The 57,671-nt window shown below is 43.0% G+C and carries 47 protein-coding genes (2 of these 47 cut by a window edge); 35 read left to right on the top strand and 12 right to left on the bottom strand.

Annotated elements, in window-relative coordinates; genetic code table 11:
• Both rfbB and FQ608_RS04820 read left to right on the top strand, forming a co-directional pair.
• On the top strand, positions 1-267 hold the end of the coding sequence (gene rfbB, locus FQ608_RS04825; protein WP_158856654.1) for a dTDP-glucose 4,6-dehydratase. It extends 780 nt beyond the left edge of the window; the window shows 267 of its 1,047 coding nt (coding positions 781-1,047); its start codon lies beyond the left edge, outside the window; the stop codon is at positions 265-267.
• A gap of 12 nt (positions 268-279) precedes the next feature.
• Entirely contained in the window at positions 280-1,074 is a 795-nt protein-coding gene (locus tag FQ608_RS04820; RefSeq protein ID WP_158856653.1) for a thymidylate synthase, read from the top strand.
• A gap of 2 nt (positions 1,075-1,076) precedes the next feature.
• Here the strand turns inward: FQ608_RS04820 and FQ608_RS04815 are convergent, their stop codons facing one another.
• Positions 1,077-1,889: an aminotransferase class IV gene (locus FQ608_RS04815; protein ID WP_158856652.1), complete on the bottom strand. Its 813-nt coding sequence runs from the start codon at positions 1,887-1,889 to the stop codon at positions 1,077-1,079.
• A gap of 205 nt (positions 1,890-2,094) precedes the next feature.
• On the opposite strand from FQ608_RS04815, the gene FQ608_RS04810 reads away from it, so the two are divergent.
• Complete coding sequence (locus tag FQ608_RS04810; RefSeq protein WP_199856306.1) at positions 2,095-3,438, top strand: TolC family protein; 1,344 nt, start codon at positions 2,095-2,097, stop codon at positions 3,436-3,438.
• Positions 3,439-3,454: 16 nt separating this feature from the next.
• The gene (locus FQ608_RS04805; protein ID WP_158856651.1) at positions 3,455-4,756 is read left to right on the top strand and encodes an efflux RND transporter periplasmic adaptor subunit; all 1,302 of its coding nucleotides are present in this window, start codon (positions 3,455-3,457) and stop codon (positions 4,754-4,756) included.
• 256 nt (positions 4,757-5,012) lie between these two features.
• Here FQ608_RS04805 and FQ608_RS04800 read toward each other — a convergent pair whose 3' ends face one another.
• Positions 5,013-5,426 (bottom strand): hypothetical protein, encoded by a 414-nt coding sequence (locus FQ608_RS04800; RefSeq protein WP_158856650.1) that lies wholly within the window; start codon positions 5,424-5,426, stop codon positions 5,013-5,015.
• 79 nt (positions 5,427-5,505) lie between these two features.
• On the opposite strand from FQ608_RS04800, the gene FQ608_RS04795 reads away from it, so the two are divergent.
• The 26 genes from FQ608_RS04795 to FQ608_RS04675 all read left to right on the top strand — a co-directional run bounded on the left by FQ608_RS04795 (position 5,506) and on the right by FQ608_RS04675 (position 37,989).
• Positions 5,506-6,339 carry a ZIP family metal transporter gene (locus FQ608_RS04795; protein WP_158856649.1) on the top strand — a complete coding sequence of 278 codons (834 nt, stop codon included), beginning with the start codon at positions 5,506-5,508 and terminating at the stop codon, positions 6,337-6,339.
• A gap of 412 nt (positions 6,340-6,751) precedes the next feature.
• Positions 6,752-6,904 carry a DUF2256 domain-containing protein gene (locus tag FQ608_RS04790; RefSeq protein ID WP_158856648.1) on the top strand — a complete coding sequence of 51 codons (153 nt, stop codon included), beginning with the start codon at positions 6,752-6,754 and terminating at the stop codon, positions 6,902-6,904.
• A gap of 191 nt (positions 6,905-7,095) precedes the next feature.
• Entirely contained in the window at positions 7,096-7,899 is an 804-nt protein-coding gene (locus FQ608_RS04785; RefSeq protein WP_158856647.1) for a hypothetical protein, read from the top strand.
• Complete coding sequence (locus FQ608_RS04780; RefSeq protein ID WP_158856646.1) at positions 7,896-8,918, top strand: S41 family peptidase; 1,023 nt, start codon at positions 7,896-7,898, stop codon at positions 8,916-8,918. Before FQ608_RS04785 ends, FQ608_RS04780 begins: the two co-directional genes overlap by 4 nt.
• Positions 8,919-9,342: 424 nt before the next feature.
• Positions 9,343-9,495, top strand: a complete 153-nt coding sequence (locus FQ608_RS04775; RefSeq protein ID WP_158856645.1) for a hypothetical protein — start codon at positions 9,343-9,345, stop codon at positions 9,493-9,495.
• Between the two features lie 254 nt (positions 9,496-9,749).
• A complete protein-coding gene (locus FQ608_RS27725) occupies positions 9,750-9,884 on the top strand; it encodes a hypothetical protein (RefSeq protein ID WP_262885469.1) in 135 nt (44 codons plus the stop codon).
• Positions 9,885-10,069: 185 nt separating this feature from the next.
• Positions 10,070-11,632: a ThuA domain-containing protein gene (locus FQ608_RS04770; RefSeq protein WP_158856644.1), complete on the top strand. Its 1,563-nt coding sequence runs from the start codon at positions 10,070-10,072 to the stop codon at positions 11,630-11,632.
• A gap of 343 nt (positions 11,633-11,975) precedes the next feature.
• On the top strand, positions 11,976-13,841 hold the full coding sequence (locus tag FQ608_RS04765; RefSeq protein ID WP_158856643.1) for a sodium:solute symporter family protein: 1,866 nt from the start codon (positions 11,976-11,978) through the stop codon (positions 13,839-13,841).
• 343 nt (positions 13,842-14,184) lie between these two features.
• A complete protein-coding gene (locus FQ608_RS04760) occupies positions 14,185-14,952 on the top strand; it encodes a glucose 1-dehydrogenase (RefSeq protein ID WP_158856642.1) in 768 nt (255 codons plus the stop codon).
• An 18-nt stretch (positions 14,953-14,970) separates the two neighbouring features.
• Positions 14,971-16,161 (top strand): acyl-CoA dehydrogenase family protein, encoded by a 1,191-nt coding sequence (locus FQ608_RS04755; RefSeq protein ID WP_158856641.1) that lies wholly within the window; start codon positions 14,971-14,973, stop codon positions 16,159-16,161.
• A complete protein-coding gene (locus FQ608_RS04750; protein WP_158856640.1) occupies positions 16,151-17,173 on the top strand; it encodes a phosphotransferase family protein in 1,023 nt (340 codons plus the stop codon). The genes FQ608_RS04755 and FQ608_RS04750 overlap by 11 nt, the downstream gene beginning before the upstream one ends.
• A 2-nt stretch (positions 17,174-17,175) precedes the next feature.
• Positions 17,176-18,054 (top strand): 3-hydroxyacyl-CoA dehydrogenase, encoded by an 879-nt coding sequence (locus tag FQ608_RS04745; RefSeq protein WP_158856639.1) that lies wholly within the window; start codon positions 17,176-17,178, stop codon positions 18,052-18,054.
• A gap of 134 nt (positions 18,055-18,188) precedes the next feature.
• Complete coding sequence (locus tag FQ608_RS04740) at positions 18,189-18,803, top strand: DUF2911 domain-containing protein (RefSeq protein ID WP_234364071.1); 615 nt, start codon at positions 18,189-18,191, stop codon at positions 18,801-18,803.
• A gap of 762 nt (positions 18,804-19,565) precedes the next feature.
• The gene (locus FQ608_RS04735; protein ID WP_158856637.1) at positions 19,566-20,990 is read left to right on the top strand and encodes a phytoene desaturase family protein; all 1,425 of its coding nucleotides are present in this window, start codon (positions 19,566-19,568) and stop codon (positions 20,988-20,990) included.
• Between the two features lie 149 nt (positions 20,991-21,139).
• Complete coding sequence (locus FQ608_RS04730; protein WP_234364070.1) at positions 21,140-21,961, top strand: glycerophosphodiester phosphodiesterase; 822 nt, start codon at positions 21,140-21,142, stop codon at positions 21,959-21,961.
• 61 nt (positions 21,962-22,022) lie between these two features.
• On the top strand, positions 22,023-22,586 hold the full coding sequence (locus FQ608_RS04725; protein WP_158856635.1) for an RNA polymerase sigma factor: 564 nt from the start codon (positions 22,023-22,025) through the stop codon (positions 22,584-22,586).
• A 161-nt stretch (positions 22,587-22,747) separates the two neighbouring features.
• Positions 22,748-23,716, top strand: coding sequence for a FecR family protein (locus tag FQ608_RS04720; protein ID WP_158856634.1), 969 nt, complete (start codon positions 22,748-22,750; stop codon positions 23,714-23,716).
• A gap of 173 nt (positions 23,717-23,889) precedes the next feature.
• Positions 23,890-27,342 carry a SusC/RagA family TonB-linked outer membrane protein gene (locus FQ608_RS04715; protein WP_158856633.1) on the top strand — a complete coding sequence of 1,151 codons (3,453 nt, stop codon included), beginning with the start codon at positions 23,890-23,892 and terminating at the stop codon, positions 27,340-27,342.
• A gap of 33 nt (positions 27,343-27,375) precedes the next feature.
• Positions 27,376-28,854: a RagB/SusD family nutrient uptake outer membrane protein gene (locus FQ608_RS04710; protein ID WP_158856632.1), complete on the top strand. Its 1,479-nt coding sequence runs from the start codon at positions 27,376-27,378 to the stop codon at positions 28,852-28,854.
• A gap of 26 nt (positions 28,855-28,880) precedes the next feature.
• Positions 28,881-30,209, top strand: coding sequence for a sulfatase family protein (locus FQ608_RS04705; protein ID WP_158856631.1), 1,329 nt, complete (start codon positions 28,881-28,883; stop codon positions 30,207-30,209).
• A 290-nt stretch (positions 30,210-30,499) separates the two neighbouring features.
• Positions 30,500-31,990 (top strand): sulfatase, encoded by a 1,491-nt coding sequence (locus FQ608_RS04700; RefSeq protein ID WP_158856630.1) that lies wholly within the window; start codon positions 30,500-30,502, stop codon positions 31,988-31,990.
• A 65-nt stretch (positions 31,991-32,055) separates the two neighbouring features.
• Positions 32,056-33,516, top strand: coding sequence for an alkaline phosphatase D family protein (locus FQ608_RS04695; protein WP_158856629.1), 1,461 nt, complete (start codon positions 32,056-32,058; stop codon positions 33,514-33,516).
• 85 nt (positions 33,517-33,601) lie between these two features.
• Positions 33,602-35,122, top strand: a complete 1,521-nt coding sequence (locus FQ608_RS04690; RefSeq protein ID WP_199856305.1) for a sulfatase family protein — start codon at positions 33,602-33,604, stop codon at positions 35,120-35,122.
• 500 nt (positions 35,123-35,622) lie between these two features.
• Positions 35,623-36,825, top strand: coding sequence for a DUF4221 family protein (locus FQ608_RS04685; RefSeq protein ID WP_158856628.1), 1,203 nt, complete (start codon positions 35,623-35,625; stop codon positions 36,823-36,825).
• Positions 36,826-36,896: 71 nt separating this feature from the next.
• Positions 36,897-37,712 carry a mechanosensitive ion channel family protein gene (locus FQ608_RS04680; protein ID WP_234364069.1) on the top strand — a complete coding sequence of 272 codons (816 nt, stop codon included), beginning with the start codon at positions 36,897-36,899 and terminating at the stop codon, positions 37,710-37,712.
• Between the two features lie 4 nt (positions 37,713-37,716).
• Positions 37,717-37,989, top strand: a complete 273-nt coding sequence (locus FQ608_RS04675; protein ID WP_158856627.1) for a hypothetical protein — start codon at positions 37,717-37,719, stop codon at positions 37,987-37,989.
• 261 nt (positions 37,990-38,250) lie between these two features.
• On the opposite strand, the gene FQ608_RS04670 is transcribed toward FQ608_RS04675, so the two are convergent.
• Positions 38,251-38,838 (bottom strand): hypothetical protein, encoded by a 588-nt coding sequence (locus FQ608_RS04670; RefSeq protein ID WP_158856626.1) that lies wholly within the window; start codon positions 38,836-38,838, stop codon positions 38,251-38,253.
• A 342-nt stretch (positions 38,839-39,180) separates the two neighbouring features.
• Positions 39,181-39,936: an SDR family oxidoreductase gene (locus FQ608_RS04665; RefSeq protein ID WP_158856625.1), complete on the bottom strand. Its 756-nt coding sequence runs from the start codon at positions 39,934-39,936 to the stop codon at positions 39,181-39,183.
• A gap of 962 nt (positions 39,937-40,898) precedes the next feature.
• Here FQ608_RS04665 and FQ608_RS04660 point away from each other — a divergent pair.
• Positions 40,899-41,837 carry a DUF2279 domain-containing protein gene (locus tag FQ608_RS04660; RefSeq protein WP_158856624.1) on the top strand — a complete coding sequence of 313 codons (939 nt, stop codon included), beginning with the start codon at positions 40,899-40,901 and terminating at the stop codon, positions 41,835-41,837.
• 532 nt (positions 41,838-42,369) lie between these two features.
• Here the strand turns inward: FQ608_RS04660 and FQ608_RS04655 are convergent.
• The 6 genes from FQ608_RS04655 to FQ608_RS04630 all read right to left on the bottom strand — a co-directional run bounded on the left by FQ608_RS04655 (position 42,370) and on the right by FQ608_RS04630 (position 49,690).
• Positions 42,370-43,851 carry a M28 family peptidase gene (locus tag FQ608_RS04655; protein ID WP_158856623.1) on the bottom strand — a complete coding sequence of 494 codons (1,482 nt, stop codon included), beginning with the start codon at positions 43,849-43,851 and terminating at the stop codon, positions 42,370-42,372.
• A gap of 67 nt (positions 43,852-43,918) precedes the next feature.
• A complete protein-coding gene (locus FQ608_RS04650; protein ID WP_158856622.1) occupies positions 43,919-44,641 on the bottom strand; it encodes a pseudouridine synthase in 723 nt (240 codons plus the stop codon).
• 3 nt (positions 44,642-44,644) lie between these two features.
• Positions 44,645-45,853, bottom strand: a complete 1,209-nt coding sequence (gene mnmA / locus FQ608_RS04645; protein ID WP_158856621.1) for a tRNA 2-thiouridine(34) synthase MnmA — start codon at positions 45,851-45,853, stop codon at positions 44,645-44,647.
• 122 nt (positions 45,854-45,975) lie between these two features.
• A complete protein-coding gene (locus tag FQ608_RS04640) occupies positions 45,976-47,121 on the bottom strand; it encodes a lactonase family protein (protein WP_158856620.1) in 1,146 nt (381 codons plus the stop codon).
• Between the two features lie 112 nt (positions 47,122-47,233).
• Entirely contained in the window at positions 47,234-48,094 is an 861-nt protein-coding gene (locus FQ608_RS04635; protein WP_158856619.1) for a bile acid:sodium symporter family protein, read from the bottom strand.
• A 42-nt stretch (positions 48,095-48,136) separates the two neighbouring features.
• The gene (locus FQ608_RS04630; protein WP_158856618.1) at positions 48,137-49,690 is read right to left on the bottom strand and encodes a hypothetical protein; all 1,554 of its coding nucleotides are present in this window, start codon (positions 49,688-49,690) and stop codon (positions 48,137-48,139) included.
• 304 nt (positions 49,691-49,994) lie between these two features.
• Between FQ608_RS04630 and FQ608_RS04625 the strand changes: the two genes are divergently transcribed.
• A complete protein-coding gene (locus FQ608_RS04625; protein WP_158856617.1) occupies positions 49,995-51,257 on the top strand; it encodes a hypothetical protein in 1,263 nt (420 codons plus the stop codon).
• On the opposite strand, the gene FQ608_RS04620 is transcribed toward FQ608_RS04625, so the two are convergent.
• Together FQ608_RS04620 and zupT are read right to left on the bottom strand one after the other, a co-directional pair.
• Positions 51,241-52,527, bottom strand: a complete 1,287-nt coding sequence (locus tag FQ608_RS04620) for an acetylxylan esterase (protein WP_158856616.1) — start codon at positions 52,525-52,527, stop codon at positions 51,241-51,243. The two genes, FQ608_RS04625 and FQ608_RS04620, sit on opposite strands and share 17 nt — an antisense overlap.
• 96 nt (positions 52,528-52,623) lie before the next feature.
• On the bottom strand, positions 52,624-53,448 hold the full coding sequence (gene zupT, locus FQ608_RS04615) for a zinc transporter ZupT (RefSeq protein ID WP_158856615.1): 825 nt from the start codon (positions 53,446-53,448) through the stop codon (positions 52,624-52,626).
• 380 nt (positions 53,449-53,828) lie between these two features.
• Here zupT and FQ608_RS04610 point away from each other — a divergent pair, with 380 nt between their 5' ends.
• The 3 genes from FQ608_RS04610 to FQ608_RS04600 form a co-directional block, all read left to right on the top strand.
• Positions 53,829-55,292 carry a mandelate racemase/muconate lactonizing enzyme family protein gene (locus tag FQ608_RS04610; RefSeq protein WP_158856614.1) on the top strand — a complete coding sequence of 488 codons (1,464 nt, stop codon included), beginning with the start codon at positions 53,829-53,831 and terminating at the stop codon, positions 55,290-55,292.
• A gap of 389 nt (positions 55,293-55,681) precedes the next feature.
• Positions 55,682-55,975: an RNA polymerase sigma factor gene (locus FQ608_RS04605; protein WP_158856613.1), complete on the top strand. Its 294-nt coding sequence runs from the start codon at positions 55,682-55,684 to the stop codon at positions 55,973-55,975.
• Between the two features lie 117 nt (positions 55,976-56,092).
• Positions 56,093-57,671: the beginning of a SusC/RagA family TonB-linked outer membrane protein gene (locus tag FQ608_RS04600; RefSeq protein WP_234364068.1), read on the top strand. 1,871 nt of this gene lie beyond the right edge of the window; the window shows 1,579 of its 3,450 coding nt (coding positions 1-1,579); it begins with the start codon at positions 56,093-56,095; its stop codon lies off the right edge, out of view.

Raw genomic sequence — 57,671 nt, 5'->3', positions numbered from 1 at the left:
TTGCTTTGTGAAATTATGGACAAGAAACTTGGTAGGTCTCCAGGAACTTCTGCCGAGTTGATTACCTTTGTCAAGGATCGGGCAGGCCATGACTTGCGTTATGCCATCGATGCCTCCAAAATCAAGACCGAGCTTGGATGGGAGCCAAGTTTGACCTTTGAGATCGGTATTGAGAAGACTGTGGATTGGTACCTGGAGAATGAAGCTTGGTTGACCGGAGTGACATCGGGTGACTACCAAAAATATTACGACAAACATTACGGATAATTATTTTAATTCATGAGACAATACCATCAGCTATTACAACATATACTGGATAATGGGGTCCATAAGGGCGACCGTACAGGTACCGGAACCATCAGTGTTTTTGGATATCAGATGCGTTTCGACCTACAGGAAGGTTTTCCGTTGGTCACCACCAAAAAATGCCACATCCGCTCCATACTTCATGAGTTACTTTGGTTTCTGAAGGGGGAATCCAATACTGCCTACCTAAAGGACAACAAGGTCTCCATCTGGGATGAATGGGCGGATGAAGCAGGTGACTTGGGGCCGGTGTACGGTTATCAATGGCGACACTGGCCCGATGGTAGGGGAGGAGAAATAGATCAGATCAAAAACCTTATCCATCAGATAAAGACAAACCCCAATTCAAGACGCCTCATTGTCAGTGCCTGGAATGTGGCTGATGTAGACCAAATGGCACTTCCCCCTTGCCATTTGCTATTCCAATTTTATGTAGCTGACGGAAAGCTTTCCTGTCAGTTGTATCAGCGGAGTGCGGATGTTTTTCTGGGAGTACCTTTTAATATTGCTTCTTATGCCCTTTTCTTACATATGGTGGCACAGGTGTGTGGGTTGCAGGTAGGTGAATTCATACATACGTTTGGCGACGCCCATCTTTACAGCAACCACCTGGATCAAGCCCGATTACAACTGAGCCGAACTTGTAGGCCTTTGCCGCAGTTAAAGTTGAATCCGGAAATAACGGATATTTTCGAATTTAAATTTGAGGATTTTGAAATCCTCAACTATGATCCGCATCCGCATATTAAGGCGGCGGTGTCGGTGTAGGATTACTGGAAGATTTTTTCCAGTAATGGAATGGGATCTATCCCAAAGCTTCGATGCTCAATCTCCCGTATATACGAAATACCAGTCACATTGCTTGTGAATACCTGATCCGCTTCCAATAAGTGCTCCTTGGTGAAGGAACCTTCTAGGAAGGGGATCTTTTTATGGGTGAGCAATTCAATGATTTGGGCCCTTCCTACGCCACTGATAGCATGATGACGAAGTGAGGGGGTGAAAAATGTGCCAGACGATATCCAAAACAAATTCGACGCACCAGCCTCACTCAAGTACCCATTCTCATCCGTTAAAATAACTTCATCCATATTTTTCTCCTTTCTTTCCAGATTGGCCATTACATACGGTAGGCAGTTGAGCGTTTTGCAATGACTCCAAGGAGAGGGGTGCAGTTGGATCGTATTGCTGAGATAGGCGTTATTTTTGATTTTTGGAGGGATGGTAAAGGGCTGTATCATCAGCTGTTCTGAACAGTGGTTTTCTTCCGGTGTATATTTCCCCTGTCCGGATCGGAAAATATTCCAACGTATTCTCCAGCGCTGACTTTCATCAACTTTCTCTTCGATCAGCTTTTCAATTTCAGGGACATCAGCCATTCCAGACGCATCCAATTTGAGTGCCTTCACCCCTTCGTTTACCCGGTTTTGGTGAGCGGGTGCAAATCGGATTTTCCCATTGATATATATCATGGTTTCAAAGATCCCGTCTCCAAACAACGACGCACGCGAGGGCAGTCCATGGGTATGCCAGTTGGAGTCGACTGAGGTTCGGAGTAAATTTAATGTATCATTTTCGTTCATGTACCTGTTCATATTCGAACAAAAAGAAAACCTGTTCTGTTAATGTGAATTAAAATTAGTTAAAAATATGTGGAATCACTCGCTCAAATCGTGTCTTATTGTTTATTTTGTACTTCTTAAAAAGAAATGGTCTTTCTAGCATAAATGTTGTCAACATTTGGGAAAATTCCTTCATCCTACACATTTTAAATCCCAACCGTTATATATGATGAAATACTTTTTACTCTTTTTCATAGTCATGTTGATCCGTCAATATGACTGCATTGCACAAGGATATGACGTCGGGAAACTTTCATTGGAGGAAAGTGTAGCCATTGGACTGGAAAATAATCTTACCCTGAGGCGCAGTCAATTGGAGTTTGCTAATTTGGAAACCGGATTGATGGAGGCCTATGGACAACGAATCCCTACATTTTCTACCGGCATCTCTTCGGGGTTTAGGTGGGGTAGATCTATAAACCCCGTCACCAATTTATTTGAAACGAGGCGTATTGGGAACGTAAATGTGAGTGCAAGTGCGAACCTTCCTATATATGCTGGAGGTCAGGTCCGGAATCAGATTCAACAGACTAAAGTGAATGTTGAAATTGGCCGGTTAACTGTTGAAGAAACGGAAAATAACATTTCACTAAATATTATTAATCTATTTGTGAATATAGCCTTTGCCAAGGAACAGCTCAATATTGCGGAAAATCAATTATCCACAGTAAGGGAACAGTTAAATAGGACACAGCGCTTGGTCACCGCCGGTTCCCTGCCACGGGCGGAATTGTTGGACTTGGAGGCACAGCTTGCGACTACAGAACTGGAAGTTATCAATGCTTCGAACAGTCACCGAATTGCGCGGTTGAATTTGTCCCAACAGTTGCTTTTGCCGTTTACGGATGAATTTGATATTCTCGTACCCGAAGTGTCAGTAGAGGGAGTGGAATTGGACGGCTCGGGTGTGGAGACCATTTATAGTACAGCGGCTTCTTATTTGCCACAAATAAAAGCGGCTGAATTGGGAATAGTCAGTGCGGAATACGGGATCAGAGTAGCAAAGGGGGCCTTTCTACCAAGCTTAGGGGTAAATGCGAATGTGTTCTCCAATTACGTCGATCAGTCTGCGTTTGGTACCGCGGACCCATTGCTCAGGCAGTTTGAAAACAATTTGTCCCAAGCAGTGAACATGTCCCTGAACATTCCCATATTTTCCCAGTTTCGAAATCGTGCCAACCTTCAGCGGGCCCGGGTTCAGATGCGGCTAAGCGAAATACAGGAGGTAGAAGTGAAAAACCAATTAAGGCAGGATATTGAAACTGCTTATACGACAGCCTTTGCTGCCAAACAATCCTATGAAAGCAACATCAGAAGGGTAGCTTCATTGGAAGAAGCTTTTCGAATGGCAACGCAGCGATTTGAGGTAGGTGCTATCAATGCAGTGGATTTTCAAGTGGCTCAGAACAATTTGTTCAATGGACAGGCTGACTTAATTACATCGAAATATGAGTATGTTTTCCGAGTGAAAGTCCTCGATTTTTACATGGGCAATCCCCTTACCTTATAATATCAATTCAATAAAAATGGCTAAGAAGAAATCAAATAAACTGCTTTTTATTCTGTTAGGCGTGATCGCCGTTTTAATCGTCGGAATCCTAGTGGGAAAATCCCAAGGATGGATCGGTGGACCCAAGGAAACAGAAGTAGAGACCGCTAAAGTCGGATACCGGAATATTGTAGAAAAAGTAAGCGCTTCCGGAGTGGTCCAGCCTGAAACTGAAGTGAAGATGAGTCCGGATGTTGCGGGGGAAATCATTGAGCTCAACGTGGCTGAGGGGGATTCGGTTAAAATCAACGACTTGTTGGTGAAAATCCGTCCTGATAATTTTATTTCCGCACTGGATCGTGCCCAAGCTACCCTCAATCAGCAGATGGCAAACTTGGCACAGTCCAAGGCTTCTCTCAAGCGATCTGAAGCCCAATTTACCCGCGCACAGCTGGAATACGACCGAAACCGGAAATTATATGATGACAAAGTAATATCTTCTGCGGACTTTGAACAAATCGATGCCAATTATCTAACAGCCAAAAATGACCTTGAAGCCGCGGAACAGACTGTTTTGGCAGCGGAATTTATCGTAAAAAGTGCTCAGGCAACCGTCGATGAAGCCGCTGAAAATCTCCGCCTTACCAATGTGTATTCACCAACCAACGGGATAGTTTCAAAACTCCTGGTGGAACAAGGCGAACGGGTGGTGGGTACCGCCCAAATGGCCGGCACCGAAATGCTACGCATTGCGGATTTGTCCCGGATGGAAATCCGCGTCAATGTAAACGAAAATGACATCGTGCGTCTATCACTAAGCGATAGCGTACTGATAGACGTGGATTCCTATGCCTTTAGCGGAAAGAAATTTGGCGGCATCGTAACTGCTATAGCAAATTCAGCCAATGAAAAGGCAAGTACAGACGCGGTTACAGAGTTTGAGGTCAGGATACGAATTCTAAATGATTCCTATGCGGAATTGGTAACGGAGAAAAATCCGTTTCCTTTCAGGCCTGGGATGACCGCAAGCGTGGAAATAATAACAAACAGAAAAGAAAACACCTTATCGGTGCCCCTGGCGGCTGTTACAACCCGTGAAGCGGAGACGTTAGAAACGCAGGGAGGATCAACACGCCTGAAGGAGTTGGTTTTTTTGAAAGAAGAAAAAACTGCTAAAATGGTGGCCGTTAAGACTGGCATTTCTGACTTTGATAATATCGAGATTTTAGAAGGGCTGTCCGAAGGGCAGGAGATAATTACCGGACCTTATTTTATCGTAAGTAAAGAACTTGAGGATGGAAAAGCAGTGAAAATTGCGGAGAAGAAACCGGCAAAATAAAACTAAAAAAGGAGTCTGAAAAGACTCCTTTACAATGGGGTTTATTCGTAACTGACTGCAGCTATCTATCTTAAGAAATTGATCGAAAACAAATTTTTGTTTCTGAAATTCAGACAATTTAAGGAATTAATAAAAACTGGCCTAGCTTTTTTTGAAGAATTTTACAGTTATTAAATGAATTGAAATAATGTTTTAATTTTTATGGATTAATGATATTTAATATTGATTGTTTCAACAATATCCTTTAATCGCGGAATTAATTTACCTCCCCCATTTGTCGGTTGTTGAAGGATTTTTCAAGTTTTTGAATTTCCTCGAGTAAATGTTTTTGTAATTCGAGGTGTTCCTTGGGACTGAGATTGGGAGCGGTATTATGATGATGATGATCATGTTCTTCCTCACCATGTTTGTGATCATGTTCAAAACCGGGAACTTCAACCCAAGCGTCATCCCATTCCTTTAAAGCTTGCTTGAATTCTTGCAGTGAATCATGCAACAAACTGTCCCTTTCGGTATTGGATAGCTGCTGACCTAAATTTTCCCTGACGTGACCTGCTTGTTGATGGTACTCATGCGCTTCATTAAGACGGGAGTCAGTTTTTTGTGGTTGGCAGCTTAAGAGAAGGATGCTTAGTAAACTCATGGGAATAATTGAAATAATTGCTTTCATATGGCGTATGTTTTAGTGCGAATGCAAAATAGACAAAGAAAAGCTATTTTTGCAATTATGTTGCATGTATATTTGCGCTATGATTTTCACAGTTGACTTTGTATATGCGCTTTCGGCTGCTTTGCTAGTGAGCCTTATTTCGTTAGTTGGATTGGTTTTCCTCCTTTTCGACAAATTGCTTATGGGGAAAATCATACCTTATGCTGTAGCATTGGCCATAGGTGTATTATTGGGAAATGCCTTTTTTCATTTGATTCCGGAATCCTTGGAGCTGGGACTGTCAAGCTCTTTTATATTCGGTTGTATTTTTACTGGATTTGTAACTTTCTGGTTGATTGACCGAATACTTTCCCACCACCACCCAACCGCTGTTCCAAGTCAAAAATCTATACGGTCTATTGGAAAACTGAATTTGCTTGGTGACGGATTTCATAATTTTATAGACGGACTGGTGATAGGAGGGAGTTTTATGATAAGTCCCGAAGTCGGCATGGCTACCACGCTTGCGATTATTATTCATGAACTTCCACAGGAATTTGGCGATACCGGAACCTTGATTTACAGCGGTTTTTCTCCATTGCGCGTGGTTAAACTTAATTTCCTGGTTAGTATGACGGTAATGCTAGGTGTGGCCTTTGTCTTCTTATTAAATCATTGGATAGTATTTCAAGTAGGATACTTGCTGGCCTTTACTGCGGGAGGGTTTGTGTATATGGCACTTGGTAATTTATTGCCGGCACTTTACAGGCAAGCCCGTGGAAATCTAAGGATGCAAACAATTCAGTTATTAGTGATTTTGATTGGATTGGGGATGATAGAATACCTTAGCAATGATCACGCACATACTCACCATGGACACCGTCATGGTGAAGGTATTAACGCTCATCAGATGGGGATAATTTTCAGAAAATAGTAGCGACAAATGATTTAGATCTAACCCGGATTATATATTGGGGTTCGTTGCAGCCTGTCCCGACTAAATCGGGAAGGGCTTAAAACGCAAGAAAATCAGTCACTTTGGAGAGTAGTCCCAGCCTCCCCGACGATGAACTCGAAAAGTGAAACAAAACGGTTGATTTTAAAGCGTTTTAGGACCGCAGCAGAAATTCTAATGCATATTCCGAGTTAAACCCTGACGAAAATTCAAATTAATCTTTCATCCCAAAAATAAGGTTCAGAACGAAAGAGTTTGACCTATTCAAAATCGGGATGGGCGGTATTAATTATAAAGTTGAACTCCATGGGTATCATAGAAGAGGAGATCTTCAACATAAGTGAACGCTTTTCCTGATACCACCTTTAATTTGGATAACCAAAAACACACAATGGGAAACGCTAATAAATCCTATCTTCCAGAAAAGACTTGTCCGGTTTGTGGCAGGCCGTTTACTTGGAGAAAAAAATGGAAAAATAATTGGGAAAATGTGCTGTATTGCTCTGAGAAGTGTAGTTCACGTAAGAAGGAGAGGCTAGGTTGATTCCCAAGACAAGTGATTAAATTTGGAAGGATTTCAAAGCGAGTTAATAGTGACGATTGATCAGATTGTGACGTTCGACTGGGATTTTTTTTAACATTATTTTTATCAAGTGAAATTTTTATGTAATTATTTATGGAAAAATTTGTTTTTCATATGGCTTTTTAAGTAGCTTTATTGAAAAATAGAATCTAATGAATATTCATAGGGGTTTAAAGTTTAATTACGCTTTCATTGTTATTTTTGGTGTTTTTTTAATACTTATTTCCGAAAATGGATTTTCTCAGAGTTCCCAATATATCGGTCTAAGTAATGGGATACAGGGAATAGCTGGACGGGATTTAGGGTTTTCTCAGTTAAAATATACGGGTATAAGGTATGTGCTGTCCCTTGGTTATGAAGTCAAAAAACCAAACAGATCTGAGTCATTGTCATTAAACTTCGCAAAAGGAACAAGCAACAGTAGAGGTGGAAACTCAATGGAAACCTGGTCATTAGGTTTGGTGTCTCATACCCTCTATCATAGGGACACGTCAAGGTACAAAGGATTTCGTTATGGTTGGTCATTACAAAATGAATTAAATCACCGTTTGCATCAACGTTTTGCTAATTTCAATAATCGAATGGATTATTTTACTTCCGTTGGCCCCGCTATAGGGTATTTGTTTCCCATTTCGTGGGAGGATAAAAAGTTGGGTTGGAACACAAAAGCGCATATGCAGGGGGTTGGGTTTAAGTTTGCTTCCGATTACATTTCCTCGGTACCGCCAGTAATCGAGTCGGATGGAACAGTAGGGGATAGTTTATGGTATGCGACTGATGTTTTCTGGATTGGAAGGGATTGGAGCGTGGGATGCTGGTCAGAGATTCGATATGAAACGAGCTCGGGAAATTCTTTGGGAGTTCAGTATCAGTTTGATTTTCAGCAACTCTCTGTCGCTCAAGAAGTGATTCGGGTTAGGAATTCTATTATGTTGAACATATGTGTGAGGCTATGATTTCTTTTGGGAAGAAGCTGAAGTGGGGTATGATAGCCCTTTGTTTGATTATTTGCTCCTGTGAGGAGTTGATTCTACCTTCTGATCCACCCAGTCATCCAAAGGAAATATTTGATCAACTGTGGGAGGACCTTCAATTTCGCTACGCCTTTTTTAGTCACAAAAATATTGACTGGTTTGAAATACGAGAAAAGTACAGTCCTCAAATTACGTCAGATTTGGACGACATGAAATTGTTTGAAATAATGGGCAATATGCTTTTCGAGTTGAAAGATGGGCATGTAAATCTGGAAAGTACTTTCGGACGAAGCAAAAACTGGGAATGGTTCGCTATTCACCCTAAGGATTATAATGAATCTAATATTTACTTCAACTACTTAACAGTGGATCATAGGCTAAGCGGTCCGTTGAGGCACAAGGTAATTGATAGTGTGCTCTACATAAATTACAGGTCATTTACCAGTGATATCACAGATCCTAACATGGACGCTATTTTGAATCGCTGTGAAGGTCTTAGGGGTATAATCCTGGACATCCGCAACAACGCTGGGGGCAACCTCAAAAACGCCTATAAACTAGCCTCTGGTTTTACGGGGACGCAAGTAACCTACGCCCATCAACGTATGAAAAATGGCCCGGGAATAAACGAATTTACCGCATGGAGGCCTATGATTGTTAATCCAAGAAAAAAAGGTTTTTTTAATGGCAACGTGGTTGTCTTAACCAATGGACGGGCTTACAGTGCCAGTACCTTTTTTGCGCAGATGATGCGGGTTTTGCCGAATGTCGTATTAATGGGAAATAAAACAGGAGGTGGTGGGGGAACACCTGCCTTTGGAGAGCTTCCAAACGGTTGGATTTACCGATTTTCTGCTACTCAAACCATAGACTTGGACGGTAATCAGTTAGAGGATGGAGTCCCTGCGGATATCCAGATAAGGCTGCGTCGAAGTGATGAAATTAAGGGAAAAGATACCCTGATCGATGAGGCTTTATTGTATTTGTCAGCAAATTTCTAGTTTTAACGGATTTTAGAGAGGCTTCCTAAGATAAATAGTACGGGAAGTTGTTTTTTTATATTTACTTCCACTTTTCCCCGAGCAACCAGGACAACTTACGCTGCAATTCACAGGCTTCGTTATTTTTGGCAGCGATACAGTAGATTATCCCCATTATGGGAATTGACCATGTCGAATTCAGATCGGGCCCCATTCATCATGCCCTGTTAGGATGTGGTCAGAATAAGCGAAATTACGGTTAGGGCATTCTCTTCGTAATAAATATGCCTCATCAAGCTATCCCTCCGCTCGGAAGATGATTTGCTGACCACTTTTCCTCTCCAAAGCGTATAATATGTAATTATATCAAAATATTATATAATAAATATGGCACCGAAATTGACTTGAAAAGAACTTATAAATATTTAAATTAAAATATACTGTCATGAAAAAAATGCAAAAAAAAGATACAGGCGCGGATAAAGGAGTTTTGTCGAAAATAAATGACAATCCTGACCAAAAGAAGAAGGTAGGCTCTTCTGATGAGAAAAAGGGAATTATCTCTAAGATAAATGGTGACAGTGAAAAAGGAAAATGAGTTTTCTAAACGCTATATCCCTCATAATTATTTTCTGTCATTCGGATTATCCATCGATTTATTTTAAATGGGCAGGATATAATAACCATATAAATCCACAATTCTTTTTGGTAAGCGGCGGGACACCTACTTTGATAGTTAGCGTAGGCAATCCTTGGAGTGCGAGCTATATAATGGGAATGTGAGATTTGACTGCGGACTTGCGCTTAAACATAGGCGCTGAGACAAGTGCTAAAATGGTTTACGAAAACCTCATGAAATTTACGGATGATGTTTTGGCTGCTGGTTTGGCTGGAGCCGGTGCAGGTGGATTGGCAGGAGGCCTTATCGGAGCCTTAGTTGGTTCTGGTATACCGGAAGCAAGGGCAAAATTATATGAAACATGCTGAAGATGCTAAAGAGAAAAGAGATAATATGAAATCCTAATTTAATAAAATGCCAAATTCAAAAAGATTAAGCGGTTTCAACTCCTGAATTTTATACCGTTTAGCCCCTAAAGGGAACAAATATTCTTCCTCCAAATTGTATTTCTTTTCCAAATTTCCTAGATTTCAACTTAAATCTTTCGATCTTCATGAAATACCCTACTGAATATATCCCGTTTGTATTGTTTTTAATGATTTCAGGGACCTTGCAATTATCCTGTGGCGGCCCTGCGGATAGGGACTCCGCCAGTTCACGTGATTCTGAGGTGAATCCCTTGGAAATGATTCTGAGAAGTCAAGTGAAAAATACAAACAATATTTGGGAAGTGAAACAAGAAACCCAGCATTGGAATCCGAAGCAGACTGCTATTATCATTACAGATATGTGGGACGAACACTGGTGCGAAAGTGCCACGCAGCGGGTGGGGGAGTTGGCTCCACATATGAACAAAATGGTCAATGAGGCCCGTAAACGCGGTGTGACCATCATTCACGCTCCCAGCGGGACGATGGACACTTATTCGGATTATCCCCAGCGAAGAAAGGCCCAAGAGGTGGCTTTTCACCAAGCGCCTGAGGGATTTGAAATCGAAAATTGGTGCTATTTAGATCCAGATATGGAAGATCCGCTCCCCATTGATGATACTGATGGCGGCTGCGACAAGCCATGTGCTGACGGTGAACCCTGCAAGGAAAGGACGGCTTGGACCAGTCAGATTTCGGTCTTGGAAATTCACGATGAAGATTACATAACAGACCGGGGCCAGGAAGTTTACAACCTGATCATGGAGCAAGGACTAGAAAACATTATCGTCATGGGCGTGCATATCAACATGTGTATCTTAGGGCGGCCTTTTGCCATCCGCCAACTCTCCAACCTTCAGAAAAACGTGGTTTTAATGCGGGATATGACGGACGCGATGTACAACCCGGCACGTGAGCCATATGTCACCCATTTCAGAGGTACAGAATTGGTCACCGAACATATTGAAAGGTACTGGTCACCGACTGTGTTAAGTTCGGACATTACCGGCGAACCCGCCTTTCGTTTTGCTGAAGATGACCGGACCCATATTGCCATGCTTATCGCCGAAAAGGAATATGATGCCAAGAATACGGTTCCGGCATTTGCTGCAAAGTACCTTTCCGAAGGAGGCCATTATGCCTTTAATGTTATTGAACAGTCCGAAGGAGATACGTTGGATGCGGTGCGGCAGATTCAGGATGCGGATATCCTGTGGCTATATGTGCGAAGAAAGCATCTGCCTGAATATCAATTGGATTATATCCGACAACACATTGCTGCCGGGAAGCCTGTGTTGGCAATGCGTACAAGTAGTCATGCTTTTGAAACCTGGAAAGAATTTGATTCGGAAATATTAGGTGGTAACTATCATAATCACCACCCCGAAGGTCAGGATACTTGGGCTATTCCTATAGATACGCAATTGAGCCATCCCATTCTTTCGGGACTTGGAGATAAACCGTTTGAAGTCGTTTCTTCTCTTTACAAAACCAAACCTTTGGCATCAGATGCCCAACCGTTGTTGATGGGAAGGTTTCAAGACCAGGAAGAAGAACCTGTTGCCTGGATTAGAAAGGTAGGTGACGCAAAGATTTTTTACACCTCACTTGGACATCCAAAAGACTTTGAAATTCCTCAGGTAAATAAGTTGATTTCGAATGCCTTGATTTGGCTGCAAGAAAATTGAAAATTACTGTCCTTCTATTTTGGTTTAAAGGTGTTGCTGGTAGGGTCTAAGCCATTTTTTCAACACTAGCAAAAATATGGACAGGGAAAAGAAGAAAAAACAGCATTTAGCCTTTGCAAAGTTTGGCTTCGGTCAAAAATTGTTGATAGATGTTCATTTACTTCTAAAAGATGGATTGTAGTAGCCAATATAACTTTTTCAAATTTATTTTCAAATCATTAAGATATTTTTCAATAGTTAATTTGCCACTCATAAAATGATACCGAACCTTTGACAAAACTTTTACCCATTCAGTTGCCAACTTGATTTGTTGGTCTTATCTTTTCGCAAAAAAAATGATGACATGCAGTTGACGGTTATTGACTGGGCGATTATATTCCTGTTTTTTGCTATTTCCCTAGTTGTGGGCTTCTGGGCCTCCAAACAGGCTGGAAAAAGCTCTTTGGCTTTTTTTCTGTCCGGTCGGAATATGCCTTGGTACCTACTTGGCGTCTCGATGGTAGCAACTACCTTTTCAGTAGATACACCAAACTTAGTTTCAGATATCGTTCGGCAAAACGGCGTCTCGGGGAACTGGGTTTGGTGGGCATTTTTACTTACAGGTATGTTAACAGTATTTGTATATGCAAAACTGTGGAGGCGTTCCGAGGTGGTGACGGATGTGGAATTTTATGAAATCCGCTATTCGGGCAAGATTGCCGCATTTTTACGGGGCTTTCGGGCGATTTACCTGGGAGTGTTATTCAATGTGGCCATTATGGCGTCAGTGACCTTGGCTGCCATCAAGGTTGGAGGGGTGATGTTGGGTCTTTCTCCCGTGCATGTGATTCTGATAGCCGGAGGAGTTACGGTGCTCTTTAGCTCTATGGGAGGATTTTTGGGGGTTATTGTTACGGACTTTATACTCTTTATTGCCGCAATGGCAGGATCGATATTGGCGGCAATATATAGCTTGGACCACCCGGACATAAACGGTCTATCCAACCTATTAGCCCATCCCGAAGTAGCTTCCAAGCTATCCATTTTTCCGGATTTCAATAACTGGGAGCTGGCAGTCATTGTTTTTATCATTCCCATTACCGTGCAGTGGTGGAGCGTATGGTATTCCGGTGCCGAACCCGGCGGTGGGGGCTACATAGTGCAGCGGATGCTGGCCGCGAAAAATGAAAATCACGCCATGGGAGCAACTTTACTCTTTAACGTAGCACACTATGCAATACGGCCTTGGCCGTGGATCATTGTGGCTCTGTGTTCCATTGTGGTTTACCCGGACTTGGAATCGATTCAGGCCGCATTTCCACTGGTGGATAGAAGTATCATCGGACACGACCTTGCATACCCAGCTATGCTTACACTGCTTCCTGCTGGTCTATTGGGTTTGGTTTTTGCTTCCTTACTTTCGGCTTATATGTCCACCATGTCATCCTGCCTCAATTTGGGTTCCTCCTACATTGTCAATGATTTCTATCAACGATTTATAAAGCCCAGCGCTCCCGAAAAGGAGCTGGTACTGGTGGGAAGGCTATCCACAGTGGTGATTATGGTTTTGGCCAGTGTATTGGCACTTTTCCTCCAAAATGCCCTCGCAGCCTTTAACATACTTCTCCAAATTGGCGCAGGAACTGGGTTGCTGTTTATTCTGCGCTGGTTTTGGTACCGGATCAATCCCTACAGCGAGCTGACAGCTATGATAGTTTCATTTGTGGTGGCATTGGTATTTTTAGCCATTGATAATTATGATTACTCTCAGATTGACGCTTTGGTTGCCACAGGGCAATCCCGAGCGGATGCCATGCTACAGGTGCGTCCTTTCAAACCATACCAACAACTGCTTTTGGGAGTAGGCATCACGACCATCTCCTGGCTTTTAGTTTCCATTCTCACCCCCCCGTCGGATTGGGAGACGTTGGAAAAATTTTACCACCGTGTAAAGCCCGGTGCTATAGGCTGGAAAAAGGTTATTGCCTATGCTGAGCAACAAGGACGCCCCATTGCAACCGAAGACCGTCATTCTGATCTCCCCTTAGGTATATTGGGAATGGTCTTTGGCTGTATGTCCGTGTACAGCGGTCTCTTTGCTACCGGTTATTGGATTTATGGAGATTATGGGCTTGCGGCTGTATTGACTATATTCTCATTGAGTGCCTCCGCATTGGTCCTAAAGGTGTGGAGGCGTATGAACAGAATAGGAGCTGTTAGCGGAAATTAGATTATTGTTGGAGAGAAATCTTTGTTCAGTTGGGCGTTGGATTTTTAAAATCACACAGAATTCTTAATTAGAATTTTGGCTATAGAATGAAATATATTTCCCAAGGGAGGATAAAGGTGATCAGCCGATTTCCGGCATTTAAAAATGCTTTGGCAGGCCTCTGATTGTTGGAGCTTATCGATAGATCACCATGGTTTGTGAGTTCCTTAAAGAGAAAGCTTTATTTTTGGATAATTGCCATATATTTCAGACATTAAGCTCCAATTTTCACCTATTACTTTAGCCAATTCAGTACTTATTTCCTAATTTGGAAGATCTCTTAAAAATTACTGAATTTTCCTATATGAATTTATCCAATTTATTTTCTTTATCCAATAAGGTAGCTCTAATCACCGGAGCAAGTAAAGGCATTGGTCTAGCGATGGCAGGGATTTTTGCGGCTGCAGGTGCAAAGGTGGTGGTCAGCAGTAGAAACCAAGAAGCCTTAGACGAGGTGGCGGGAAACTTGCGCCAAAAAGGGTATGAAGTGTTTGCCGTTGCTTGCAATGTAGGCAATATGGAGGAACTGGCATCCTTGGTTGACCAGACCATTTCCAAATACGGGCAGCTTGATATCTTGGTAAATAATGCGGCAACAAATCCTGTTTTTGGCCCCATACACGACACTACCCTGGAAGCCTATGATAAAATCATGAATGTAAATGTCAGAGCAGCTTTTCAACTGATGAAATTATGTTTTCCTTATCTTAGGGAATCCTCCAATGCGTCTGTAATCAACATCAGTTCCATCGGTGGTGTATCCCCGGAAGAAGGCTTGGGCATATATAGTGTCAGTAAAGCAGCCTTAATTTCCCTAACAAAAGCTTTTGCCAAGGAATGGGGACCCCATACAATACGTGTGAATGCCATTTGTCCCGGATTGATTAAAACTAAGTTTTCTAAAGCTATTTGGGATAATGATCAAATACTTGAAAAAATGATGAAAACGCTGGTAATTAAGCGGATAGGTACTCCGGAGGAAATTGGCGCGGCCGGCCTGTATCTGGCCTCGGATGCGTCAAGCTACACTACGGGTGCCGTCCTGACAGCTGATGGAGGATTTACAGTTTAAAAAGCCAAATTCAAGTTGATGGAATTATCCAAAAAAAACAAATTGTTGATTTCCAAGTATAGGAACTTTTTGGAAAATGATATTTATCCCATCGAGTTGAACACCATATATGGTTCCTTCAAGGAAGCACTGCCATCATTGGATATTTTGCGGGCAAAAGCAAGGCAAATTGGTCTATTTGCCCCCCATTTGCCGACGTCGGCGGGTGGGTTGGGCCTTTCACTGGTGGAATTTGCTACCGTATCCGAGGTGTTGGGGCGTAGCCCGCTAGGACATTACGTATTCAATTGTCAGGCACCTGATATTGGCAACATGGAGCTGATGAATCATTTTGCGGCAGATCATTTAAAGCAGGAATTCCTGATTCCACTACAAAAAGGAGAGATTCGCAGTTGCTTTGCGATGACGGAACCATCCCATGCAGGCAGTAATCCAGTGAACTTGTCCACTCAGGCCACAATCGAAGGGGATAGCTATGTAATTAATGGCCATAAGTGGTTTACCACAGGGGCTGATGGAGCGGCTTTCTCTATCGTTATGGTTGTGACCGATCCGGACAATATGAACCCCTACCAGCGGGCAAGCATGATATTGGTACCGCTTGATACACCCGGTTGTAAGTTGGTTAGGAATATTCCCGTCATGGGAGATGTGGGGGAGGATTATCTATCCCACGGTGAGCTCACTTTTTCGGCCTGCAAAGTCCCCAAAAGGAATTTAATTGGGGAAGCAGGGCAGGGGTTTGCTTTGGCCCAGGAAAGGCTGGGTCCGGGAAGGATTCACCATTGCATGAGATGGGTAGGTATTTGTGAGCGTGTAATGGAAATGATGTGCCGCAGGGCAATGTCCCGGGAACTTAACCCTGGAAAGCCTTTATCCCAACAACAGACGATTCAAAATTGGATTGCCGAAAGTGCGGCTGACATTAAAGCTTCTAGGCTAATGGTCCTTGATACTGCAAAAAAGATACAGGCGGTTGGTAACAAAGCGGCAAAAGAAGAAATATCAATGATTAAATTTTTTGTGTCCGATGTGTTGATGAAGGTCATTGACAGGGCCATTCAAGTTCATGGTGCTTTGGGTATTACCGATGATACCCTGTTGTCATTTTGGTACCGTCACGAGCGGGGAGCCAGAATATACGACGGTCCAGACGAAGTGCATAAATCGGTCTTAGCAAGGAAAATTTTAAAAAATTATGAACAGTGAAAATGACCCGGTGATTGCCTATTTGGCTGATTTTTTCGGGATAGAGAACGAGTTGATTCGAATGACCCAATTTAAAGGAGGATATTCCAACCTTACGTATCTTGTTCAGGCAGGGGATAAGGAATTTGTACTGAGGAGACCGCCTTTTGGAATGAAAATTAGCAAGGCCCATGATATGGGGAGGGAGTTTCGGATTCTAACCGCCTTAGAAAAAGCAGGCTACCATAAAATACCCAACCCGGTACATTGCTGTACCGATGAATCAATAATCGGCACCGCTTTTTTCCTGATGGAAAAAGTGGATGGACTGATATTGAGAGACAAATTGCCAATAGACTGGGCTTTCGACGCAACCTATTTTAGAGAGCTGTCCCGACAGGCAGTGGACCATATGCTGGAACTGCATCAATTGGAATTGGAAGAATCTGGGCTGGTAGAACTGGGTAAACCGGAGGGGTATGTTCGCCGGCAGGTGACCGGATGGGCAAATCGGTACCTAAATGCCAAAACAGATGACTTGCCTGAAATGGAATCTGTAGCAAAGTGGCTGTTTGAAAACCAGCCCCATCACCACAATACGGCCTTTATCCACAATGATTTCAAGTATGACAATATGGTTTTGTCTGAGTCATCTCCTTTGGAAATTCGCGCCATCTTGGATTGGGAGATGGCTACATTGGGAGATCCGTTGATGGATCTGGGTACTTCATTGGCATATTGGGCAGAAGAAGACGATCCCGACATCCTGAAAATGTTTGGACTAACCTATCTTCCAGGTAATTTTACAAGACAGGAAGTGATCTCCCATTACGCATCAAAAAGCCCCATAGCAATGGACCATATGGTGTTTTATTATGCGTTTGGCTTATTCAAGGTGGGGGTGATCGCCCAGCAGATTTATCAGAGGCATAGACAGGGGTTTGCGGACGACCTCCGGTTTGGAAGATTGATTCACGCCGTAAAAGCCTGCGGTGAAATGGCCTGGAAGAGTATTCAAACCCAACAGATTTAACCATGGTAATAAAAAAAGTTTGCATTTTGGGAGCGGGTAATCTGGGTAGCAGGGTGGGCCTTCAAGCGGCGCTGTCAGGGTATTCCGTATCCGTCTATGATTCCAATCCGGCTGCACTCGAAAAATCGCCGAAGCTTATGGCTAAAATAGTTCGGCATTTGGAAAAAACCGACCAAATTGCTTCTGGGGAAGGAGAAGATAAAATTCGCCGCTTGCTCTATACAGATGATCCAAAAAAGGCAGTTGATGATGTAGACCTTATTAATGAAAGCGTTACGGAAGATGTCGCAGTCAAGGAAGGAATTTGGACATTAATGGGTAAACTTGCTCCTCAGAAGACAATTTTCACTACCAATTCTTCTTTTTTGTTGCCCTCGCAATTCGCTGAGATTTCCGGGAGGCCGGCAAATTTTTGTGCCCTACATTTTCATGATGTGTTTTACTCCAAAGTGGTGGACATCATGCCCCATCCCGGTACCGACCCCAAATGGATACCTGTGCTTGAGGACTTCGGAAGATCCCTACTGCAAGTGCCGGTCGTCGTCCAAAAAGAAAATCCAGGATATCTGTTCAATACCATGCTTATGGCGTTTCTTGGGACGGCGGGCAAATTGTTGACCAAAGAAATTGCGACAATTGAAGCCATTGACAAATCATGGATGGTGAATTTTCATGTGCCTACGGGGCCTTTTGGCCTTTTGGATGCTATCGGCCTTGATACAGCTTGGCAGGTGACCAAACAGATGCCTGACAAGCATTCACAGGCGTTTGCGGCATTGCTGAAGACGTATATTGACCAGGGGAAATTGGGTGAAAAAACCGGAGAAGGATTTTACACCTACCCCAAACCCGCTTTTCGGGAAAAGGATTTTCTCAAATAATCTTGTTACCTCCTAAAACGAAAAAATTGAGCCCCTATGACCTTTGCTTTTTAATTACCTTTGGGATTTAAAATACAAACTAGAAAAAAAACGTAAAAATCGTAAAACGGATATTAATTGCATCAATTATTTCATTGGGAATTTGGTCTTGCGGTGGCAACACGTCAAATTCCGAAAACGAAACTCAATCAACTGACGTACAGACAGCAGAAATGTCCACTTTAGACAAGGAGCACCGTCTGGAAATGGTGTCCTACGCAGACAGTGTCAATAGGGGATTATTGGTAGATACGGTCACAGGTAGCGCAAGGCTTGAAGTGGAAGGTCAAGTTGGAAATACTTTAGTTACGATCAATCACGGGTCTCCGGGTGTTCGTGGCAGGGTGATATGGAACGGATTGGTATCCTACGATCAGGTTTGGGTTAGTGGATCCCACTGGGCCACCGCCGTTACCTTTTCTCATGATGTTACTGTAAATGGTGTAGATATCCCGGCTGGTATATATGCGTTGTTTACCATTCCTGGCAGGGAGGAATGGACATGGATCATTAACACAAATTATGATCAGCATCTTGCTGAGGAATATACCGAATCCGAAGATTTGGTACGTTTAAATGTTAAGCCTATAGCCCTAGAAAATACTGTTCAACGGCTTAACTATGAAGTAATGGAAACGGGCAACAGATCTGGAATCATTGCCTTGAGCTGGGATAAAATCCGCATAGAATTGCCCTTTCAATTTGAGTAGTTTTATCGATTCTATGTTTACTAGGTCTCAGCGATTTTAGGTAGGTTTCTTGGTGAAAGTTAAAAGTTAAAAGTGAAGCGTTGATAGGTTTGTCTCCCCTCCTCAAGTCCCTCCGTCCCGCACCTCTTCCATCTCCGGTCTTCCGTCTCCCGTCTCCCGTCTCTAAGTAAGTTTATAGGTTGATAGGTCGATAAGTTGATAGGTTAATAGACGCCGTCTCTAAGTCTCTCGGTCCCTCAGTCTCCAGTTAGGTTGATAAGTCGATAGGTTGATAAGTTGATGGATTTCGTCTCTAAGTCCCTCCGTCTCTTTGTCTCTCACTCCCTCCGTCCCGCATCTCTTCCATCTCCGGTCTCCGGTCTTCCGTCTCTAAGTAAGTTTATAGGTTGATAGGTTGATTGGTTAATAGACGCCGTCTCTAAGTCTCTCGGTCCCTTAGTCTCCAGTTAGGTTGATAAGTCGATAGGTTGATAAGTTGATGGATTTCGTCTCTAAGTCCCTCCGTCTCTTTGTCTCTCACTCCCTCCGTCCCGCATCTCTTCCATCTCCGGTCTCCGGTCTTCCGTCTCCAGTTAGGTTGATAAGTCGATAGGTTGATAAGTTGATGGATTTCGTCCCTCAGTCCCTCAGTCCCTTCGTCTCTCCGTCCCTTCGTCTCTCGGTCCCCGATTGAATTGCCTTTTTAGGTAAAATAAAATTTAGTGTGACATAATTTTTTTTGGCAATACTTCTATTAAGGGATAGGAATGGTTATTTTCGACCATGCAAAAGGGAAAGTATGATGCAGTAGTAGTGGGATCCGGGCCCAATGGCCTAGCGGCAGCGATTTTCCTTCAGGAAAAAGGCCTGCGGGTTTTGGTGATGGAAGGAAAAGATAGCATAGGTGGGGGAATGCGAACCAAGGAGGTTACTCTTCCCGGTTTCCATCATGATATTTGCTCCGCCATTCATCCGCTGGCCGTAGCAGCACCCTATTTCAAAAGTTTACCCTTGGACAAATTTGGACTGGAATACCTACATCCCCGGGTATTGGCCGCACATCCGTTGGAAGATGGGCCTGCGGGAGTGCTTTATAGATCACTGGAAGATACGGCTGTTGGCTTAGGCAAAGATGCAGATCAGTACAGGCGCATCATGTCTCCCATCGTAAAGCATTGGGATGGACTTAGCCGGGATTTTCTGGGGCCGCTTTCTTTTCCCCAAAACCCACTAAAACTTGCCGCTTTTGGTCTAAAAGCATTACAACCAGCATCGTGGTTTTCCAATAAATTTAAGGAGGAAAAGACAAAGGCATTGTGGGCGGGAATGGTGGCGCACGGCATACAGCCTTTTAGCAATTTGGCTACATCAGCCATTGGCTTGGTCCTGATGGCTGCGGGACATTATGGAGGTTGGCCCGTGGCAAAGGGTGGTTCACAGAGCTTGGCGACCGCTCTTGCGGGCTATTTTGAATCCCTCGGCGGGGAGATTTGGACAGCAACCATGGTTCGAAGCAAAAAGGATATCCCTGATGCCAAAGCCACACTGTTTAACTTGGGCCCCAAGCAACTTCTGGAAATAATGGGTAGAGACTTCACTCCTTTATACCGCCGCCAATTATCCAATTACAGATATGGGATGGGCGTGTTCAAGATGGACTTTGCACTTGATGGTCCCATTCCATGGAAATCCGCTGAAGCCCGGGAGGCTGGTACGGTTCACCTGGGAGGCGCCATTGAGGAAATCAGCCATGCGGAAGCCATCATCTGGAAAGGCAAATATACCGATAACCCGTATGTACTTGTTGCCCAACAAAGTCTGGTGGATACCACTCGGGCACCGGAAGGAAAACATACAGTATGGGCTTACTGTCATGTTCCTGCCGGATCCACCAAGGATATGTCAGGCATAATCGAAAACCAAATCGAAAAAAGTGCACCCGGTTTTAAGGACTTGATTTTGGCAAGATATACCATGAACACAAAGGAAGTTCAGGCCTATAACCCAAATTATATAGAAGGGGATATCAATGGTGGCGTGCAGGATATTACACAGCTTTTTACCCGCCCAGCACTTCGTTGGTCACCCTACCAAACTTCAGCCAAGGGATACTACATATGTTCCTCTTCCACACCTCCGGGAGGGGGCGTACATGGCATGTGTGGCTACCATGCGGCACAGCGGGTTTTAAAGGATATCTTTAGTTGAAAAAAATCCTGTTGGTAAAAATGCATTCGATATTCACATCAAAGCGAAATAGCACATTCGATGAATACTTTTATTGTAATTCATAGTTAATGCTTAATTCAATCTTAAAGCCTATGGTCCCCCAAATTATGAAGTATTATCATTCCCGAATGAAAAAAACACTGTTTGTAAATGTGTCTCTTTTATTGGGGATTTGTTTTCAGGCATTTTCGCAACAGAATTCCTTACCCGATAGAGGTCTTTGTGCACATCGGGGAGCCATGACTACACACCCGGAAAATACCGTACCGGCCTTTCTTGAGGCAATTCGGGTTGGTGCGCAGATGATTGAGTTTGACGTGCAGTTTAGTAAGGACAGTGCCTTGGTCATAATGCATGACGGTACCGTTGACCGTACAACAGATGGAACAGGAAAAGTTGCTGAAATGACCTTATCAGAAATCAAGGCATTGGATGCGGGCAGTTGGAAAGAAGAGGCCTTTGCCGGGACAGGTGTACCTGTACTTCAGGAAGTGATGGATATCATGCCACGGAATATTTGGCTGAATATCCACATCAAAGGTGGAAGGGAAGTGGGTAGAGAGGTGGCGAAACTAGTTATGGCTACTGACCGGGGACATCAGGCGGTGTTGGCTGTGGAAGAAGAGGCTCGTTTGGGAGCACAGGAAGTTTATCCGGATATTCTGATTTGCAATATGGAGCGGCAGTCGGGAAAGTGGGATTACGTGGAGGCAACGGTATCAATGCAGGCTGATTTTATTCAACTGAGGGGATCGGTTTCTCCCGAATTTCCCGCCTATGCCAGTAAACTTCATGCGGCAGGGGTCAAAATAAATTACTTCGGGACAGATGATGCGGAGCAAATTCAGGAACTCTGGAAGGTGGGAATTGACTTTCCACTGGTCAATGATATCGTTACGGCAATATCCGTGGGCGAAAAATTGGGAATTCCACCGGTAATTCCAAAATAGGTTTGTTTTTAAGCCAAAAAAAGAGCTAACTTGAAATACAATTGTACTTATTTCGACCCAAATGACCGACAAGCAGCTTTGTATATTGCTCCATAACGGAGATAAAAAGGCTTTTGATATCCTCTATGAGCGGTATTGGAAACGGTTGTTTGTCTATGCCTATAAGATTTTTGAAGATCAGCTTATTTGCGAAGACATCGTGCAGGAGGTCTTTGTCCGCTTGTGGGAAAGATCGGGAGAACTGAGGATAGAAGAGTTGGAAAGCTATTTATTTAGAGCGACGAAATATCAGGTGTTGAAAGCAATACGGAATTTGAAGCGGACCACTCCCTATGAGGATATATTGCCCCATCTTTTCGTGGACTTATCGGCGGATCTAATGTACGAAGAAATAGAAACCTCCCAAATAATAACCAATAGTGTTCTGGCACTCCCTGAAAAATGCCAAGAAGTATTTTTATTGAGTAGGGAAAAGGACCTGTCCAACAAAGAAATCGCCAGCAAATTAAATATCTCAGTGAGGACTGTGGAAGCTCATTTATACAAAGCATTGAAAATTTTAAAAAGAAACCTTGGAGAAATAAATTTTTGGATAATGGCTAGTTTTGGTTTGTTTTTAGAATAATAATCTAAAAATTTATAATAAAGTAATTTTTTATTGTACTACCACTGTCTGATAGCTCAAATATTCGTTACGATTTTTGAGATGAGCCCACTTTTTTTTGCTTTCTGGGTAAGTAGTGTCTTTCATTCATGGTACTCTCTGTCTAATAGTTAGAATAAGACATGGAAAAGGAGCGTTTTTTTGAACTTCTGGACAAGCAGGCGAAAGGGTTGACTAATCAAGAGGAAAACCGAAAGATTTCTGACATTTTTGACAGGATGCAGAGGCGTTCACTTTCCTGGGAAATGAACGAACGGGAAGAGCAAGCCATCAAATCACGTATAAAGCGCAGGATTGATGTCCGATTGGAGGAAAAAAGGCAAGTGGAATTTCATCCCTTTCCTTATTGGCGCATGGTTGCTTCAATAATTTTTCTTCTGGGATTGGGTTACCTGATATTCAATCAGTCTGATAAAGAGGTTGCCCCCCAGCTAGTAGAACGCATCACCGGTGACCGTCAAAAAGCAGTCATAACACTACAGGATGGATCAGTTGTCCATTTGAATGTAAATTCGTCAATTCTGTTTCCGGAAGAATTCGGGACAGATACCCGAAATATTAAACTGGAAGGAGAGGCGTTTTTTGAAGTGGTTCCGGATAAAACTAGACCCTTTATCGTGGAGAGTCAGGGCGTAAAAACCCGTGTGCTTGGAACCTCCTTCAATGTTAAATCCACGACGGGAAATGAAGTGGAGGTAATGGTAAAGACTGGAAAAGTAGCTGTTTTCCAGGGGGTGGTAAACGAGGAGCAACAGCTCGTTCTCAGCCCAAGTCAGCTTGCGACGGTAGATCCCTCCAATCGGGAGATGTCTGTACAGGCAGTGGATATGGAGGATTATTTGACTTGGCGTTCGGAAAATATAGCCTTCGATTTGGCACCTTTTACAGAGGTAATGACCCGTTTAAGCAAGGTCTACAACTTGGATATACGGGTTGAAGGAATTACCGGTCAGGAATGCCTGATAAAAGCAACTTATTCCAACCGCAGTCTTTACTCGGTTTTGTTTGGCCTAAAAAACTTGGTGGATTTTGACTACGAGAAAACAGCCGATGGAAATATGCTTATCCGTTATCGGGGGTGCAGGAATTGAAATACCAAATATAAAAGACATTGAAAAACAGGTTAAGAAAATCAGTCAATAAGAAAAAACTGCCTATGAAACAATAATTCTCAGAACAAACAAATCCGGAACTGCTGCAACAGTCCCGGATGGATTTTCAACGGGCTTACACCCATCTAGTTTAACAATAAACACTCAAAATTATGAAAATTAATTTACTAAGGCTAATTGTGCTTTATTCAAAACAAACCCTGAAATATTTTCTGCTGCAGTTGCTTGTGATGCAGGTAGTGTTGGCGGAACCTTCCTCCTCGCAGAGCATGGAGGATTATAAGGTTAGTCTCCGTGCGACCAACCAGCGTCTGGTTCAGGTGTTGGCTGAATTGGAGAAGCAGACAGATTTTGTATTTGCCTATAATCAGGAGGTGGCTAGGGACCGCTCACGCATTACCCTCAACCTATCCACCGATCTCAAATCCATTCTCAAGAAAATCACCGAGCAGGTGGATTATGATTTTAAGCGGGTCAATGAGAACATCTATGTGGTAAAGAGTGAGATCTCTGAAATGAATCCACCCGTTATAGAAGTGGAGGAGGAAGTCACCTTCGAGCGAAGGGAGATAGATATCCGCGGCAAGGTAACCGATGAGCGCGGGGAACCCATACCTGGAGCTACAGTGGTGGTGGAAGGCACCAATATCGGGACGGTGACGGACATTGACGGCGAGTTTGCGCTCAATGTTGGCGAGGGGGCTGTGTTGAGGATTTCTTTTATTGGGTATGCGGCCCAGACGCTGACTGTCTCAAATCAGTCTGTTGTCAATGTTGTGCTCAAGGAAGATCAGTCATCCCTTCAAGAGGTTGTGGTAGTGGGATATGGAACTCAAAAAAGGGAAGATGTTACTGGGTCTGTGGCAACAATCAACCAGGATGCCATTAAAAACCTACCTGTATCAACCTTAGACCAAAAAATGGTAGGTCAAGTTGCTGGAGTTCAAATTCAGCAGGTTTCAGGAGCACCGGGGGCAGGGACTTCGGTTAAAATCAGAGGTAGTGGATCATTAGGTGCGGGTAATGAGCCCTTGTATGTGGTGGATGGGATGCCTTATTCCGCTGGAATGAATCAAACATTGAACCCATTGATGTTTATTGATCCCAATATAATTGAGTCAATAACGGTATTGAAGGATGCTTCATCAACTGCAATATACGGTTCTAGGGGCGCAAATGGAGTAATTATGATTACGACCAAAAAGGGAGAATTTGAACAAACAAATATAAGTGTATCCTCTATGTACGGTATTCAGCAGGTGCCCCAGGTAGGCAGACCAAATTTGCTGAATCAAAGAGAATTTGCCCAATTTCAGCGGGATAGAATAGATATTGCCGTACGACAAACGGAAAATAGGGAAGCCGTTTTGGAAGATTATCCTGTAGAATACCGGGATCTTAATGCGCTTACGGGCCGAGGAACAGATTGGTATGATTTGATCCTTCAAACGGCCAAAATTCAAGATCATAGTGTCAATATCCAAAAGGGAACGAAAGATTCAAGGATTAATTTAAATTTCGGTTACTTCAAGCAGGAAGGTGTTTTAATAAATACCGGTGTAGAACGTTTTAGCGGAAATTTGGGAATTGAATCGAACCTGAGTGATAAATTTAAAGTTGGTGTTACCTTGCAGCCGACTTTTATCGAACAAAATAGAGCTAATACGAATTTAAATAGAGAGGATATACTGGGTGTAAGTATTTGGGCCAATCCAATATCAACCCCTTATGATGAAAACGGTAATTTAAAACCGTACATCCGAGCTCCCCAAAGTAGGTTTCATTCAGCATGGAGTTTTGCAAACCCCCTATATTCGTTAAACGAAATCACGCAAAAGCAAAATACATTTCAAAATTTGGGAATTGCTTTTGCTGAACTGGAGCTCCTGCCAAATTTAGTTTTTAAATCTTCCCTCAATACAATCTTACAGGCTTCCAAATTTTATCAATTTATACCAAGCACCATAGGCGGATCTAATAGGCCACCTACGCCGGGAACTGGAAGATCATCTAACAATAGGTCAGATAGTTTTGACTGGTTGATAGAGAATACGGTAAATTATGATTTGACATTAGGTAAGCATCGATTCAATGCTTTAGCCGGTTATACTACTCAAAAATTCACATCCAATAGTATAAATCTTAACGCAAGCCCTTTTCCAAATGACTTAATCAGTACTATAAACGCTGCCCAGGCAATTGAGTCTTGGGGGGAGGGAATCAACGAGTGGAGTATGATTTCCTACCTTGGAAGGGTCAATTATGCATTAAATGATAAATACCTGTTGACAGCAACCTTTAGATCTGATGGTTCTTCAAGATTTGGAAGTGAAAACAGATTTGCCCTATTCCCTTCCTTAGCAGCAGCTTGGAGAGTATCTGAAGAGGCTTTTTTCGATAACATCTCTTGGGTGGATGAGTTTAAAGTTAGGGCAAGCTACGGGAGGAGTGGAAATAATAATATAGGAAATTATGCTCATTTAGCATCAATCAATGCAGGGTCTTATATTTTTGGAAACAATCAAGTTACTGCTTCCAACGTTGGAATTTCCAATCCATTTTTGACTTGGGAAGAATCCAATCAAATTGATTTGGGCCTTGATTTTCAGTTTTTGCAAAATAGGTTATCCTTACTTATTGATTTTTATAGAAGAGAGAGCAATAATATGTTGCTCAACGATGTGATACCATCTATAACGGGATTCAATTCTCAAACAATCAATCAAGGCAATGTGAGAAATGCAGGTGTTGAGATTGCCCTAGGAGGATCTCCGATGGTAGGCAATTTTACTTGGGATATTAATGCGAATATTGCCTTTAACAGGAATAAAGTAATCTCCTTGAATGATAATACGGTACGTATCCTAGCGGGGAACAATGACGGCAATCCCACTCACGTGTCAGTAGTGGGTAAGCCTATTGGACAGTTTTACGGATTTATATTGGAGGGAGTATATACTCCGGAAGATTTGGAAGATCCCAATATCGTCATTACGCCCCAAGTTTACGAAGGTAACGTAAAATATAAAGATGTAAATGGAGACGGACTAATAAACGATGTGCTGGATTATACCATTATTGGAAACCCGCATCCGGATTTTATTTTCGGACTGACAAATAATTTTGGGTTTAAAGGATTTGATTTAGGCATCATTATAAATGGCCAATATGGAGGTCAGGTAATGAATGGCTTGAGACAATCCACCGACAACTTACAGGGATTTTTTAACATTGATCGGGCTTGGGAAAACCGCTGGAGAAGTAGGGAAAATCCAGGAGATGGGATAAGATCCGGTATACCTCAGGTGAGACCAAGTTGGGGGCATAGAGTTTCTACTTTATGGGTAGAGGATGCATCTTATTTGAGGATAGCTAACCTGACCTTTGGTTATACGCTTCCCCGAAAAATTGTAGAAAGGCTTAAGGTGATTAACAATACCAGAATTTATATGACCGTGCAGAATTTAGCCATGTTCACTAATTATACCGGGGCAAATCCTGAAGGGCAAGCAGCAAATCAAAACAATACCTTAGTGCCGGGATTTGATATGACTTCTTATCCACTATCAAGAACAACTTCACTCGGAGTCAATTTAAACTTTTAAGTGAATCAGGTTCAAAAACTAAATTTAGAAATCATGAAAAAATATATAATCATTATATTGACGGCAATGATATTCTCATGTTCTGGTGATTTTCTTGAAATATATCCAGAAACAACCTTGAATGAAGGGAATTTTTACAAATCCCAGGAAGAGTTTATTTTATTAGCCAATGGATGTTATGTTCCAATGCGGGACTACGAAAAAGATCTTCATTGGGTACTTGCGGAGTTGATCTCTGATAATACCAGCTTTCAGTATAATATAAGAACAGGTGAAGCAGTTCGGGGGGTCATAGATCAGTTTATAATCACTTCGGATAATCGAGGTTATGCAAACTTTTGGGATCTTTCGTATAACGGAATCACAAGATGTAATAAGCTTCTGAATGAAATCGAAAGACCGGGTGTGACTTGGCAAAATGTGGCATTTAAAGACAGGTCTGCAGGTGAAGCCTATTTTTTAAGGGCATTATACTATTTTAATCTTGTTCGCCAATTCGGAGGTGTCCCGCTTGTTGTAGCGCCAATTACGGCTCAGGAGGCGGTAAATATAGGTAGGTCGTCCGAACAGGAAATCTATCAAAATATCATCAGTGATCTTAATCAAGCTATATCGCATTTTTCAAATGCAACAGGGGTAAAGGAAAATGGAAGAGCAAATGAACATGCAGCTAGGTCACTCCTTGGAAAGGTTCACCTGACCATTGGAAATGATAATGAAGCGGAAGTGAACTTAAAGGCTGTAATTGACGCCAATGTTTACTCATTGTTGCCAAACTATGAGGATTTATTCAATCCTTCCAATCCGGATTTTAAGGAAACCATATTTTCAATTCAATATTCCGAAAACAACAGAGAATTGTCTAATCGGTACATATTTATGTTTGCGCCTTGGAGTTCTGAAGGGCAGATCACCAACAGACCAAATATTAATATGATTGCTGCGGGATGGAATATGCCAACAAGAGACCTAATTGAAGCATTTGAGGAGGGAGATTTACGGAAAAACACGTCTATAAAAAATTGGACAGGGGAAGATTGGGATGGTGAAATTAGAGAAATCCAGTACTGTGGAAAATATAAACCGCCTGTTTCCGCTCCGGATGACAGATGTGGTGATAATCTGCCGATTCTTAGATATTCGGATGTACTATTAATGTATGCGGAAGTTTTAAACAAATTGGGGCGTACCGGCGAGGCAATTAGCTATGTGAAAATGGTAAGAGATAGAGCTGGATTGACTAACTCAATTGACGGATTAAGCGGGGGTGAATTAGAGAATCTAATTGCCAAAGAACGGCAGGTAGAGTTTTGTTTCGAAAACCATCGCTGGTATGATTTGAAACGAACTGGCAAAGCGGTGGAAACAATGAGCCAACACGGTGTGAGAGAAAAGGCATTGAAACCATTTTTATTTGCGACTTCTTTTGACGTGACTCCAAACAAGTTGCTTGCTCCTATTCCAGCTGAACAAATATTGATTAATAGAATAACCCAGAACCCAGGCTACTAACTTTATTTATTTTAAAAACTTAAATCATGGAAATAAAGCTAAAAAAAATAGCGAAACTAATCCCTTTTTGCTTGTTCTTACTAATGTTAAATGTGGCTTATAGCCAGTCCGAACTTCCTAATATTATCTATATACTTTCGGATGATCAGTCTTGGAATGATTACGGGTTTACCGGCCATCCTCATATAGAAACGCCAAATATTGATAAATTGGCAGATGAGGGCCTAACCTTTACTCGCGGGTATGTTACTGCGCCTCTTTGTAGCCCCTCCCTTGCATCAATAATAACTGGCCTTTATCCGCATCAGCATGGAATTACTGGGAATGATCCGTTATTTACCTCTAGTGATCAACGATATAGGACGGACTGGATGGCGGCTAGGTCGAGGCTTTATAAGGATTATTTGGATGAATTTCAAAAATATCCGACCATTCCCATGTTGTTGAAGAAGCTCGGGTATTTATCCTTTCAATCTGGAAAGTGGTGGGGAGGAAACTGGAAAGAAGGTGGATTCACACATGGTATGACCCATGGAGATCCTGCAAGAGGAGGTAGGCATGGTGATGAGGGTTTAAAGATTGGTAGAGAAGGAATGGATCCGATCTTTGACTTTATGGATGAGGCTATTGAAAAAAAGAAGCCGTTTTTTGTTTGGTATGCGCCATTTTTACCACATTCTCCCCACAATCCACCGGATTCTTTACTTCAAAAATACCTTCCAAAAGCCCCAACAAAGGCGGTAGCCGCTTATTGGGCCATGTGCGAATGGCTTGATATTACCGTAGGGCAATTATTGGACAAGGTAGAGGCGGAAGGGCTTACAGAAAATACCTTAGTTGTTTTTGTAACTGACAACGGGTGGATACAGGATCCGGATAAACCGAATGTTTATGCGCCGGGATCAAAACAGGATCCGCAGGATATGGGAATTAGAACTCCCATAATATATAAATGGCCAAGGAAAATTAAACCAAGAATGGACACGGAGAATCTTGCAAGTAGTATTGATATGGCTACGACTACTTTGGCTGCGGTTGGTTTGCAACCCGAGCCCAATATGGAAGGTATCAACGTAATGGATCAAAAGGCTGTGAAAAAACGTAAAATGATTTATAGTCTTGATTTTTCCCATGATATGATTCACGTTGACCAACCTGAAAAAACATTGGAAAGCAGAATGGTTATCACTACCCCTTGGAAAATGATTGTTCCGGATGTGGCTAATGATCAAAACCAGAATATATTGCTATATAATATAATCAAAGACCCAATGGAACAAAACAATATTGCATCAAGCAATCCCAAGGTGGTTAAAAGCCTATTGGAGAAATTGGATTCGTGGTGGGAAAAGTGACAAATAAATAGAGATTTCCAGATAACTGAGGGTAATGTTTTCATGTAACATTGCCCTCATTTTCTTTACGCCTGAAATCAAATTAATTGAAAACGGATTTCATTTTTAATAAATTCAACGGATATTTAGGCTAAAGCATAGGGAAACCAAATTACACACAGCCGTTGCCAAAGGCATAAAAAACACCGAGTAGAGTGTCTAAGCGCCCACTTTTCAAGTAATTGACAGGTTTTGGTGGCTCCAAGTGAAGTTAATCTTATATTCAACCTGTTAAAAAAACCACACCCAAAATGAATCGTATGCCAATCCACCAATTTTTTTATATCATCTGTTTGCTTATTGCCCACTTTTCCTGCACTTCCCCTGAGCCCTCAGGCCCAATGAACATTCTGTTTATAGCTGTGGACGACCTGCGTCCGGATATTGGCCCCTATGGAAATACACTGATAAAGACACCAAATCTGGACAAGCTTGGAAAAACCGCCACGGTATTTGAAAATCACTATGTGCAGGTGCCTACCTGTGGGGCTTCCCGTTGCAGTATACTGACAGGACTGCTCCCCAAGACGACCGGTCACCTGCAGAATTCAGCTTTTGAGAAGTTTATGTCCGAGGAGCCGGAGGGCGAGACGCCGGAAAGCATGGTCCATCATTTACGCAGAAATGGTTACCATACGGTAGGTTTGGGAAAAATAAGCCACTCTGTGGACGGACTTTTATACGGCTATGAGGAATCACCCGAAGGAGCCCGCCCTGAGATGCCATATAGCTGGGATGAGTTTATATTTGATGCAGACAAATGGGGAACGGGCTGGAACGCATTTTTCGGTTATGCCGATGGCTCAAACCGTCAGGGGAAAAAGGGGCAGGTTGCTCCTTATGAGATGGCTGACGTGGGAGACAGAGGTTATCCTGACGGCATTACCGCCGACTTGGCGGTGGAAAAGCTGAAGGAGCTACAGGCAGGGGATAAGCCCTTTTTTTTGGGAGTTGGCTTTTTTAAGCCTCATCTTCCTTTTACCGCGCCTAAAAAATATTGGGACCTATACAATCGGGAAGACATTCCCCTGACAGCAGCTCCGAATATACCCGAGAATATTAACCGGGCAAGTCTTCAGAACATGGGCGAATTCAACCAGTATAAAGCAGGTAATGAAAGGGCAAGCCTCGACACCGCGCTCTCAGATGAATATTCCAGAAAGTTGATCCACGCCTACTATGCTTCCGTAAGTTATGTGGACGCCCAAATAGGGAAGGTACTTGATGAACTGGAAAGGCAGGGTTTGGCGGATAATACAATTGTGGTTGTCTGGGGGGATCATGGCTGGCACCTGGGTGAATATCGGGTCTGGGGCAAGCATACCAATTTTGAGATAGCGCTAAGAAGCCCGCTGATCATCCGAGTTCCCGGTACACCGGCTCGCCATGTTGATGGTAGTCATGTCGTAAGTTCGGTGGATGTTTACCCTTCTCTGATGGAGTGGTGCGACATTCCTGTTGATTTCCCATTGGACGGTCAGAGCCTGAATACACTGCTAAAGGAAGGCAATGACCCCAACCGCGGAAATCTGGCATTTAGCTATTTCAGCAAAGGTATTACGATGCGAAATGAACGGTATCGGCTTACCCGATACTTTCGTGATCAGGAGCCGACGGTAGAGCTGTATGATCATGAGGTTGATCCACTGGAGACCAGAAATATTGCTGCTGAGCAGCCGGATGTGGTTGCTTCTTTGATGCTTCTTTTGGAAAAAGGCAATACAGGGTTGTACGATAACTGATTTTTGGAAGCTGTCCTTTTGCCGAAAATACCCTATATTAGTCATTCAATAATCCCACAATACCGATGACCAAACCGCGAAGAAGTTTTTTTAAGAAAATGGGATGGGGTGTGTTTTCACTTTCGTTCTTCAGTCATATACCTTTAATTTCATGGGCGAAAAAGCAATTGAATTTGCCAAATCAGATTGATCGTGTGTACTTCACCACCGGGTTTAAAATATCCGAGGTCACGGAGAATTCAGCCATAATATGGACACGGTTGTGCGTTCAGGAACATCCCAATCCTGTCCGTCATGAGCGGGAGGAAAAGGTATTTAGGCATCCCATTGACTTTGATGAGACTCAACCCATATCGGCTATGGACGGAGCTGTCATGGCAGGACCAGGATTAGTTCGGGTAAAGATATCTTCCGGTGATGAATCGCAGGTTTCCGATTGGATTGCAGTTTTTGAACGAGATGATTTCACAGCTAAAATCCCCTTTGAAAATCTTTCCCCAGGCACGACCTATCAAGTGAAACTCGTGGGCAAGGCATCCGTCAACATGCCGAAAACCGAAGAGGTGGGGACTTTTACTACTGCAACAAACGCCACGCAGCCTGTTCCGGTATTGTTGACTACTTCTACCTGTCAGTATTTTTGGAGTTTTGATCACGAAAACAGAGGGTTTAATACCTACGACAGTATGCATGCTTTGAAGCCTGACTTTTTTATCCAAACCGGTGACTACGTCTATTACGACAAACCTGGCCCCTTGGCGAAGAATATAGAACAGGCACGCCATAAGTGGCGTGCCATGGATGCTTGGGCTTCATTGAGAGACATGTACCGGGAAGTCCCCATCTACATGATGAAAGATGACCACGATTTATTAAAAGACGACGCACATCCTGCCTCAGACCCATACGGTGAGTTGACCTATATGGATGGGATTAAAGTGTGGTATGAAAACGTGCCCATTAAAGGCAAACCCTTCCGAACCATTAGAAGGGGGAAAGACCTGCAGATATGGATGGTGGAGGGACGGGAGTACAGATCTCCAAACGGGGATCCCGACGGATCGGACAAAACGATATGGGGGGAGGAGCAAATCGAATGGTTTAAAAAATCAGTGGAGGCCTCAGACGCTACGTTCAAAATTCTCTTTACCGCCACACCAATAGTGGGCCCAGACCGGGAAAATAAAAAGGACAACCACGCCAATAAAGTATATGAGACGGAAGGATCTTGGTTAAGGAAGTATTTGGCCGGAATACCAAACATGTATGTCGTGAATGGAGACAGGCACTGGCAGTATGTCTCCCAGGATTTGGAGACAGGTCTAATGGAGTTTGGGTCTGGACCCATCAGCGACTACCACGCCCAGGGTTGGGATCCGGATGATAAGCGGCCCGAACATCGTTTTCTGAGGGTAAATGGTGGTTTTCTTAGTATCCAAGTGGAAAGAAAAGGCGGAAAACCTGAGATTCGCTTTACGCATCGGGATGTCTTTGGCAATCCAACGCATGAGGAAATCTTTTCCTAAAATGCTCTCTAAATCGAAAAATCTTTCTCACTCGTTTGAGAAGTTCCCCATTTATAATAACATAGCTATTCCAACCCCATTTACAATGACCAAAAATTTGTTCTTTCTTTTATCAGTTCCATTCATTTTTGGAATGTGGAGCTGTCAATCCCCTGATCAAATCGCATCAGCACCAGAATTGCCAAATATTGTGTTATTGTTGGGTGACGACCACGGCTGGGATGAGGTCGGTTATAACGGGCACCCCTATATTAAAACTCCCGTTCTGGACGAAATGTCCAACAGAGGGTTACGCATGGATAGATTCTATTCAGCATCTCCAGTTTGCTCTCCTACCCGTGGGAGCATTATTACAGGCCGTCATCCAAACCGCTACGGAACCTTTACTCCCGGGCATTCCATCCGACCGGAGGAGATCAGTGTGGCTCAGTTGATGAAAAAGGCAGGGTATGCAACAGCGCATTTTGGCAAATGGCATCTAGGTCCCGTCAAGGCCTCATCTCCCACCAATCCCGGAGAAATGGGCTTTGACGAATGGGTATCCCATGACAACTTCTTTGAGATGGATCCCCCTTTGTCGGTCAATGGTGCTGATCCGGTTATCTTTAAGGGTGAGGGGTCGAAGGTAGTAGTAGATGAGGCTATTAAATTTATCCAAAAGGCAAAAGAAAACAACCAGCCGTTTTTTGTGGTGATCTGGTACGGATCACCACACGAACCTTATAGTGGTTTGGAGGAAGATTTGGCACTGTACAAAGATCTCCCTGCAGACTTTGGTGATAAAAAGGTAAAGCTTACCTCCAACGAAACCGGGGAAACTGTGGAGCGACATCAGCGGGAAGTGTTGATCGAACGGTTTGCCGAGATTACCGCTATGGACAGATCTATCGGTCAGCTGCGGGATTACATGGAATCCGAAGGATTAAGGAAACAAACCCTGCTATGGTATTTTGGAGATAACGGCACGCCTCAGGAGGGAGTTGCCACCTTGCCTTTCAGGGGGCAAAAAGGGAATGTCTATGAAGGGGGAATTCGGGTACCCAGTGTCCTGGAATGGCCTGATCGGGTTAGGTATCCGCTTATCAATGCAGTAAACGGCGTAAGCACCGACGTTTTGCCCACCCTCTGTGAAATAGTTGGCCAACCGCTACCAGACCGTCCAATTGACGGGGTAAGTTTGGTCGGGATGTTTGATAATATTATGATCGATAGACCAAGTCCCATAGGATTTTGGAATGGAAGAGACAGGAGCGGGGAAAATGAAGCACTTACTCCATATATAGATCCAGAACTTCAAATAGGAACCACTCCCTTGGTAAAACTGATGGGAGGAATAGCTACCAGAAACTTTAAGAACTTTCACCGACCTGACATTAAGGAGGAAGATTTCGCCGGACCCAGGGCTTGGCTGGATAATCAGTATAAGTTGGTGATTCACGGAGATAAAGGACAAACTGCCAAAAGAGAGCTATTTGACATTTTAGCAGATCCAGAAGAGCAGTTTAACGTCATTGAAAACAAACCTGAGTTGGCGGCGGAAATGGAGTCGGAGATGCTGGAATGGCAGCAGTCGGTATTAGAGAGTTTAACGGGTAAGGATTACTGATAGTGGATATCTGAGACTGTGTAAAAACAAAATCTCCCGTTGATCTCGCGGAATTACGCAGATAATTTTAATGATTGATCGATATTTTATTTCATATTAACTGAGAAAATTTATAGAAACAAATCATTATTCGTTGAAGGTTGTTTTAATTAGTCTTTTTACACAGCCTCATCTTATGCTGGGTTTATGGGCCTAGTATACATTACACCCTTTTATCAAAATATGTCTTTCCATAAGCTTTTGTTTAAGGGCCATTTGAAATGGCCTTCTTCGGAATTTATTTAATTGACTTGGAGTAATTTTTGACTAAATCCACGTCATAGATGAATTATGGAACAATTTCTCACTAATTTTTTAGGATTAATCATATCTTTTCTTTTACTTTCAGGCTGGGTTAGCTACCAAAAGTCGGGGTAGGGAACATCAAATTATCTCCTTAGGGGTTGAATTAAATTGACTGCTAAGAAAAACAATAACCACTTAGCAAAATTCAGTTTTTTATGAGAACACATTTGAATCTAATTCAACATTGCCCTATTAACATTTCATGGGTACTTACTGTCGGTTTATTAGGGATATCTCTTTCATTTTTTACAAGTTGTGATGAAAAAAGCAGGGACAGTGCAACAACAAAAACTCTCCAAAACGCCGAAAATAAGCTTCGGATTCCGTTAGATGATCAAACGGGCAACTTTAGTTATGGACTGGGGTATTTGGATGGAGAGCGCCCCTATCTATTCAATATTCAGTCACCCCGAAATGAAATTCAGGTTTACGATATGGATCGAAAAGAGCTCGCAAAAACCTTAAAATTCGATGCAGAAGGAAATCAGGGAGTGGGTACGGTTTTCCGGTTTCATGTGCAATCTGCCGACAGCATTTTCCTTTTTACCACCCATCCAGGGTCTATTTATCTGACAGATATCGATCAATCTTATCTCTCGAAGATATCCTTTACATCGCCAGAGGGATATTCTGATCCGCAAATCAGCTCATCCTTTTTTAACTCCTACCCAATTATCCGTGGGAACAAAATGTTGGCAAAAGTAGTGGCTCCGGGAAATATAAAAGACACTGAAGAAAAAGCCCTTTCCAATCAATTTCTTAGTGTAGAATTAGATATGAATTCGGGAGAAACTGAGTTAACATCCCATAAATATCCGCAAGGTTATCTATCGGATGGCTTGCGGCTACCCTATTATAGTATGGCAGCTTCGCCGGAAAAGGTGGTTTATTCTTTTCTTGCGGACCATAACCTTTATGCAGCGTCCTCAGCGGGGGATCCGCTCGAAGCTTTTCCGGCAAAAAGCCAATTCTTCCCGCAAACCTTTCCCACCCTTTCGAGGACTGCGGAAAGGAACGAAGTATTGCGGTATATCTTTACTGAACCCAGATACGGAACGTTACTTTACGATCCCTACAGAGAAGTTTTTTACCGATTTTGTTTTCCAAAGATAGAAATCGAAAGTGAAGAGGAACTGGAACAGCTTCGAGGGTTTGCCAAGGATTTTTCGATAATGATCTTGGACCGTGATCTTAAAGTTTTGGGTGAAACCAGATTTAAGGGGTATAACTATGTGACGGAAAATGTCTTTGTCGCCAAAGAAGGACTCTATATGTCAGTTAACCATCCCGACAACTATGACAATGAGGAGGATTTTCTGAGTTTTGTATTGTACGAGTTGGTCGATGCCAAAAAATAATTGGATTACGCGTTGGCTTAGCGTATTTCTGGCACGATTACGGATAATCGATAAAGAAAAAAATAAACGATTTGGATATTAGATCTACTTTAGAACGCATCAGAGATATTATTCTCGGAGATTTAGAAAATGTAGAGAAGCTGGCAATTTCTATCTTCTTTGGTATCGTTATTTTTTTGGTTTTTTACTTTCTTTCCCGGTGGATTAAAAACCTTGCCAATGCCAGGGTGAAACGGAACACCGATGATCCACTTTTAGCCGATTTTATAGGTTCTATAATTAGAATTGTCGTCATGCTTTTTGGATTGACCGTAATCTTCCGGTTACTGGGATTATCGGGTGCTGTAGGAGGCATTTTGGCCGGTGCGGGTATTACTGCATTTATAATCGGTTTTGCCCTAAAGGATATTGGAGAAAATTTCCTCGCAGGTATTCTGCTGGCATTTAAGCGTCCCTTTCGCGTAGGGGACATAGTCGAAATAAACAACCTTCGGGGTAGAGTGCTTGTGCTTAATTTAAGAGACACGCAACTGAAGACAGCCGACGGTAAAGACCTTTTTGTGCCAAATGCCAATATCATCAAGTCTCCTTTGATCAACTATACAATTGACGGCTTTCTTGCCTACAGCTTTGATTTACAAATACCCGTGGACAAAGAGTTGGATATGGTTTTGAAAGTTATTCTACAAACCGTCAAACAAGTTCCGGGCGTATTGCAGGACAAACGAAAACCCGAGGTATATGTTACTGATATTTCGGGAGCCTTTACCAAAGTCACCGTGACTTATTGGGTCGATACCTATAACAGAAAACGACCCGACCGAAAGATAAAGTCCGATGCTATCACAGCCGTAGTCGGTAAATTAAAAGAACTTGATTTGATATAAGGCAATGGATAAAATCCTTTTTCTTCCAGAGGATCCTACAACTTATAAAAAGAACATTCAGTCTATAGATATACCTTTATTAATTTTTACGGCCTCCAATGATACTATAACCACCCATGAGGATGCGTTGGAATTACAAGAAAAAATTGGCCGTAATTGCACAGTGATCCAATATTTTGGAGAACATCTTCAAGGTTTTCAGACTGAACTGGATACTAAAGGATTTGGAGGCTGGTATGTCGAACAAATTAATGATTTTGTCGAAAATAATATGTGACGGAATCTGAAATAGTGTGAAAAGCGGAGTAAAAAAATAGCATGCTTTAGGTTTGGTAGATATATAATCCAGAATTTACCCATTTGTAATCACCTCTAGAAATGACCTCCATTTCGCCAAAACCCGTGAATGATTGAAGTTTCCTCTATTTTCGCTGAGACTGGGTGTAGGTACTCGTAATTCGTAATTCTTAATTTTTAATATCAACAACTATCTAATATCCACAAATATCCATCCCCCACATATCCCCTATATTTCAATTTAATTAATAAGATTTTTAGAATCTAGCTCTCTTCCCAAATGTTGAACAAACCGATTCTGTAATCCTTTGTGGTTATTTAAAGAGTGCCCATAGGTGCCTACTTTCGCCATCCATATTTTTTCCAATTCATTCCGGTCAATTAGAAAGCAATGGTATTCCGCATTGGGCTGTCTTTGTGTGTTACCATCAACGATCCTATCGGTATTCCAAACGCCCCTGGTATTAACGACTAGGATAGCATCTATTTTAGTATTGTCTAGTCCGGACATAAAATCGTCAAAAGAGATGAGTTTTTGGAGGGGAAAATAATCTTCCACAGAACGGATACGGGTACGTATTAATTGATTGCGCATTTCTTCTGTCAACCTCTCCCGGAGTCTTGCCTGGTCCAGGTTATTAATCCTACCCATTAGGGTATATTCGTAATTCTCTTCATCCCATTCAAAGAATTCATCCTCGGAATTTGTGAACAGAACTAGAATTTCACCGTAACGTTTGGGTTCACCCAGCATATATGAATTCATATTTATCGTGGCACAAGAAGCTAGGACCAACATTAGCGGAAGCAAAAGCATATGTCTTTTCATACTTTTATATACTAACAATTTAAGGCTTGGGTTGCTGAAAGTAAGGCAAGTTTTTGATAAAAGATTATTTGGAAACTATAAAAATAAAGGAGGTGCACTTTATCTCTTTAAAGTCACACATCGTTAAATAATTGAAGATGATATGGTTAAATGTTTTTCCTGGGTTAACTATTGGGGTGGAGTATTAATTCACTCGCCTATCAAAGAGATGGCGTATTTCCGAACAAAAAGTCCGGACCAGACAGTATCGGGTTTTTGCGCAAAAGTATGGCCTTGCCCAACCCTCATCGCTGCCGAAAAAACCTGCCAATTTATTGAAATCCAGGGGTTGAAGCCCCCGTCCTATTGTACTGTCCAACCTCCATCTACTGCAATTGCCTGTCCAGTAATAAATGATGCGCCATCTGAACATAGGAAAACTACGGTTTCGGCAATTTCTTCGGGCTGTCCGATCCTGCCCATTGGTTTACCAGCCTTAAGTTGTTCGATCGCTGCTTGATCTCCGCCGGTAAACCTGTCGATCATCGGCGTATGAATAACCCCCGGGCAAACCGCATTAACCCTGATGCCTTGCTTGGCATAATCTAAAGCAACATTCTTGGTTAGGCCTACCACACCGTGTTTGGAAGCCACGTATGCGGGCATATTCCCAAAGCCCACCAATCCGGCAATAGAAGCGTTATTTACAATGGATCCGCCACCGGTTTTAAGCATTTCAGGAATTTGGTATTTCATGCAGTACCAAACACCCTTTAAATTGATGTTGATTGTTCTATCCCAATTTTCGTTGGTACAATCAGTTGCGGGTGCTGGTGTTCCTTCAATACCCGCATTGTTAAAGCAAAAGTCCAATCTACCGTAGTGGGCAACAGTTGCAGCCACTAAATTCCTCACATCTTCTTCTTTGGACACGTCGCACTTGACAAAAATAGCATCATTACCATTTTCTTTGATGGTCTTTTCGGTGTCTTCGTCCGGTAAATAATCAGAAAGTACCACCTTGGCACCACGTGCGGCAAAAGCTAATGCAGTAGTTTTTCCAATACCGAATGTGCTTCCGGTTATTATAATTACCTTGTTTTTGAAGATTTGTTCCATATTGTTTAAATTTTTAAAATTCAGTAAAAGTTAACTGGGATAGAAACATAGCTTTTATCCGCCTTTTCGGGATACCTTGATTTAACACCCAAGCTCGCCGAAATAGGAGAGGCATTGTATATGCCCTTCACTGTGAAGATAAGTTAAAAATTCAAATGTTACAATATAGAAAAGCCTGGATTTTCTTTTAATGACTGTAAAGGGAATTAGGACGAAATGAAGAGCCCAATATACTCAATCTGTCTCAAGTTTTGGGCAATCAACATAGAAGGATGCTTTCTCTACTATATATTATTAATTTCTAAATTTTGTTCATTAATAGGTTTTCTATTTCTAGTTAAGTTGAATTTTAGTTAAATTGAACCAACCTTAATTCTAACAAGATTGGTATAGTTAAACCAGCTGACTCATATTTTAATTTTTCGCAATAACAGTTTTAACCTGTGGGAATTGATCCCTGTTCAATATGCCAAAGTTTATTTCTTATTCAAACTAAATAGATATTCATCTGGAGATAAAACAGGGATTGAAGATTCTTTAAAATCCTTTCCGTGTTACTAGAATATTGCAGTTTACTTCAACCGCACAAAAATATTGGAGAAAATCCTCAAAATCATTAAACTTAGATGAAAGGCCTTTGTCAATTATATTGCCTGTTAGATCAGAGGTTTCCGAAATAACCTTGAACTTTAGAATTTTTTCTTTTACTAATTCTTTACTTTCAAATCGAGAAAGCAAATAATAAACAGTAGAGTATGTTCAAACAAAGATTTTAATTTCCCCTTTATCAGCAAGCGTCGCAATTTTTGCAGCAGAATTATAAAATGGTTCTCTCTCACCCAGCAGATCTTACCACAATCAGCATATTCTAACCTTCTGCAAATGCAGATAATTTCTTCGTAAGGAGAGCTGGATTATTTTTCAAACTTTGTATGTTTGTCTAATAAAAGCAACAGATAGACGTGAAACCAATAATTTTTACCAGACCCGCTTTTACTTTTTTATTCACCCTTATAATTTCCCTTCAATTTACTTTCACCACCCTGGCCCAGTCTCCAAATTCATCTCTACATGAGGGGATAAACAAAACACGTTTTGCAGTTGTGGTAGGAACAGGGTCAGTGGCTTTTACCGGGGGGCTAATATACCTTTCTGAAGTTTGGTATGCTGATAGGGAACGGGTTCCTTTCCAATTCTATAATGACAATGCGGGCTGGTTGCAGATGGATAAATTTGCCCATAGTTACGTGGCTTACCACCAGAGTTTATGGGGCTATGAGGCCTTGCGGTGGACAGGGGTTAGCGAACGAAAAGCGTTGTGGTATGGTGGATCTTTAGGTTTTGTGCTGCAACTGCCCATTGAAATTTTTGATGGCATGTACGAGGGCTATGGCTTTTCTTGGGGGGATGTTATTGCCAATGCCACAGGTTCGGCTATTTTCATAGGGCAGGAACTGGCTTGGGGTGAGCAGCGTATTATCCCAAAATTCTCTTTTTACCCCTCTCCATACCCGGAGTTACGACCCGGAACCCTTGGACGGAATATCGGTGCCCAGCTTGTACAGGATTACAATGCCCAGACATACTGGTTTTCCTTTAGCCCTGCCAGTTTCTTTGAGTGGGGTGCATGGCCACAATGGCTTTGCCTATCTGTCGGTTATAGCGGAGAAGGCATGCTGGGGGAATTTGAAAATCCTGATTTTATCAGGGGTGAGTCCGTTCAGCATATTGACAGATATAGGCAATACCTATTAAGCATCGATATCGATACCCGTAAAATTAAAACTAAGCATAGATTCCTAAAAGGGATGCTCCACGCCATAAACCTCATAAAAATCCCGGCCCCGGCAATTGAGTTTAACAGTAAAAATGGAGTCGCCTTTAGGCCGTTGTATTATTAAGCCGAAAAACTCAATGAATATTCTAATTCACTTATATTAACCTTCAAATAATTTTTTCTTCAGAGTCAGTTTTTGAATAGAACCACAGGAGGACACGGAGGATTTTTAAAAAAAAAACTTTGTGCCCTTAGAACCTTCTCCGTGCCCTTCGTGGTCATTTTTTAAACACATAGTTCAACATTAGTTCACAAAGAGATTTTCGATGTCCTCAGCGGCCTCTGCGCCTCCTTTGCGTTCTTTGCGGTAAAAATGAGAACTACAGAAAGGACACACAAGGTTTTATAAAAAAAACTTTGTGCCCTTAGAGCCTTCTCCGTGCCCTTCGTGGTCATTTTTTAAACACATAGTTCAACATTAGTTCACAAAGAGATTTTCGATGTCCTCAGCGGCCTCTGCGCCTCCTTTGCGTTCTTTGCGGTAAAAATGAGAACTACAGTAAGGACACACAAAGTTTTAAAAAAAAACTTTGTGCCCTTAGTGCCTTCTTAGTGTCGTGGTCTTTTTTGCAAGAACTAAATTGATTATTCCCACGCTATTCCAATCCATACAAGGCCTTCCCAGCCTCCTCGTATTTATCCCCGGAAACCCAAGTGGGTTGCTTCGGTTCGTTTGCGATCTTTTGGGCGGATAGGAGGTATGATTTCCAATACACCATGGCATAGTCCAAATCGAAATTATCCACATGATCGGATGGCTGATGGTAATACTTGGAGATGGTTTCATCAAATGCCGTAAATCCCAAGCTAAACGTTGGCGCCGGAATACCCTGACGGGCAAAATTCACATTGTCGGAACGATCATAAAGGCCTTGTTCAGGAGACGGATCAGATATTGCCTCGATGCCAAATTCCTTCGCAGCCGCTTCAATATGATGGTCTGCCGAAGTCCTTCCCAGCCCAATCACCGTTACTATAGTAGTATCGTTGTATCCTCCGTTGTCGATATTCAAGTTATAAATGATCTTATTTAATGGAATAAGGGGATTGGCGGCAAAATAGCCGGAACCCAACAATCCCTTTTCCTCCGCCGTCCATGCGCACAGGAGAATAGAACGCTTGGGTGGGTTTGCGGCAAAAAACTTGGCTGCATTGATAATGGCCACGGTGCCTACCGCATTATCACGTGCACCATTGTAAATTGAATCTCCTTCCGCATTGGGCTGTCCCACTCCGATATGGTCATAATGGGCTGATAACATGACATACTGGTCTTTGAGCGCAGGATCCGTACCTTCAATATAAGCAACCACATTTTTTCCGGGGATTTTTCGGTTTATTTTCCCGGTGACGGTAAGCGTCGCTTTTAGGGTATTTTCAGAAATTTCTTTTATGATTTCACCGGATAGATCTTTTACCCACATGTATGTGATATTTTCGCCAGATTCCGGATCGGCATCAATGGTCAGGGTGGGTTTGTTCAGGTAATTGGCGAGAAGTCCCCAAGGAGTGGTTGGCACGTTATACATTTCGATGATACCTATGGCGCCTTTGGATTTGGCTAGCGCCAATTTCTGGCGGCCTGCCGCAAAAAGATCCGCAGGTGAAAGCCGGTCAGGCTGGCCTACGCGGACTACCACAAACTTTCCATTTACGTCTTTCCCATCATAATCGGCTTCCAGGCCATATCCCGCAATTACCAAGTCGTAGGTCCCTGATACATCAGGTCCGTCCAATACAAGCATTTCGCCCCCGTGAAGTAAGGTTTGGTCTCCTACCTTCATTTCTCCTGTCACGGGAGGAGCGGAGAGTCGGAAGGGTACGGTCTGAAAGAATCCGTTAGCTCCGGGAATCTGCTTGGCACCAAAGCGTTCAAACTGTTCGGCAATGTATCTTGCGGCGATATCTATCTCAGGGCGGATGGGATCCCTTCCCATTAGCTCGTCCGAAGCTAAAAAACTAAAATGGGACACCGCTTCTTTCTTCTCGATTAGGCGGTCTATGGCTTCTTTCTGGGCAAAAACAGTGGATGAATAAGCGGCAAATAGCAGGCAGAACAACGCAATATATTTCTTCATTCGATCTTTTTTTTGCCCAAAGATAGGGAATTATCCCAAATGAAAATACTGCAGAGAGGTTCCGCAATTACCCGTTAATTTCCTCCAAAACGGTTTTCCATCCTAACGAAGTAATTATGTTTTCCAATTGCGGTGAAACCTCCGCTTTAATATAAATATCCTCCCCGGTGTATGGTTGGGTAAATTGAAGGACCCATGCATGAAGCAAAAGGTGGTTGGATTGAAAATGGTGGCGGAAAAAATTATTCTGTTTGTTGTCTCCATGGGTGGAATCCCCAATGATATAATGCCGCAGGTGGGCAAAATGCCGCCGTATTTGATGCATCCTGCCCGTGTGCGGAAATACCTTTACCAGGCTGTACCTGCTGCTGGCATATTTAGGGGAGGAGGTATATGGGATTTCAACCTCCGCTAGGCGCCAGTACTCGGAGCTGGCGTTTTGTAATTCTTTGTTCAAGTCCTTGGAAAGTGGCTGATTAATGATTCCCCGGGCTTCTGGAAGAAAGCCCCTGACTACAGCGAGGTAATATTTCTTTATCTCATGATTGGCAAAATCCGGTTGTAGCCTGGAAGCTGCCTCGGATGATTTGGCGAAAAGCAAAACCCCTGATGTAGGACGGTCTATCCTGTGGAGTGGGTAAACCTTTTTCCCGATCTGATCACGCAAGATAATCATTGCAAAAAGGGCTTCCGGATCCTTTTCAAGTGGCGTTCGGTGCACTAGCATTCCTGCGGGTTTGTTTACAGCTATATACTGCTCGTCTTCATATAAAATAGAAAGTTCAGGCATGGATCAAAAAATGGTCCCTGAACCTATGGCTTCAGTCCCGTCATACCAAGCCACAAACTGACCAGAAGCAACTCCCCGCTGTGCTTGGTCAAAAATTACATACAACCCATTTTCCTTTTGTATCAAAGTAGCATCTGTCAATGGTTGCCGGTATCGGATACGTGCTTGATAGCGGGCTTCTTCTCCCACGGCAAGCATCCTATCGGTGCGAATCCAATGAATATCGTCTGTAGGTACAAACAACCCATACCGAAGCAAACCCGGATGATCCTCTCCCAAACCTGTATAAATAACGTTTTCCTTGGTATCCGTAGCAATTACGAATAGCGGCTTTCCCGTACCGCCTACCTGCAACCCTTTTCGTTGACCAATGGTAAAATAGTGGGCGCCATTATGCTCCGCAATTTTTTTTCCCAAATCCGGTGAATAGGTCAACGGCATGCATATGTTATCCAGTGCTTCTTGGTCTTCGGATAAATCTGGACCAACAGGAACCAGCCTATTGGAATAAATCGCGGCGTCTTCTGAAACAGTAATGATGTCCCCCTTTTTTGGGAGAAGTTGTTGCTGAAGAAAATCCGGCAGTCGAACCTTACCAATAAAGCACAGTCCCTGACTGTCTTTTTTATCCGCTGTGACTAGTTCCTGCTCCTTGGCGATTTGCCTTACCTCTGATTTTTGAAGATGCCCTATGGGGAAGAGCGCTTTCGACAACTGATATTGGTTGAGTTGACACAGAAAATAGCTTTGGTCTTTATTTGGATCCGCCCCGGCAATTAGCTGGTAGATAGGTTCCTTTTCGGTTGGGATGATTCCTTTTTGGCAATAATGTCCAGTTGCCACAAAATCAGCCTTTAACTTTTCAGCGGCTTTTAGGAAAATATCAAACTTGATTTCTCTATTGCAAAGGATATCTGGATTGGGTGTTCTGCCGGCTTTGTATTCGGCAAACATATAATCTACAATTCTTTCGCGGTAGTCTTCGCTCAAGTCAATCGCCTGAAATGGAATGCCCAGCTTTTCGGCCACTAGCATCGCATCGGTGCTGTCTTCCATCCAAGGGCATTCGTTGGATATGGTAACAGATTCATCGTGCCAGTTTTTCATAAACATACCGATCACCTCATAGCCCTCCTGTAGCAACAAGAAGGCTGCCACCGAACTGTCCACCCCGCCGGACAAGCCGACTACTACGCGTTTCTTTTTTTCCATCTTCCCCTCAGGTTTGTGATCATGATCTACTGGATAGATTGGGGTAACATTTTTTCTAACGGAATTGGTTCTTTCAAAGGACCGAAAACCTCCAAATTATCTATTGGGGAAAAATGAATAAATCAGTTGAGAAACAGCTGTTCCACGCAAACCGCTCTTGGGATATGTATGCTGGTGCCTGAAGGTTCAATTTTCCCATTCAGCGGTTGGTGATTGAATATTACCACATTATCACTTTCCATATTAGCAACATAGATAAAATCCCCCAGAGCATCGACCTTGAAGTTTCTAGGATGTGCCCCTCCGGAGGGTTCGTGGCCAACGGGCTGCAGCATTCCGGTGACGCCATTGATTCTGTAAATGGCTAAATTATCCTGACCGCGGTTACTGGCATATAGCCACCTGCCATCCACAGAAATATGGATATCCGCAGCCGAGTTTTTTTCAGACTGTACGGCGTCGCTCAACATATCGACTCTTCCCTTTGGCTTCAGTCTGCCATTGCGCTGATTTACTTCATAGATCGCTACGGTGTTAGAGAGCTCCTCTACTGAGTAGGCAAAGGGAATTTCGCGGTGAAGTGTTAGGTGGCGTGGTCCCGCTCCAGGTTCGCTTCGCACAAAGGCTCTGGCAGCTGGACTTAAGTTGCCAGTGTTCCGGTCTACCTTATAAGTCATGATTTTGTCTATCCCCAGATCTGAAGCATAAACAAAATTTCCATCCAGGGAGGGGATCATGGAATGCATGTGGGGGGCGGCCTGTCGTTCCGGTACAGAACCACTGCCTTCGTGCTGGATAAATGATGTTGCCGGATGGAGCCCCCCATCTTCCCTAACTTTGTAACTGGCCAAATTGCCACCCTGGTAATTGGATACAAAAACGACCTCGCCGGTAGGGTCGACACTTATATGGCAAGGGCTGGCTCCTGCGGAGGACACTTCATTGATTTTGCTAAGTTCTCCTGTGCGGGAATCGATGCGGTAGGAAATGATGGTTCCGTTTTTGTCTTCAGGATTTTCTCCCTCCCGATAAGCGGCATAGAGAAACTGTTTGCTTGGATGAACGGTTAGAAAGGTGGGGTTTTTCTTGTCGTGTACGGTTTGAATTTCTTCGAAAGACATGAAATTGCGGTCAAACTCCAAGACATAAATGCCCTTACTCCCCGCTTCGGAATAAGTGCCTACATACCAAATTTCTTTATCTGCTTGTTGGGCCATTAGTGTACTTGACGTGATGAATAATAGGATGAGAAAGTGAAATCGATGCATGATAAGTGGATAATGTGACGTACTCGAAAGTGAAATATAGGTATTGAAATCCTATGATCAAACTTTTTGTATACAAGAACCTGCGCAACATGCCAATTCATACTAATGGGGATCATCCATGCCGATTTCTTTTTGAAAGAAAAATAACCACAGCGGCTGTTAAAAACATCAACAGACTGTATATGGCGATGGGTATAGTCATTTCGGAGTTTTTCAGCAGGGTAGCCGCTATCATGATCCCAAGGGTTCCATTTTGAATCCCAGATTCTATGGCTATGGATATTTGTTGGGCTCTTGGCAAGAAAAAAGCCTTAGCCAAATAATAACCGATCAGCAGCGTAAGTATATTCAGAAGCAGGGTGACTGGGCCTGCTTCGGCAAAGAAATCCGGAAGGGATTCCCTTTCCTTCAAGATGGCTGCCAGAATGATAAGGATGAAGAAAATGGCTGACGCCATGCGTACGGGTTTGTCTGCTTTTAAGGAGAGTATAGGGAATCTATTTTTGAGAAACATCCCTATGGAAACAGGGATAATGGTTACTCCCATAATCTGCACTATAGTTTGTCCAATTGGAAGGGTTATGCTACCTTCTTCTCCGAAAAATTGGATGGAATAATTGACGATAAGTGGAATGGTGGCAACAGTAATGACAGAACTGACGGCTGTCAGGCTAATGGAAAGTGCGGTGTCTCCCCTGGAAAGATGGGTGATAAGGTTGGATGTGGGGCCACCGGGGCAAGCAGCCAAAATCATAAGGCCAACAGCCATAGTGCCGCTTAGTCCAAAAAATTGGATCAAAGTAAATCCGATTACTGGTAGTAGTATAATTTGGGTAAATAGGCCCAAAATAATGGCCTTGGGGTATACTACGATATTTTTGAAATCTTTCAGGGTAAGCGTTAACCCCATCCCAAGCATGATAAAAGCGAGTGCTAAAGGTAAAAAAACGGAGGTTAGAATACTGTCTTGCATGGTTGTTTTGGGTAAGGTGGTAAAAGGTCAATTAATAGTCGTTTATTTTAATTCATCCAACAGTTCCATAACCGACCTGTGAATGGTCGGGGCTGTTTCAGGCCCCAGAGAATTGATCTCTCCATAGGGAGCACTTTCTCTGCCATAGGTGTAGGGTGGTTTTTCATCCCATTGGCTTTTTGGGACAATATACCCAATCATATCATTGGACATTCCGCTGAAAAACCGGATCCTCCCGGGCATTTGGCTACGAATGGAAGGGACTTCCACCGGCTCAATGCCGTAGTCTCCTCCTTCTGGAGACTCCACCCCTCCATTAAGAATCTCCGGGTATAATTCTCCAGGTACATGCACAAAGGATGCTGGCCCGATGGTCCAAGCGGACACCTCTGATCGAATATGTCCCCAACGGATGAAACCCCGGTCGAATATTCCAATCCATGCCGCAAGTCGAAAAAGATTGTTTGCCATCGCCAATTCAACAGTCTTTGCCCTTAGGTTAATTCCTGCCTCACGTGTCTCAAGCATACCCTGCTGCATGGTCTCAAAGGTGATTTTTGCGAGCGCCAAGCCCTGGGCCTTGATTTTCCCGTCGTTTGCCGTGTCAAAAAATTCTCCGGTATAAGGATGGATGATGGGGATGTTGGGTCTGGTAGTCATAAGTCCTCCCAATGCGCCATTCATAAAAATGGCCACCCCGCCTAATCCCTGATGTACCATCGAATCACTCTGATAAATCCCGTTTTCCATATATTCCCTCCAGTAGTGGGGAAAATCAGAGCTTATTAAGGTATTGCCGGACCAGAGTGTTTCGGGATGATTGCCCCAGTTTAGTATAGTCCCTTTAGTTTGATTACCTGATAGGGACATTACCTGCATCACCCGTATCCCTTCATCAAGCACCTGTGGATCCCGGGTGTCACCCACCAAAGGAAGGGCGTCCATTTCATTTATCGCAAATTTAAAATAGGACGGCTCCAAGTCCTTCTGTGCGGCTTCCAATGATGAAATTATGCCTTGGATGACCTGTTCCCTGTATTCCTCGTTGATACCACTAGTATATGGATTGGGACCCCACAGCCCCATCAGATCGGGAGAGGAATGTACATGGGTACTGGAAATGATTAGGTAGTGGAGGTTTAATTTTTCCTGAATCCGTTTTCTGACGGAAACGACATCGTCATGACCGAATCCGATCATATCTATGACACACATGCCAAGACGAGTTTGCCCATCATCCAAGATCATAGTTCTAGCCCATAGGGGATCATTTACGCCACTTGCAGGCTTGTTTTGAGAAAAGCCAGCAAGCCAAATGGGATCAAATTTCCCGTTTCCGTTTAGATCGTCAAAGGTATCTCCTTCCTTCGGTTTGTACCGGGCATTCCCAGAGACATCTGTCCAGGTGTCAAAATGTGCAGGTGTGATATCTGTTTTTCCAAACCCCGCTTGGACTGTTCCTTTGGAGGTTGCTTTTATGTTTAAATCTAGGGAATATTCCGGGTGTCTATCCTCAAATTGATGCCACGTGTATATAACTCCTACCAAAAAAAGTATGACTAGTAGTAGTATGGATAACTTCAGAAATTTTTTCATGAGAAGGCTTTAGAAAAATACAAGATAAATGGAAAAAGGACTACTTTGTCAGCGTCAATATAAAAAAAATTAATTTAGTGGTCCGGTATTAATCCACAAAGGGAAATACGAGTTTAATTACGGTAAGCATCAGCAGTTACACGTTACCAGACTTCGATGTTATATGATTGTTGGAACTGTTAAAATAAAATCCTATCATGTAACCTGAAACTTTCCTCATTTCAAAATCTGCTGAAATTCCAAAGCTGATTGTGAGTGTTTGATTAGTTATGCCCTTTTTCCCTGCCATGAACCCAAAAAAGTGATGAAAAGAAGACATTTTATCAAGACAACAGCCGGAGTTGGAATTTCGTGTTTAGTATTCCCATATTGGGCCAAGGGATTTACAAACTTTGTTCCGGTGGCAATAACTGAAGGCCCAAATCCGCATTGGTTTGGCTACTATGACAAGCACCAGATTGACCCCACCGGCAGGTATGCCTTGGGCTGCCGCCTGTCATTTGAAGGACGGACTCCCAATCCGGATGATAGTTTAAGCATTGGTTTGATAGACTTGGAAAGCGGATTTGCCTGGAAAACCTTGGGTAAATCACATGCATGGGGCTGGCAGCAATCCTGTATGCTGCAATGGATCCCCGGATCCTCAGAGGAGGTAATATGGAACGACCGCGAAGAAGAAAAGCATATTTCCAGGGTTTTTAATATCAGGACTGGAGAACAAAGGATATTACCCAATCCAATTTATGCCCTAGCACCCAACGGTAAATATGCGATTGGAACGGCCTTTAACCGGATACAGGGGCTTAGGCCGGGATATGGTTATGTAGGGATTCCAGACCCCTATCAAGATGTAAAAGCTCCTGATCAGCTGGGCCTTTACAAAATGGACCTGCACACCGGAGACACAAGCATGTTGCTTACGATCAATCAATTGGCCAACATCCCCCATTTGGGTGAAGATGTTTCCGATAATTGGCATTGGTTCAATCACCTGCTAGTCAGTCCGGACAGTGAGCGGATACTTTTTTTACACCGTTGGAGGCCGGAAATCTTGGAAACACAAGTGATGGCGCGTACGGGCTTTGTGACACGCATGATTACAGCGGATCAGGATGGAGGCAACTTATATGTTGCCGATCCTTCAGGGTTCTCTTCGCATTTTGTATGGCGGGACCCTACCCACATATTTGTTTGGACCAAACCGACTGGCAAACAAAACGGATTTTGGCTGTTGGAGGATCAGACAGAAAATATGTCCCTGATTGGGGAGGAGGCCATGACGGGCAATGGACACAATACCTATGTGCCCCATACCAATAACGAATGGGTGCTCAATGATACCTATCCAAATAAGGACCGGGTAATTACGTTATACCTCTACCACATTCCTTCCAAGAAGCAGGTTATCCTCGGGAAGTTTAATTCTCCCGAGGAATACTATGGGGAGTGGCGCTGTGACTTGCATCCCAGATGTGACCAGCAAGGGCAGCGCGTATTCTTTGACTCTACCCATGAGGGTATGCGGCAAATGTATTTTCTTGATATTCAGTCTATTGTGGGGACTTGATGCCCAGCTTTTCAAACATCCATTGATCGCCCTCGCTGCTTTGCTCCGGATAAGTCCAATGGGCTGCATCCTTGTACAGGGAAATATACTTGCTGCCTGGGATAACGTTGATGGCCGCATAGATGGAAGTAGGAGGGCATACGTTATCGTTAAACCCGAAAGAGTACATTCCGGGTACCTTCACACTTCTTGCGAAATTCACTACATCAAAATAGGCTGAGGTAGCTATTTTTTCTGGTTGGTTGGTGAAGTTGTTTTTAAACAGGTGTGGCCATCCACCTGCCCTACCATGAAGGTAACCAGTAAGGTCTGAAAGTGCGGGATAATAGCTTACCACATATTTAATACGCTCATCCAAGCCTGCGGTTACAATTGATAGGGCTCCTCCCTGACTGCCTCCCATGACTCCTATGTTTTCACCGTCAAAGTTATCTATGGAATAAATGAAATCTACAGCCCTAACACACCCTACATATACCCGCTTGTAATAATAGCGGTCTTTGTCTTCCATATTATTGGTGTTGTAATTGGCCAATGCACCGGCAGCAAGGTTCTGGTAGAGGGGTGAGTCATACAAGTTCACGGGGATACCGTGAATTCCAATCTGTAGAGTGATTACATCCCGGTTTGTATTTCGTTCATTATAGGGTCGGATGCCAGCACCTGGAACTACCAAAATAGCCGGATATTTGCCGGATTTCTTGGGCTTGGTAAGAATGCCATAGACATGGCCTGTTATATTTCTGAATGATACATGATAGACCTCGGAATGGAAAGTAGACTTCTCAGGCATAAGTGTCAGTATCGGTTCGAGGGGAATGCGTGAGGCCTCCTCCAAATTTTTATTCCAAAAACCCATAAAGTCAGCCGGCAGCTCTGCGGTCGGTTTAATCTGCTCCGGTGCTATTGCTGCTGTTCCTGAATTTTGGTAAGTAACACCATTTTCCGTATATGTCACGTGACAACGCATGAATCCAGGTTGATTCATACTACCAGCCCTTAGCTTGGTATTACCTTTTACTAAAGTGACAGAATCCGCCTGCACTGGATCCATCATTTCGGGTCCGTAGCTGTAGAAGACCGCTGCATTGGGCACAAGTTGACCAAATTTATAGATAGCTATATCAAAGGTAATTTCCTCATTGAGGCCATAGCTCATGTCCGATTTGGAGGGACTGACCATGATTCTAATATACTGCCCTTGCTGCGATTGGGCGTATACAACCTGATACAAAATAAGAATGCTGAATAGTAAAATTACCTGTTTCATAGTGTTTTTTTTTTTTGGGAGAGTCAGGATTATTGTTGGTTGAGGAATTGGATTTTGTTACATAAGGTATAGACTGAGCCTGCGGAATGGGTTAAGCTATCCTAGGAGTACCAAGCTGATTCCCATAATGGACATCCCTGTAATTATGCCCCAGCTTGTCAGTTTTTTGAATCCCATATCCATAGCGGAAGGGATGAGCTCGAAGAAAGCCACATATACCATTACGCTGGAAACTAAGATGGTGACAAAAACTAAGTATTCCTGCTCTACTTGTCGGAAGAAAACAAAATAGGCAATCGCAGCCCCAAATGGCTCCGACAACCCTGAAAGCAAGGTGATTGTAAAAGCCTTGGTTTTATTCTTTGTAGCCCGGTATATCGGAATGGCGACAGCTAGTCCCTCGGGGATATTGTGAATTGCTATGGCTACTGCAATTCCAATGCCCAGCCGAATGTCCTGCATGGAGGTAAGGAAAGTTATCAATCCTTCCGGTAAATTATGAATAGCAAGCGCAACGGCAGTCACCACCCCAGTGCGGTAGAGTTTCTTTTTCTTTTTTATTTCTTCCGTCCCCAGGGGTTGTATTTCAGGTTTGCTTTGGAATATCCCAATATCCTCCATGGCCATGCCTATTAGTTTACTAATAAGGCCTGAAGCCAACAGACCACCCAGAAAAAGCAACGCAAATTTGGTGTAAGCCATGTCGGCTTCGTTGGATGTTTTCAGATCATCCAACGAACCCACGATTAATTCCACAAAGGAAATGTAAATCATAGCCCCTGCGGAAAGTCCCAAGCTAAACGCCAAAAATTTTTCCTTCTGGGCGTACTTGATAAAAGCCACTAGCCCACCTATACCTGTTGAAAGTCCTGCTAACGTTGTTAGTAAGAATGCAAAAAGCACTTGGTTGTTATAGTCCATACCGTATCAGAAATTCAGGATGGTGTGATCTGACAGCCTGGGAACCATTGACGCTGATAGAGAGATAAATTCAACATCCATATATACACTCTTTAATAAAAAACTCGGTTAAGATGGATTTTAATTTTTGTGTAATATTATCACTTTTTTTCTTCCAATTCAATAAAATTAAATGGGTTTTATGTCTGATTTTAAAATGAATGAGTTGATTTCACCGACTGATCGAAAGTTGTCTTTCGTATTTTATGTTTGAGTCCGTAAAAGGGCCGTAATTAGCCTAAACAAAAATTTATTTTAAAGAATACTATTTCTATATTAGATTAGCAATTAATCTGAAATAAGTTTTAATTGAAACGAAATGATATTAAAATAACAAACCTATGAAAAAAAACATCAGTCATCTACAACAGCCCAAGGAACCAACAAATGAAATCAAAACCGGGAACCATCAAATCCACGCTGAAACATCTGGAAACGGAAACCCAAGAAGGGATTTTCTGCAAAAAATGACCTTGGGCGGGTTAAGCTTAGGCGGGTTGATGACACTTCCAATTGAAGACACCCTCGCCCATACCACTTCTAAGGTAAATCGGCTTTCCAATCCCTCCGAGCTAAAAATTACGGATATGCGTATTGCCCAATATGGCAACGTTCCTCTGTTGAAAATATATACCAATCAAGGGATTTATGGCCTGGGAGATGTAAGAGATGGTGCGGATAAACGCTACGCGCTAATGTTGAAAAGTCGGATTTTGGGAGAGAATCCTTGTAATGTAGAGAAGATTTTCAAAAGAATTGAGCAGTTTGGCGGTCACGGCCGACAAGGTGGGGGTGTTTCTGGAGTGGAAATGGCCCTTTGGGACTTAGCGGGCAAAGCCTATGGAGTACCCCTTTATATGCTGTTGGGCGGTAAGTTTAGGGATAAAGTCCGCATCTATGTAGATACCCCCACTGTAACTGACCCGGACCTTTTTGCCGAGAAAATGAAAGAACGGGTTGACCAGGGATTTACTATGCTGAAAATGGATATCGGCATTGGGCTGATAAAGGACATAGATGATACATTAACCAACAAAGAGCCTTGGATGCCGCTGCGTGGCTGGACCGATCAGGACGTAATGAGCCATACCCAAACTCGGCATCAATTTACCAATATACAGATTACTCAGAAAGGCCTCGAGCGAATGGTGGAATTTGCAGCCAAAGCCAGAGCAAAAGTAGGGTATGAAATACCGTTGGCGATTGACCATTTCGGCCATATGGGCTATAATGAAATGATAAAGCTTGCCCGCGCCTTCGAACCGTACAACATCGCATGGTTGGAGGATCTGATTCCTTGGCAGAATACCGAACAATGGAAGCGGATCACAGAATCCATCACCACCCCCACACTGACCGGAGAAGATACCTATCACAAAAGGAACTTCAAAGACCTGATTGAAAACAGGGCGGTAGATATTGTCCATCCTGATCCGGGAAGCGCGGGAGGTTACCTGCAGACGAAAAAAATCGGGGACTATGCGGAAGAATTTGAAATAGGAATGGCGGTTCACCATGCGGCTTCCCCAGTTACTTTTATGGGAACGGTACATGCCATTGCTGCTACGTATAATTTTATTGGCTTGGAGCACCATTCGGTAGATAATCCATGGTGGGAAGATCTGATTACCGGTCTGGACAAGCCATTGGTGAAGGACGGCTATGTGACTGTCCCTGAGAAACCGGGAATTGGAGTGGAACTTAACGAAGAAGAGGTGAAACGCAGACTTAGGCCCGGAGAAGAGTTTTTCGCACCCACCGAAGAATGGAACGAGGTAAAATCTTGGGACCGTACTTGGAGTTAATTATAATCTTAAATGCGCAAACCTTCCAGGTTTTATTGATAATTAGCTAGTTGTTCAAATTAGATTGATGAAACTTGGAAGGTTTTTCTTCTATCGGATCATCTGGTTAAAAGAAAATACTGCGGATTTTAGGTATAAGTAAAATTCTAAATTTTAAAAGAGAATGCCTCTCCCGGCATTCTCTTTTTTTTGCTTTAACCCCTTTTGTTTTACGCAGGTCATTCATGAAATTTTTGGTGCGGAATATTCAAATTTTATTACTGTTAATTGGGATATTATGAAGGATTTATAATGATTCCCAACTAGTTTCTGAAATTTAGATTTGCAGAAAATTGGTAATTCCAAGAATATTTTTTTAATTGGTATTGAATTTTGTAAAATTCAACCCTATGAACCCTATAGCTTCGATTGATATTCCACTAATGGTCATTCCCCTGAGGAATGGAGATGAAAATGCAATTAGCTCACTTTTTCACCAATTCGGGAGAAAAATTTATGTAGCAGACCGTCGGATGTTTCTACCCGATGCCGCCGCCGAAGAAATGGTTCAGCAGCAATTTTTCAAAATAATAAAAAAAAAGGAACAGCTCAAGGACGAATCCCCTCAGGCTCATTTGGCTCCAATTATGTTGGGACCCATATTAGCAAATCACCCATCTATGCCACCTCCTGGTTACAATTGATTTGTAGCGACTTCAATTAATTTCAATCACAATTAACAATCCCAAAAAATGAAACACAGTTTATTAAATCACAATACGTGGGTTACAAAATGCTTCTCGATCTTTTTTATGCTCGGGATGCTAACCTCATTACCACTTTCATCCTTTGGTATAGATGCCAAGGTGAAGAGCGTGGAGGATGTCATGGTCAAACTTGCCACCCGATCAGGAAGCTTGGAAAGTATCCTGACTGAAATCGAAAAAAAGACAACATTCAGCTTTTTTTTCACCGACAATAGTACTAATGACGATACAGCTATTTACTTGAATAAAACACGGGGAAGCGTAGCGGATATTTTGAAAGACTTAGGAACTCAGAGGCAGCTACATTTTAAACAGCTTAACAATACGGTTAGTGTCAAATCTCTAGCTGAAAATCTGATTCCCTTGGAAATTGACGTGGATGAGGAGTTTGTAGATGTGCGGGGAAAGGTTACCAACCAAAGTGGAGAACCTATCCCCGGCGCCGCAGTGTCTATCGCTGGAACAACGACAGGTACCATCACCGACATTGATGGTAATTATTCGCTCAGTGTGCCTGATAATGCTACTCTTGTGGTGTCCTATATTGGATATGCTGCACAGCGCATCCAAGTTGGTACACGGACAGTAATTGACATTATCTTGGTGGAGGATGTAGCCGCATTGGAAGAGGTAGTGGTAACTGCGCTGGGTATAGAGCGTGAAGCCAAAAGCCTGGGATATGCAACAACCTCAGTGTCATCCGAAGAAATGACAATCAACCGGACTCCCAACTTCATGAATGCGCTTCAGGGTAAAGTGGCTGGAGTAAACATCAGCAGTTTAGGTTCCGGCCCTGCTGGAACAAGTAAAATCCGAATTCGGGGTCAATCGTCTTTTGGTGGACAAAACCAACCTTTAATCGTCATCAATGGTGTGCCGGTTGATAATACTAACTTCGGTGCCAATCCAGGCAATAGGGGTTCAGATGCTTCCAACACAGATCGTGGCAGGACAAGGGTTTCGGATGGTGGCGATGGCTTGACCAGTATAAACCCGGATGATATTGAGACCATGACGGTTCTTCGAGGTGCGGCTGCATCTGCCCTGTATGGTGCCCGTGCCAAAGACGGGGTCATTATGATTACCACCAAACAGCGCAACAAAGGCCAAGGAATTGGAGTGGAATTTAATACCAACTATACCTCCGACAGTCCAATGGATTTCACCGATTGGCAATATGAATATGGTCAGGGAGAGAATGGTATTCGTCCCACATCTGCCAACCCGACTTCCGGAGTATGGAGCTTTGGAGAGCGGTTTCAGCAAGGCATGACCCAAGTGCTTTTTGACGGCGTTGAGATTCCCTATGTGCCCCAACCCAGCCACATCAGTACCTTTTACCGTACAGGACACACCTTTACCAATACGGTTACCGTTTCTTCTGGGGGCGAATTTGGTGGCTTTAGCCTGTCTGTGTCCAACTTGGATAACCAGAGTATTGTGCCAAATTCCGGCTACAACAGAAAAACCTTCAATCTAGGTTTTACTCAGGAGATTGCCAAAAAGTTGGTCGTTTCTGGAAATATGAATTATTCCCTGGAAGATATCAAAAACCCACCGCAGATAGCGGAGCAGGACATGAGTACGCCAACTGTTTTAAATACACTGGCCAATTCCATGCCGCTGTCATTGA

The organism is Lunatibacter salilacus, assembly GCF_009797935.1.
GTDB lineage: Bacteria > Bacteroidota > Bacteroidia > Cytophagales > Cyclobacteriaceae > Lunatibacter > Lunatibacter salilacus.
The sequence above is the reverse complement of the archived record's forward strand: the minus strand, read 5'-3'. Positions and strand labels throughout refer to the sequence as shown.

What these genes read in the sequence shown, in the direction of transcription:
- FQ608_RS04695 (WP_158856629.1), top strand. Translation starts at nt 32,056, where the DNA reads ATGACCAAACCGCGAAGAAGTTTTTTTAAGAAAATGGGATGGGGTGTG.
- FQ608_RS27725 (WP_262885469.1), top strand. Translation starts at nt 9,750, where the DNA reads ATGAAATTTACGGATGATGTTTTGGCTGCTGGTTTGGCTGGAGCCGGT.
- FQ608_RS04670 (WP_158856626.1), bottom strand. Translation starts at nt 38,838, where the DNA reads ATGAAAAGACATATGCTTTTGCTTCCGCTAATGTTGGTCCTAGCTTCT.
- FQ608_RS04765 (WP_158856643.1), top strand. Translation starts at nt 11,976, where the DNA reads ATGCAGTTGACGGTTATTGACTGGGCGATTATATTCCTGTTTTTTGCT.
- FQ608_RS04780 (WP_158856646.1), top strand. Translation starts at nt 7,896, where the DNA reads ATGATTTCTTTTGGGAAGAAGCTGAAGTGGGGTATGATAGCCCTTTGT.
- FQ608_RS04640 (WP_158856620.1), bottom strand. Translation starts at nt 47,121, where the DNA reads ATGCATCGATTTCACTTTCTCATCCTATTATTCATCACGTCAAGTACA.
- FQ608_RS04775 (WP_158856645.1), top strand. Translation starts at nt 9,343, where the DNA reads ATGAAAAAAATGCAAAAAAAAGATACAGGCGCGGATAAAGGAGTTTTG.
- FQ608_RS04625 (WP_158856617.1), top strand. Translation starts at nt 49,995, where the DNA reads ATGAAAAGAAGACATTTTATCAAGACAACAGCCGGAGTTGGAATTTCG.
- FQ608_RS04685 (WP_158856628.1), top strand. Translation starts at nt 35,623, where the DNA reads ATGAGAACACATTTGAATCTAATTCAACATTGCCCTATTAACATTTCA.
- FQ608_RS04785 (WP_158856647.1), top strand. Translation starts at nt 7,096, where the DNA reads ATGAATATTCATAGGGGTTTAAAGTTTAATTACGCTTTCATTGTTATT.
- FQ608_RS04725 (WP_158856635.1), top strand. Translation starts at nt 22,023, where the DNA reads ATGACCGACAAGCAGCTTTGTATATTGCTCCATAACGGAGATAAAAAG.
- FQ608_RS04735 (WP_158856637.1), top strand. Translation starts at nt 19,566, where the DNA reads ATGCAAAAGGGAAAGTATGATGCAGTAGTAGTGGGATCCGGGCCCAAT.
- FQ608_RS04795 (WP_158856649.1), top strand. Translation starts at nt 5,506, where the DNA reads ATGATTTTCACAGTTGACTTTGTATATGCGCTTTCGGCTGCTTTGCTA.
- FQ608_RS04705 (WP_158856631.1), top strand. Translation starts at nt 28,881, where the DNA reads ATGGAAATAAAGCTAAAAAAAATAGCGAAACTAATCCCTTTTTGCTTG.
- FQ608_RS04730 (WP_234364070.1), top strand. Translation starts at nt 21,140, where the DNA reads ATGAAAAAAACACTGTTTGTAAATGTGTCTCTTTTATTGGGGATTTGT.
- FQ608_RS04605 (WP_158856613.1), top strand. Translation starts at nt 55,682, where the DNA reads ATGAACCCTATAGCTTCGATTGATATTCCACTAATGGTCATTCCCCTG.
- FQ608_RS04800 (WP_158856650.1), bottom strand. Translation starts at nt 5,426, where the DNA reads ATGAAAGCAATTATTTCAATTATTCCCATGAGTTTACTAAGCATCCTT.
- FQ608_RS04620 (WP_158856616.1), bottom strand. Translation starts at nt 52,527, where the DNA reads ATGAAACAGGTAATTTTACTATTCAGCATTCTTATTTTGTATCAGGTT.
- FQ608_RS04760 (WP_158856642.1), top strand. Translation starts at nt 14,185, where the DNA reads ATGAATTTATCCAATTTATTTTCTTTATCCAATAAGGTAGCTCTAATC.
- FQ608_RS04655 (WP_158856623.1), bottom strand. Translation starts at nt 43,851, where the DNA reads ATGAAGAAATATATTGCGTTGTTCTGCCTGCTATTTGCCGCTTATTCA.
- zupT (WP_158856615.1), bottom strand. Translation starts at nt 53,448, where the DNA reads ATGGACTATAACAACCAAGTGCTTTTTGCATTCTTACTAACAACGTTA.
- FQ608_RS04630 (WP_158856618.1), bottom strand. Translation starts at nt 49,690, where the DNA reads ATGAAAAAATTTCTGAAGTTATCCATACTACTACTAGTCATACTTTTT.
- FQ608_RS04750 (WP_158856640.1), top strand. Translation starts at nt 16,151, where the DNA reads ATGAACAGTGAAAATGACCCGGTGATTGCCTATTTGGCTGATTTTTTC.
- FQ608_RS04820 (WP_158856653.1), top strand. Translation starts at nt 280, where the DNA reads ATGAGACAATACCATCAGCTATTACAACATATACTGGATAATGGGGTC.
- FQ608_RS04770 (WP_158856644.1), top strand. Translation starts at nt 10,070, where the DNA reads ATGAAATACCCTACTGAATATATCCCGTTTGTATTGTTTTTAATGATT.
- FQ608_RS04665 (WP_158856625.1), bottom strand. Translation starts at nt 39,936, where the DNA reads ATGGAACAAATCTTCAAAAACAAGGTAATTATAATAACCGGAAGCACA.
- FQ608_RS04675 (WP_158856627.1), top strand. Translation starts at nt 37,717, where the DNA reads ATGGATAAAATCCTTTTTCTTCCAGAGGATCCTACAACTTATAAAAAG.
- FQ608_RS04805 (WP_158856651.1), top strand. Translation starts at nt 3,455, where the DNA reads ATGGCTAAGAAGAAATCAAATAAACTGCTTTTTATTCTGTTAGGCGTG.
- FQ608_RS04610 (WP_158856614.1), top strand. Translation starts at nt 53,829, where the DNA reads ATGAAAAAAAACATCAGTCATCTACAACAGCCCAAGGAACCAACAAAT.
- FQ608_RS04715 (WP_158856633.1), top strand. Translation starts at nt 23,890, where the DNA reads ATGAAAATTAATTTACTAAGGCTAATTGTGCTTTATTCAAAACAAACC.
- FQ608_RS04810 (WP_199856306.1), top strand. Translation starts at nt 2,095, where the DNA reads ATGATGAAATACTTTTTACTCTTTTTCATAGTCATGTTGATCCGTCAA.
- FQ608_RS04690 (WP_199856305.1), top strand. Translation starts at nt 33,602, where the DNA reads ATGACCAAAAATTTGTTCTTTCTTTTATCAGTTCCATTCATTTTTGGA.
- FQ608_RS04755 (WP_158856641.1), top strand. Translation starts at nt 14,971, where the DNA reads ATGGAATTATCCAAAAAAAACAAATTGTTGATTTCCAAGTATAGGAAC.
- mnmA (WP_158856621.1), bottom strand. Translation starts at nt 45,853, where the DNA reads ATGGAAAAAAAGAAACGCGTAGTAGTCGGCTTGTCCGGCGGGGTGGAC.
- FQ608_RS04815 (WP_158856652.1), bottom strand. Translation starts at nt 1,889, where the DNA reads ATGAACGAAAATGATACATTAAATTTACTCCGAACCTCAGTCGACTCC.
- FQ608_RS04745 (WP_158856639.1), top strand. Translation starts at nt 17,176, where the DNA reads ATGGTAATAAAAAAAGTTTGCATTTTGGGAGCGGGTAATCTGGGTAGC.
- FQ608_RS04635 (WP_158856619.1), bottom strand. Translation starts at nt 48,094, where the DNA reads ATGCAAGACAGTATTCTAACCTCCGTTTTTTTACCTTTAGCACTCGCT.
- FQ608_RS04650 (WP_158856622.1), bottom strand. Translation starts at nt 44,641, where the DNA reads ATGCCTGAACTTTCTATTTTATATGAAGACGAGCAGTATATAGCTGTA.
- FQ608_RS04700 (WP_158856630.1), top strand. Translation starts at nt 30,500, where the DNA reads ATGAATCGTATGCCAATCCACCAATTTTTTTATATCATCTGTTTGCTT.
- FQ608_RS04710 (WP_158856632.1), top strand. Translation starts at nt 27,376, where the DNA reads ATGAAAAAATATATAATCATTATATTGACGGCAATGATATTCTCATGT.
- FQ608_RS04790 (WP_158856648.1), top strand. Translation starts at nt 6,752, where the DNA reads ATGGGAAACGCTAATAAATCCTATCTTCCAGAAAAGACTTGTCCGGTT.
- FQ608_RS04720 (WP_158856634.1), top strand. Translation starts at nt 22,748, where the DNA reads ATGGAAAAGGAGCGTTTTTTTGAACTTCTGGACAAGCAGGCGAAAGGG.